Genomic DNA, 57671 nt, shown 5'->3' with positions numbered 1-57671 from the left:
ATGAACAAATATTTTAATATCGAATAAATCACGAATATCAGGATGTGTAAATATTAAAATACCTTCAACAATCATTACTTTTCTAGGATGCGTTAAAATGGTATCGCCAGTTCTGTTATGTTTTACAAAAGAATACACGGGTTGCTCAATAGGTTTTCCTTCTTTAAGTTGTTTTAAATGTTTTACTAATAAATCAAAATCTATAGATTTTGGATGATCAAAATTAATTAATTTACGTTCGTCGTAAGATAGGTGAGAGGTGTCGCTATAATAAGAATCTTGAGATATAATACCGACTTCTGCATCTGGAAGTTCATTTAAAATTTGATTTACAACCGTTGTTTTTCCACAACCTGTTCCTCCTGTAAGACCTATAATGAGCATTGAATTTTTATTTTTATGAGTGGACAAATTTAAGGTTAATTCTTCGGAATAATTTTAACTATTCCAAGATTTTCAATTCCAACATAAATATAATCATCAGGACCTTGAACCACAGAGCGTACACGCCCTAAATCTTCGAGGATGCGTTCTTCTTTAATTATTTTGTTATTTTCGATAACACAGCGGTTTAAATACTGAAATTTTAACGAGCCCACTAACACATTTCCTTTCCAGTTCGCATATTTATCGCTAGTAACAAAACACATTCCGGAAGGTGCAATAGATGGTGTCCAGTGATGAATAGGAGATTCCATACCTTTCTTCTCGGTTAAATCTGAAATGGAAGTTCCCCAATAATTTATACCATAGGTCACTACTGGCCATCCATAATTTTTTCCAGCGGAAATAATATTTATCTCGTCTCCGCCTTTAGGACCATGTTCATGTGCCCAAATTTCGTTTGTTTCAGGATTTAAAATCATGCCTTGCGGATTTCTATGACCGTAAGAATAAATGGCTTTTTTTGCATTTGGAGAATTTACAAATGGATTATCCTTCGGAATCGAGCCATCATCGTTTAGGCGATATATTTTACCACCATCGCGTGTAATATCTTGAGGATTGTCATCGCGTTGACCACGTTCACCAATACTAAAGAACAAAAAATCATTTTCATCGAAAATTATTCGAGAACCAAAATGGTCGCTACTACTAAAATTTGGAGTTGCTTTATATAAAAGCTCTTTATTAGTTAACGTGTTATTACTAATTTTTGCACGCATTAATGCCGTATTGGCTCCAGAACCCTTGCCATCTGAAGAGGCGTAAGTGAAATACACCCAACCGTTATCCTTATAATTAGGATGCAAAGCAATGTCTAATAATCCGCCTTGCCCCAGTTGTGTAATGGCAGGTAATCCTGAAATTTTTATTTTCTTCCCATTTTTAAAATGAATGAGTTCTCCAGATTTTTCTGTAATTAACATGGATTGATCTGGAAGAAACACAAAACCCCAAGGGTTTTTTAAGTCAGAAACGACAATTTCGTGCGCGTATTTTTGGGAATTATATTTTTTTTCTTGCGCACAAGCCGTAAAATGAAATAGTAAAACGATTGATATTAAGTGTTTTATGTGAGTCATGAAAACTATTTTTAAATTTAAGTGACAATTTACTAAAAAAAGATGTTGATTTTTAAATAAAACATGTATATTTGCACCTCGATAATTTTTTCGGGGTGTAGCGTAGCCCGGTTATCGCGCCACGTTTGGGACGTGGAGGCCGCAGGTTCGAATCCTGCCACCCCGACTTTATATAGTATCAAACTATATCAAAAACCTGTTAATCTTATGATTATCAGGTTTTTTTGTTTTTTATGATATCAAAATAAAGCAGTTAGTATTAAATAAAATGTCAACAAATCGGATAACAAAATAAAAATTGAAAATTTGTTGACCAGATTTAGACTAAAATTTTGATAGTCAGTAAATAAATGTATCTTTATAAGTGATTTGACTTTCGTCTGATAACAATGAATATGTGTTAACAAAAAGACGAAATTATGAAAACATCCACCACCTTCAGTATTTTGTTCTGGGCAGACTTTTCTAGGGCAAAAAAAGATCATGCATCAATTTATGCAAGAATTACAGTAAATGGTAAGCGAGCGACCATTAGTTTAAAACGTAAGGTTTTCATAACTGATTGGGATATCCATAAAAATAGAGCCCGTGGAACCAACCAGAAATCTAGAATGCTTAATAGTTACTTAGATGAAACTTTTAATCATCTTTTTAAATGTTATCGTGATTTAATGGCAGAACAAAAGCTAATTACTTCCCAAGCAATTAAGGCAAGATATTTTGGGCAAGACGATACTAGCCATTCAATTATGGATATCGTAAATTACCATAATGAAGATATGGTAAATAAATTAAAGTGGGGAACACAAAAAAACTACTTTACTACACAAAAATATATTTCAAAATTTTTAGTAAAAAGCTATAAAACCACGGACTTATATTTAAGGGAACTCGATTATCACTTTATTATTAAGTTCGAGAAGTATCTTAGAGGTTATATGCCTGTGGATCATCAAAAACCAATGGGTAATAATACGGTGATGAAGCATATAGAGCGCTTTAGAAAATTGATAAACCTATCGTTTAAATTAGGATGGATAGATCGTGATCCTTTTGTTAGTTTCAAATCTAAATTTATTAAAAACGACAGAGGTTTTTTAAGTCATGAAGAACTTCAAGTTATAGAAAATAAAATATTTTCAATTCCCCGATTGGATTTGGTTAAAGATTTATTTGTATTCGCTTGCTATACTAGTTTGAGTTATATAGATATGATTAATTTGACAGCTGATAATATAGCTATTGGAATTGATGGCGAATTATGGATTTATTACAGACGTGAAAAAACCACTAAACCAATTCGTATACCGTTATTGCCAAAGGCATTACAAATCATAGAAAAGTATAAGAGTAATTATAAATCTATAGCTTATGGCACTGTCTTTCCTAAAATATCAAATCAGAAGCTAAATGCGTATTTAAAGGAAATAGCAGATGTGTGTGGTATTTATAAGAATCTGACTTTCCACATAGCGAGGCATACGTTTGCAACAACAATTACCTTGAGTAATGGAACGCCTATAGAAACAGTCTCTAAAATATTGGGGCATTCCCGAATATCTACAACTCAAATTTATGCAAAGGTTATTGAACGCAAAGTGAGTGATGATATGCATAAGCTGAGAGTCCAATTCAAAGAAGAGGAAACTAAATGAATTTCAAAAGGTACCTCTCAGAATTAAAGATTTAATGGAACCATAATTAACACAAGATTTTAATTTACAATAATATATAGTTTAAATATATAATCTATATAAGCAGAAAGACTAAGTTGTTTTTTCTAAGATTTAAGAGGGTTAATTGTAAAATGCTATTAAAAAAATAAGAAGATGTTATAACACATGCTTCGATTTAATTTTTATAAAAATTCACTTAAATATTTCAATGGGAAAATATGTTCTTAATAACATTGGGTAAAAATCTTGAATTGCTTCCAATCCTTGTTTTTACTAGTGTTATTGCCAAATTTTGTACGATTAGATACCTTAATTTGTACTAAAAAACACATCAAACTTAAGAACTTGCATTCCAAACTAATTAAAACTATAAGGGTATGGAAATTTTAAGTTATATAGAAATAAATAAAAATTCTAGGGTACCAATGTATCAACAAATTGTCGACTCTATTATTAATAATATTTCAAATGGTAACATTGAGTTGAATCAGAAATTGCCATCGATTAATATGATAAGTGAAGATTTCTACTTATCTAGAGATACTGTAGAGAAGGCCTATAATGTGTTAAAAGAAAGAAATATTATTCAATCCATTCACAGACGAGGATATTATGTGGTAAAAAATGATACACGATGTAAATTAAATATCCTTTTCCTAGTCAATAAATTGAGTACCTATAAGATGAGAATTTATAATTCTTTTTTAGATAGCATTGGATTGAATTCAAAAATTGATTTAGTAATATATCATTGCGATGAGTTTTTGTTTTTAAATGCATTAAAAAATAGTAAGTTGGCCTATGATTATTACGTGGTAATGCCACATTTCAAGAAGGATAATTTACAACATGCGAGTTTTACAGACAATACTTTAGAAGCAATAAATAGTATTCCTAAAAATAAATTATTGGTTTTAGATAATATAATACCGCCTTTAGATGAAGATGTAAGAGCTGTTTATCAAGAGTTTGATAAGGATATTTATAATGCTTTAATTTCAGGAAAAGAAAAAATTTCAAAGTATAATAAATTAGTATTAATCTATCCCGAAAAATCAGTATATCCTTATCCTAGACGAGTTTTAAGAGGATTTCGAAGATTTTGTTTAGAAAATGAAATTGATTTCGAAATTTTAAATGAAGTATGCGACGATATGGTCTTTAAAAAAGGAGATTTATTTATTACTATTGAGGAATCTGATTTGGTGAATTTAATAAATCAAATCAGGGATAATGAACTTACTTTAGGTAAGGATATTGGTGTTATTTCATATAACGATACGCCATTAAAGGATTTACTTGGAATTACGGTTATGTCTACAGATTTTAAAGTTATGGGAGAAACTGCTGCTAAAATGATTTTACATAACAAACAGGGTCGGGTGAAAGTACCTTTTAATTTTATAGATAGAAAGTCTATTTAATTTTATGTTTTGCTTTTCCATTTCTTAATTAACAGAATCGGTAATATATAGATTCTTTATTGGGATAAAGTTTTAATATTATTACGGTGAATTTTACTTTGAATTTTTGTAAAATTCGTAATTTGCCTATATGCGGGAAATAAGTTTTTTAGTTGTTTTTTTATTCTCATGTTACGTCTTTGGACAAAAAGAAATTTATAAATTCAATAGTATTTCTTCTTCTCAAGGGTTGTCTCATAATTCTGTTATGGCCATAACTCAAGATCAATTAGGTCAAATATGGGTGGGTACTAGAGATGGATTAAATAAATTTGATGGAACAAACTTTACTGTTTTTAGACATAATAATAATAATAATAGTCATCTTAATTCTATAAGTAGTAACGATATTATTAGCTTAAATGTAGACCGAAAAGGTTTTGTTTGGATTGGAACCGCAATGGGTTTGAACAAATATAATCCTCAATCTAATAACTTCAAAAACTATTTTGAAAATGGTTCTGAAACCTCGATTACAAATAATATAATTAAATCTATTTGTGAATTCTCTTCAGAAGAAATTTGGTTTGGAACAGCTTCCGGAATCTCTATATATAACAGAGATACAGATAGCTTTAAATCCTTTTTAATAGGCACAAATGTGTTTTCTATTAAAAAACTTACAAATAATAAATTAGCTGTTGGTACAAATAAAGGCTTGTTAATTATAAAAATTGAGGCAGATAAAAGTTATGTCACTCAAACGGTTAATGTTACCAGTAGTTATATAATTCAAGACATGGTTAAAAGTAGTGATAATACACTTCTATTAGCAACTAGAGAACATCACATCATGGAATATAATTATGAGAGTGATGCTTTAAAACCATACTTCGATAAAGAAAAAATAGTAGGTATTAACAAAAATGTAAGGCAATTACTTTTTGATGATAAAGGAAAGCTTTGGATGGGGACCTATAACGGACTTCAAATAGCTAGTACTAATAAAAAAATAACTACGTTGTATAGCAATATTAATGATTATGAATCTATTAGCGATAATTTTATAAAATCACTTTTTAAAGATAAAAATGGGTCTATTTGGATTGGCTCTTATTTAGGCGGTATTAATATTTGGGATGACTCTAACATTAATTTTGTAAAAATTACTCAAAAGCCTGGAAATACGGGGTTAAGCTTTAAGTCAGTAAGTTCTATATCATCTTATAAAAATCACATCTATTTTGGAACAGAAGGAGGAGGAGTTACTGTATTAGATACTATTACAAGAAGTTATAAGTATATTAATACTAATACGAGTCCCGAACTTAGTAGTGATAATATTAAAGCCTTACTCCGAGATAAAGAAGATTATCTTTGGATAGGAACATTTAATCATGGTGTGGCAGTCTACAATGTAGAAGAGCAAAAATTTAACCCTAATATATTACCCGAAGATGTTGTAGATTTTCTTAAAGATGTAGGAGTAAGTAGTATAACTCAACATAACAATACTATTTTAATAGGTACTCTAGGTAAAGGTGTTCTTAAATACAATGTTAAAAATAAAACTTCTGAAATTATTACTGATAAATCTAAGCGTAATAAGCTAATTCACAACATTATTAAAGCTGTAAAAGTAGATACTAAAAACAATCTATGGATAGGGACATATAATGGTTTAAATAAGATAGATTCCGAAAGCCAAACAAGCAATTTTCTTTACAATGTTAATACTAATGTTGGTTATGGTGTTACATGTATTTATGAAGACTTTAAAGGGAATATTTGGGTAGGAACGGAAGTAGAAGGATTGTTTAAATTGGAAAACAATACATTTAGACGTATTAGTTTAAATATTGATAGTGACACTCCTCTAATTGGAGTTAGAAGTATAGTTGAAGATGATCATGGAGATTTTTGGTTGTCAACCCCTAATCAGGGAATTATACGCTTCAACCCAGAGAACGAAAAAATTATATATAATTACACTCAAAAAGAAGGATTATTAAATAATCAGTTTAATAATAATGCAAGTTTTACGTACCCCAACGGAACTATGTTTTTTGGAGGTGCGGGTGGAGTTGTTCTTTTTAATCCAAAGAAATTAATTAAAAATACTTTTTCTCCGCAAGTAATATTAACAGACTTTAAAATTAAAAATAAGTCTATAAAGATTGATGATGATAATTCGGTTTTATCTAAAACCATTTCTTATACAGAGGAATTAGAACTTTCTTACGAGCAGGGAAATTTTAATATTTCATTTTCTATTCCAAACTACTTAAATTCTGGTAGTAATCATTATTTATATCGATTAAAAGGTCTGGAGGATGAATGGGTTGAAACCTCGCAAAACACGGCTTTTTATACCATTCAAGATCCAGGGAATTATGTTTTCGAAGTGAAAGGCGTCAATAGCGATGGCATAATAAATAAAAAACCAACAACTTTAAACATTAAAGTAAATCCTGCACCCTGGCGTACTTGGTGGGCCTTTATGTTTTATGGTGTGGTAATTTTTTCAATTTTATATTACCTGTTAAATATTATAAAATCTAAACAAAGACTAGGTAATCAGTTGGTTTTAGAGAAAATACAAGCCGATCAAATCAAAAAAAATAATAAATCAAAACTTGAGTTTTTTACAAACATCTCTCATGAATTTAGGACGCCTCTAACTCTAATTCTAGGGCCTTTGAGTCAAATTTTAGATAATTATAAAGGGAGTAGTGAAATGTATAAAAAACTAAAAGTTATAGAAAGTAACGCTAACCATTTATTACAGCTTATTAACAGGTTAATGGATTTTAGAAAGTTAGAAAGTGACTTGATAAAATTAGAAACTGCGGAAGGAAACATCGTCAAGTTTCTTAAAGAAATTTTTCTGTCTTTTTCAGAATATGCAAAAGATGGTAATTATCAGTACGAATTTCATACACCCTCCGACCAAATTTTGGTGTATTACGATAGATATAAGTTGGAGCGGGTGTTTTATAACTTAATTTCTAATGCCTTTAGGTATACCCCAAAAAATGGAAAAATAGTAATAAGGATTGTGCAAAAGTCTAATGTATTAATAATTCAAGTAGAAGATTCGGGCGTGGGGATTGCCGAGGAATATAAAGACAAAATTTTTGAACGGTTCTTTGAGCTAAATGTTAATAGAAAACCCGATAACAATTATAATAAAGGAACAGGAATAGGATTATCTATTGTTAAAAATATTGTAGACCTTCATAAAGGAAAAATATATGTAAAAGACAATCTAGACGGAAAAGGAACTATATTTTCAGTAGAATTACAACAAGGAAGGGCACATCTAGAGGATGCCGATATAATTAAAGATTTTAAGTTTAGCGACGATCTTGAACAATATGTTACACAATTAACAGATTCAGAAGCAGTTTTAGATGAAGATGTTTTTGAAAAATTGAACGAAGAGAACCGGCCTACTATTTTATTAGTGGAAGACAATAAGCCGTTACGTAAGTTTATGCGAAGTTTGTTAAAACAAGATTTTAAAATTTTGGAGGCCGAAAACGGAAAAATTGCCTATAAAATAGCTTTAAGAGAAGATCTTAATTTAATTGTTAGCGACGTGGTTATGCCCGAAATGACAGGTACAGAGTTGTGCTCTAAAATTAAATCTGATATTAGAACAAGTCATATTCCGCTTATTTTGTTAACCTCACGTTCTTCATTAATTTATAAAATTGAAGGCTTGGAAAGCGGCGCAGATGATTATATAAGTAAACCTTTTGACGTTAAGGAATTTAAATTGCGTATTAAAAATCTATTAAACTCAATAAACCGTTTAAAGGAAAAAATGAATGCAAATGAAGGCTTAAAACCTGAAGATTTGGTTTTGTCGTCCATAGATGAAGACTTGTATAAAAAAGCACTACATATTATGGATAAAAATATCGCTAACGAACAATTCGATATACCACAATTTTGCGAGGAATTAGGTGTAAGTAGAACGGTATTATTTAAAAAAATAAAAGCTTGGACAGATTATACTCCAAACGATTTTATTCAGCATATCAGATTAAAAAAAGCTGCCAATTTATTAGAACACGACCAATATAGTATATCTCAAATTAGCTATATGGTAGGATTTAAAAATCCTAAATATTTTAGTAAAGTGTTTAAAAATAAATTTGGTAAAACACCTACAGCATATATTAAGACATTTAATCATTCTTAATGTAAGGCTAAATATTATTTACTTAAGAAATACCAATAAATTCCGCTAGATATTTATCAAATTGGTATTTTTCACACCCATTTTGAGTACAAAAAAACACTTTCTGTTAGCTAATTTTGACTTCAATAGTATTAGCCTTTTCTCCATTTTATTGAAAAAGGTAGATTAAAGCCATTAGTGGTATTAATATAAACATGAAGATTAAACATCAAAAATTTTTAGAGGTAACGCTTTTGGCTTTAGCTGTTATAATGTTTTTAATAATATTATACTTACTGTAAAGCATTTTTAGAGATTGTATTTTAAAACCTCCATTTTAGGCTCTTATATAGGATTAAAGATTAAACACGATTTTAAAGAACTCGTAGAAGCACTAAATCTTAGAACAGTACAACACAGGATAGAGACCATTTTTACAAATCGTAAAATTGCTTTAATAAAAATCTAGTTGATTTTTTAACTAGTAAATAAACTAATTAAAACCAATTGTATGTTTAAACAAAAACTTAAAATGAAACCAAAAATTAAAAGAAATTGTACTTTTTCTGGTTTAGCTTTTATATTAATGTTGCTATTTTCCAGTTTTACAGTTAACAATTTAAACGCGCAAAGCGAGGTGACCGGAACTATTATGGGAGAGGATGGAATTCCTATCCCTGGTGTAAATGTGATTCAGAAAGGTACTAAAAATGGAACTGTGACAGACTTTGACGGTCGTTATTCTGTTACACTCGTTCCAGGGCAATTAGTATTAGTGTATTCATATATAGGTTATGAAACTCAAGAAGTACCAATAAAATCTAGAAAAGTTATTGATTTAACGCTTAAAGCTGAATTACAAAGCTTAGATGAAGTAGTTGTTATTGGGTATGGAGAACAGAAAAGAGCAGATGTTATTGGAGCAGTTGGGTCTGTAGATTCCGAAGAGTTAAGTAGTGTATCTCCTGTAGATGCCTTACAAGGTATTCAGGGGCGTGTTGCTGGTGTACAGGTAACCACTAATGGTGGACCTGGTGGGGATTCTGAAATTATTATTCGTGGGATTTCTACTTTTGGTGCGGGGTCATCGCCCTTGTATGTTGTAGATGGACAACAAGTAAATGATATTACTAATATTAACCCAGCCGATATTGAAAGTATGGATATCCTAAAGGATGGAGCATCTGCAGCCATTTATGGGTCTAAATCGGCAAATGGGGTTGTATTAATAACAACTAAACAAGGTAAACCTGGTTTTCCAAAGATGACTGTAGATTATATTAGTTCTGTAAGTTTCTTAAATAATTTGGTTCCTGTGTCTAATACTAGACAATGGAATAAATTTGAGTCTTTAAGAACAGGTAGTACAGACGCTTCAGGTCAAGTAGAAGATTCTTTAGGAATTAGAAGTCAATTAGTAGTTGATGTTCAGGACGCTATAAAACAGTTAGGTGTAAAAAACCAAGTTAACTTAGCATTTAGTGGTGGTGGAGAGAAATCGAAATTCTACTGGAATACAGGATATTTGGATGAAACAGGTATTGTAAAAGGTAGTGGTTATAACAGAATTACATCTAATTTAAAAATAGACTTCGATTTAAATAAGTTTATAACCGCTGGTACGCGTATGACAGGTACGTATCAAATGCAGGACGGTATTAATGAAGGAAGTGTTTTTCGTAATTTATCTTACAGACAGCCTAATGTATTATTGGTAGATTTTGATGGCTCTTATATTAGAGAACGTTATGCAAGAAATAACCCTTTGGCTAGAGCAGAACTGCAGGTAAATGATAATAGACAGTTTAGTTCTACTATATTTAACTACATAAGTGTAAAATTGGCACCTGGATTAACGTTTAAAACTACCTTAGGATTTAATTATAGAAACCAAAAACTAAATCAATTTAACCCTCAAGAAACGGTTAATATAGATAATGGTAAGATAAATGGTAGAGAAAGAGTAAATACGTTTTACGATTTTCAAAACGAAAACTTTTTTAACTATAACAAAACCTTTAATGATAAGCATACTGTTACTGGCTTAGCAGGTTTTTCAATTCAAAGATGGTGGTATGAATACTCAGACTTAAATGCCATCGAATTTAATAACGATTATATCCAAACATTTAATAATGTTAAAGAATATAATTTAAACACTACAGGAACAGATGCAACCACGCATGCATTGTCTTCCTTATATGCTAGAATTGGTTACGATTATAAAAGCAAATATTTAATAACAGCATCTATTCGTAGAGATGGTTCTTCTCGATTTGGTGAAAATCGTATTTGGGGAAATTTTCCAGCTATTCAGTTAGGATGGAAAATATCAGAAGAAAATTTTATGAAATCCTTAGGTTTTATAAACCTTTTAAAATTACGTGCTAGTTATGCCATTACAGGTAACGAGCGTATAGGAGATTTTGAAAGTATAGCCTTATATAATCCAGGGTTTTTCTATAATTCAGTTAACGGATTTGCTCCTGTACAATTGGGCAATGGAGATTTAGGATGGGAAGAAACAGCACAACAAAACTATGGTATAGATTTATCTTTATTTAAAAGAAGATTAAATGTGTCCGTAGACCGTTATGTTAAAACCACAGACGATTTATTATATAATGTACCTATTCCACAAGAAACAGGTTTTTCAAATATAAGAGCTAACATTGGATCTGTAGAAAATAGAGGTTGGGAAGTTAGTATTGCAGCAAAACCAATTAGAAATGAGCGTTTTACTTGGACAACTAGTTTTAATTTCTCATATAATGAAAACGAAGTATTAGAATTAGCTGATGAAGACGGATTTGAAACAGGCGGATACCTAATAGAAGAAGGTGAATCATTAGGAAATATGTATGGTTATAAAAATCTAGGTGTATTTCAGTACGACGAGTCTAATGCATTTACACCAGATGGTATACGTTTAACTCCAAATTTTGATGCTAACCAGAATTTTGTCAATTACACCTTAAATGGTCAAGCTTATAACGGAGATATTGAAAGACTAAAATTTGCTAATAAAGTTTTAAGAGGTGGAGATATTATCTTTCAAGACCAAAATGGAGATTTTAATATAGATGCAGCAAATGATAGAACAATAATAGGAAATGGACTGTCTGATTTTGCAGGTGGTTTTTCTAATAGGTTCGATTATAATGGATTCTTCTTTTCTTTCTTGTTTAACTACAATTTTGGGAACGATATTTATAGAGATTACGACCACATAAGAGATAAAGCTAGTAATGCAGTATATGCGCCTTCTCCAGATAGAATTGATGGTGCGTGGGTTAATCCTGGCGATATCACAAAATATCCAAGTTTAGAAGTTAGTCGTGCTAATAACCGTAGTGGATACGAATCTAATTATGTGAGTAGCGCAGATTTTATCTCGCTTAGAAATATCCAACTAGGGTATAGCTTTAATCCAGATACCTTAAATAAATTAGGATTTATTAATAGACTGTCCTTAAATGCTAGTATTAATAATGTATTTATGTTTACTAATTATGAAGGTTATAATCCAGAATTAGGTAATAGAGGTAATGCGTTAGAACCGGGTTGGGATAGTTTACGTTACCCAAATCAAACAGAGATAGTGATTGGCTTAAACGTAGAATTTTAGTAGTGTTATAAAATTTTAAAAATTAAGAAATGAAAAAATTTAAAAATATATCTATCACATTTTTAATACTTATTAGCTTAGGTGTTTTAAATTCATGCGAAAGCGTTTTAGAGGTTGAGCCTGAAAGTTCAATATCTGATGAGCAATTTTGGAAAACTAACGAGGATGCTAAATTAGGTTTAGCGGCGGCGTACGATGCGTTACAAAAAGCGTATAGAACTAAAAGGTTTTATTGGGGAGAGTTCCGAGCAGATAATTATGTGAATTCTGAAAAACCTCAACCAGACACGCAAGATTTAATAAATAATAATCTTACACCAGAATCTTCTACAGAATATTTACAATGGGATGAATTTTATTCTCTAATCTTTAGAGCGAATTTAGCCATAGAAAAAATTCCTGAAATACCTTATTATGATACTCAGTATTTAGGAGAAGCTTACGCACTAAGAGCCTTTGCTTATTTCGATGCTTACCGCGTATGGGGTGGAGTACCATTATTTACAAAAGCTGAACTTACTTTTTCAGATGATGCTATAAAACCGAGATCTTCTGCTCAAGAGGTTTTAGATCTAGTATTATCTGATATTGAAGAGGCTGAAAAAAATTTAACAGTAGTATCTAGCGATTATACATTTTCAAAACTGAGCTTGTTAGCATTTAAAGCACAGGTTCATATGTATCTTAATGAATATGAAGCTGCCAATACAGCATTAACATCTTTAATCGCTAGTAATCAATTTTCGTTAACCACCAATAGAAAACAATGGAGAGACCTATTCTTAAATGATGAAATAAACTACCCAGGAGAAGGTCAAGAAGGTCCAGAACTCATTATGTCTATACGATATGATTTTGAAGAGGATGGTAATAGAGCATCTGGAATTTATCAAGTGTTCTTTCCGGGAGTACCTTCTTATTATGTAGCCCCTAATTTGGTTGAAGAGTGGGAAACTAAATTCCCAACAGATTCTACCGCATGGGCAACTAAATATCCAAATGTGCCTCCTCATGTATTTGAAGAAAATGAAGATACAGGAGAACTAAATGCGAAGTATGGAGATTACAGATACTACGAGTCTATTGCAGCGCCGGGAACACAAGAAGAAGATCTTAGAATTTCTAAATACCATAAAGTTAATATTAGTCCAAGCATAGATGACACTAATATTATTCTATTTAGATATGCCGATATGTTACTTCTTAAGGCAGAGGCTTTAAATCAATTAGGCCAGCCTACAGAAGCTATAGAATTAGTTAACCAAATAAGAGAAGCTAGGGAGTTACCTCTAGTAAATTCTGGAACTATTCCAGATGTGGTGAATATTAATGATAAAGACGAATTAGAAGACTTTATTTTATCTGAAAGACGATTAGAATTATTAGCAGAAGGCTATAGATGGTGGGATTTAGTAAGAACAAATAAAGCAGTAGAAGTTATGGGGCCAATTAATGGATTAACACAGGATAGAATAATATGGCCACTTTGGTTTAGACATTTAATAGATAACCCTAAGTTAGAACAAAATGTACCATACTAATAATGTAATGTTTTATCAAAAAAAATAAATAGAAATGAAAACATATAATATTAATAAAAGAATTAATACCCTGTTACTGTTAGTTATAACTATGCTCTCATTTTCAGGATGTGATTTAGAACCTCAAGAAAAATTTAGATTCGATCCAGAAGTAGACCCTCAATTTACTTTTGGTTCTATGACAACATGGGAATGGCTGCAAACTAACCCTAATGATGAATTTGGTTTCATGATCGAGGCCATTAAGCAAACAGGATTACAGGATATGTATAATTCTAAAACAGAAACGTATACATTTTTCTTAATGAAAGATCCAAATTGGACTAATAACGGACCTGGATTCTTTTCACGAGAATTTAATTTAAAGAATACAGCAGATAGAGACCCTAAAGAAGTGTTTGAAGATCCAGCAGTAGATCTAGATATTGTTCGTAATTATTTATTGTATCTAACGTTACCTATATACGTTGATCAAGGTCCAGATCACTTGAAAACATTGGATCTACCTTACACCTTCGAAACATTATCTGAAGATGTTAATAATCAAATAATGACTATTGCTCGTGATTGGAATTATGTGATGCAAATTAATGATTCACCAGACTTGCCTACAGGTAATCTTGGAAAAATTAATGTTCCTGTTGGATATCATAATTATATATTTTCTAACGGTAATAGTGTAGCTCACATATTCGGTTTAAACAATAATGGTAAAATGGCCAGACGATATAAGTTTGGAGAGCCAAAAATGGACTTCTAGTCGGCATAGCTATAAAATTTAATGGGTTAAAATAAATTCACTCTACATCTAAACCATATTAGAGATGTAGGGTGATTTAATGCTATTCTTATAACTAAATATTTAGTGCTTATCGCACTTCTAAGAATTAATAAAAGTATAATTAAATGATAAAATATAAAGCTATAATTAACCTTGTATTTATTGCTGTATTTTTTAACAATGCAATGTCTCAAACTGTAAAAAAAGAGAAACCAAATATCATTTTCATTTTAACAGACGATCAGCGTTTTGATGCTATAGGTTATGCTGGTAACAAATTTGTTAATACACCAGAAATGGACAAATTGGCCCAACAAGGGACCTATTTTGATCATGCTATTGTAACCACGCCTATTTGTGCTGCAAGTCGTGCGTCTTTATGGACTGGTTTACACGAAAGATCTCATAATTTTAACTTTCAAACAGGTAATGTTAGAGAAGAATACATGAATAATGCCTATCCAAAATTATTAAAGAATAATGGATATTATACAGGGTTTTATGGTAAATATGGTGTGCGATATGATAACCTTGAGAGTCAATTTGATGAATTTGAGTCTTATGACAGGAATAATAGATATAAAGACAAAAGAGGCTATTACTATAAGACTATTAATAACGATACTGTACATTTAACGCGTTATACTGGGCAACAAGCCATAGACTTTATAGATAAGAATGCTACTAACACACAACCATTTATGTTATCTTTAAGCTTTAGTGCTCCGCATGCTCATGATGGGGCTCCAGAGCAATATTTTTGGCAAACCACAACAGATGCTTTACTTCAAGATACTACACTTCCAGGTCCAGACTTAGCAGACGAAAAATACTTTTTAGCACAACCGCAAGCTGTTCGAGATGGGTTTAATAGGTTACGATGGACATGGCGTTACGACGACCCTGAAAAATATCAACACAGTTTAAAAGGATATTACAGAATGATTTCTGGAATAGATCTAGAAATAAAGAAAATTCGTGATAAATTAAAAGAAAAAGGTGTAGACAAAAACACCGTAATTATTGTAATGGGAGACAATGGTTACTTTTTAGGTGAACGCCAATTAGCCGGAAAATGGTTAATGTACGATAACTCTATTCGCGTACCATTAATTGTTTTTGATCCTCGTGTAAATAAACATCAAGATATATCCGAAATGGTGTTAAATATCGATGTAACACAAACCATAGCAGATTTAGCAGGAGTAAAAGCTCCAGAATCTTGGCAAGGTAAAAGCTTGCTACCTCTAGTAAAGCAAGAGACCAGTACCATTAGCAGAGACACAATTCTTATAGAGCATTTATGGGATTTTGAAAATATACCTCCAAGTGAAGGTGTCCGAACTGAAGAATGGAAATACTTTCGTTATGTAAATGACAAAACGATAGAAGAGTTATATAACATCAAAAAAGATCCTAAAGAAATTAATAATTTAATAGGAAAGAAAAAATACCAGAATGTCGCTAAGGCACTTCGCGAAAAACTAGATGAGTTAATCGCAAAAAATAGTGATGAGTTTAGAGCTGGACCGTCTGATTTAACTGTTGAACTTATTAGACAGCCTGAATCTGAAGTTAAAATTTTCGATCTTAAACCAGAGTTTGGTTGGACCGTTCCGTTGAGCTCTAAATACCAATCGGCATATCAGTTATTAGTGGCTTCTAGCGAAACGATAATTAATGCCAATAATGGCGATGTTTGGGATAGTGGCCAAGTGCGATCTTCGCAATCTACTAATGTGGATTTTGGAGGAAAACCATTAAAAATAGGTGAAACGTACTATTGGAAAGTAAGAATTTGGGATGAAGAAAACCGATTGGTAGACTATTCTAAAGCACAAAAATTCACAATAGGCGAAAGTGATAACTATATTATTTCTACCGAAAATAAATTTGTAACAGATAAGATTAAGCCTTCAAAATTTGAGAATAGAGATGGTGTGTATTTTATAGATTTCGGAAAAGCTGCATTTGCAACAATGGAGTTTAATTATCAAGCCAAAACACCACATACCTTAACTATTAGAGTAGGTGAAATGATCGATGAGAACGGCAACGTAAACAGAACACCACCAGCAAAAAGTAACATTCGTTATCAGGAGTTGAAGGTGGAGGTTAAACCTGGCCAAACTAGATATAGAATTCCTATACAAACAGACGAGAGAAATACAAGACCTAACAAGGCTATTCCGTTGCCAAAAGGATTTCCTCCTTTGTTACCTTTTAGATATGCAGAAATTGAAGGCGCACAATCTTCTATTAATGCTAACGATGTAGAACAATTAGCGTATCATACGTTTTGGGACGAAAAAGCGAGTAGTTTTAAAAGCGATAATAATATTTTAAATCAAGTTTGGGATTTAAGCAAATATTCCATTAAAGCCACAACTTTTAATGGGCTGTATGTAGATGGCGATAGAGAACGTATTCCTTACGAAGCTGATGCTTATCTTAATCAATTAAGTCATTATACAACAGACAGGGAATATGCAATGGCTCGCAGAACTATCGAGTATTTCATGAAAAACCCTACATGGCCAACAGAATGGCAGCAACATGTAGCATTGTTACTTTATGCAGATTATATGTATACAGGAAATACCGAGTTGGTTGAGCGTTATTATGAAGCCCTAAAACATAAATCCCTATACGAGCTTTCTAATGAAGATGGGCTTATAACTTCTACGAAAGTAGATGCCGAGTTTATGAAAAAATTGGGCTTCCCCGAAGGATACAAAAAGCCTTTAACAGATATTGTAGACTGGCCAGGGGCTAATTTCAATGGAAGCAAAACGCCCGGCGAACGTGACGGATTTGTATTTCAGCCCTATAATACGGTAATAAATTCGTTCTTCTACGAGAATATGAAAATCATGGCGCAATTTGCAAAAATCTTAGGGAAAACCGATGAGGTTTTAGATTTCGAACTTAGAGCAGCCAAAGCTAAAAAAGCTGTGAACGAGCAAATGTTCGATAAAAAACGTGGTATTTATGTTGATGGCATTGGAACCGATCATGCTTCACTACATGCTAATATGATGCCTTTAGCCTTTGGTTTGGTCCCTCAAGAACATGTAGATACTGTAGTAGAATTTGTAAAATCTCGTGGAATGGCCTGTAGTGTTTATGGTGCACAATTCTTATTGGATGGATTATACAATGTGGGGGAAGCAGATTATGCACTCGATTTATTAGCAAGTACCTCAGAAAGAAGTTGGTATAATATGATTCGTATAGGCTCTACCATTACTCTAGAAGCTTGGGATAATAAGTATAAAAACAATCTCGATTGGAATCATGCGTGGGGAGCAGTGCCTGCAAATGCAATCCCTAGAGGCTTATGGGGAATTAAACCTAAAACGGCAGGATTTGGTATAGCAAGTATAAAACCACAAATGGGTAAACTTAAGTCTAGCCAAATTACCGTGCCTACCGTACGTGGTGCAATACATGCAACATTTACACATAATGGACCTAGATCACAAACTTATGAAATTGAAATTCCAGGTAACATGGTGGCAGAATTTTCTTTAGATGACATCGATGGAAAGGATTTAATTCATAACGGACAGAAAGTACCCGCTGCTTTTGGAGCCGTGCAATTGTCGCCAGGTAAACATATTATTGAATTAAAAATTAACTCATTTTAATGCAGTTAAAATAAAGCAGTCTATCAAAATTATTGAATGAGGAGATCTTCGAATCCACTGTTTTTAATTATAGAACGATTAAAACAAAGCAATAACCTTTTAGAAATACAATGGAGAGTAGGATAAATTGGGGAATTATAGGTTGTGGCAATGTCGCAGAGGTTAAAAGCGGACCGGCTTTTTATAAAACTGAAAACTCAACTTTAGTGGCAGTAATGCGCAGAAATGAAGACAAAGTAATAGATTTTGCTAATCGACATGGTGTTGCAAACTGGACTACTAATGCTGAGGCGTTAATACAAAATGACTTGATAAACGCCGTATATATAGCTACACCACCTTCATCGCATTTACAATATGCGCTTCGAGCCATAAATGTTGGTAAAAATGTGTATTTAGAAAAACCAATGGTACTAAACAACCACGAAGCAAATATACTTGTAGAAGCGGTTAAAAGGAGTAATGTAAAAGTTACTGTAGCGCATTATAGACGAGAGTTGCCAGTATATTTAAAAATTAAAGAACTATTAGATTCCAACGTTATTGGGAACGTAATATCGGCCGAAATACAAATAAAACAAACCCGAAATACGAATTTAATTGCTAAAACAGAAGTGAACTGGAGAACTATTCCTGAAATTTCTGGAGGTGGATATTTTCATGATATAGCGCCTCATCAAATCGATTTGATGTGTCATTATTTTGGTGAGGTAGAAAACATAAAGAAAGGAAGCTGTAAAGAAAATCAAGTTTCTCATCAAGACGTAAGTGGTGAGGTTTTATTTAAAAACGGCGTACAATTTTCAGGGACTTGGAATTTCAATGCTTTAGAAGATAAAGACGAATGCACAATTAAAGGTGAAAGGGGCAGTATTTCATTTTCGTTTTATACTAGTACAATAACCGTTTCTAAAAACGGACTAATTGAAAGTTACCATTATGAAAACCCAGAGCATGTGCAACAACCCATGATAGAAAAAACTGTTGGTTATTTTTTAGCACATAATTCAAATCCTTGCTCTGTGGAAGAAGCAGCCATGGTGACCCACATTATGGATGTTTTTTGTGGAACGTAACAGTTAAGACAGTTAAAAAAAATAAACGAATTAATTTAGATGAAAAAATTACTATTTACATTTTTAGTATCAACTGGCACGATATTCTTTTCTTGTCAACGAACCTATACCCAGTCAAAAGATTATAAAAACGCAAGCCTAACCATTGAAGAGCGTGTTGATGCATTATTACCTAAAATGTCTCTAGAAGAAAAAGTTGCTCAAATGCGAATTTTTCATGCTAATATTGGAGTAGAAGCAGAAGGCAATGGTAACTTAAAATTATCTGATAAGGTAATTGAAAAACTAAAATTAGGAATAGCAGGAATTAAAAACCCGGGGGAACACATGGACCCTGTTGCTGCGGCAAAATTTAATAACGATCTTCAAAAATATATTATAGAAAACAACCGTTGGGGTATTCCAGCATTATTTGTAACCGAATCTTATAATGGAGTGGACGCTGCAGGAAGTACACGTTTTGGACGCCCTTTAACATCGGCAGCGTCATTTAACCCGCAACTTGTAAACCGTATTTGGGATGTAGTTGGTAGAGAAGCTAGATTAAGAGGGATGCACATGTGTCATTCACCTGAAGCCGATTTGGTACGAGATCCGCGTTTTGGTAGAATGAGTGAAGCTTTTGGTGAAGATACATATTTAACAACCCAAATGGTTGTAAACGCTATTAATGGAGTTCAAGGAAATTACGATGGCTTAGGAAATGGAACACATATTGGAGCGGTCGCAAAACACTTCGCGGGTTACGGACAAGTTTTGGGAGGTTCTAATTTTGCCGCTATTGAAATTTCTCCAAGAACACTAATAGATGAAATTTATCCACCCTTTGAAGCGGCTGTAAAAGAGGCTAAAACACTTGGTATTATGGCATCTCATGGTGATATCAATGGTGTTGCTAGTCACGGGAATCCGGAATTATTAACCGGTGTGTTGAGAGATCAATGGGGGTTTAAAGGTTATGTGGTTTCAGATTCTAATGATATAGCGCGTTTATTTTATTTTATGAATGTGGCCGAATCTCCAGAAGAGGCTGCGCAAATGGGGCTAGAAGCTGGAATAGATATCGATTTGTATGCCGAAGATTCGTATGCCTACTTGCCAGAAATGGTAAAGAAAAATCCAAACTTAGAGAAATTAATTGATCGCTCGGTTAGACGTGTGCTGCGTACAAAATTTATTTTAGGTCTTTTTGATAATCCATATATCGATATAGAAGAAGTTAAAAAAGGTGTGCGTGCTAATTCTTCATTAACATTGGCTAAAGAATCCGATTTAGAATCTATTATTCTTCTAAAAAATGAAAATAAAATCTTACCATTAAATAAAAATAAAACAACTAAAATAGCTCTTTTAGGGCCGTTAGTTAAGGACGATACCAAATCAATGTTTGAGACTGTAGCTTCAAAACATATTTCTTTCGTAGCAGAAAAGGGATTTCATTTAACCGATGAAAAAGGTGGCGCACCCAAACTCCTAGAACGCGACGAAAATGCCATTTCTAAAATGGTAAATATGGCTAAAAATTCTGATCTATCAATTTTATTTTTAGGAGGTGACGAGTTTACATCTAAAGAAGCTTTTTTTAATAATGCTTTAGGAGATCGCGCAACTATAGAGCCTGTAGGCGCTCAAGACGAGCTTATAGAAAAAATAAAAGCTTTAGGGAAACCTGTTATTGTGGTTTTAAAGCACCGCAGAACCTTGGCCATTAATACGATTTCAGAACAAGCAGATGCCATTTTAGATACGTGGGATTTAAGTGAGTTTGGAGATGAATCTACAGCTAGAATTATATTTGGAGAAGTATCGCCATCGGGTAAACTTCCGGTTACTGTGCCAAGATCTATAGGTCAAATTCCTTTTCATTATAGTATGAAAGAAATCAATTATAAGAAAGGCTATCTATTTATGGAAGATGGTCCGCTTTATCCATTTGGTTATGGTTTAAGTTATAGCAATTTTGAATATTCAGATATAAAAAAATCTAATTCAGAAATGACAAAAGATTCAGAAATAGAAGTTAGCGTCACTATTAAAAATACAGGGAATGTTAAGGCAAAAGAAGTTGTCCAAATGTATATTAAAGATGTAAAAGGGTCTGTTATTAGACCAGATAAGGAACTTAAAGGTTTCGAGAAAATTTCACTTAACCCTGGCGAAAGCAAAAAAGTGTCCTTTAAAATTACTCCCGAAATGTTAAAGTTTACAGGCCTTAAAATGGAAAAAGTACTGGAGTCTGGAGAATATACCGTAATGATTGGAACCTCTTCTGTAGATTATAAAAAAACTTCATTTCAATTAAAAAAATAAACTAATATGAAAAACCAAGCATTAAAAATATTGACTTTATGTGTGTTAGTTGGTAGCGCGATGTCATTGAAATTATATGCTCAAAAAGGGCTAAACCATTCAGAAATTGAAGCTAAAATGATTAAGGCTTTAGAATGGCAAGAGGCACACCCTATTTTCGCTTTAGCGCCAACAGATTGGACAGAGGGAGCTTATTACATAGGTGTATCAAGAGCTCATAAGACCACTCAGGATATGATGTATATGGCCGCCTTAAAAAACCAAGCGTATTGGAATAATTGGCAAACCTATTCTAGATTACATCACGCCGATGATGTGGCAATATCGTATAGCTATATTTATATTGGTATGAACGATAAACGTCCTGGCTTTGTAAACTTAGAGCCGACTAAAAAGTTTTTAGATGCTCACTTACACGAGGATGATGAATGGAAGGCCGGAACAGATAAAAGTGCCTCTGGAAAAACCATTTTATGGTGGTGGTGCGATGCCTTATTTATGGCTCCTCCTGTATTAAATCTATATGCTAAGCATACAAACCAGCCTAAGTATCGAGATGAAATGCATAAGTATTACATGGAAACTTATAATCAGTTATACGATAAAGAAGAACGTTTGTTTGCAAGAGATATGCGTTTTGTTTGGAAGGGAACAGAAAAAGATTTAAAAGAACCAAATGATAAAAAAATATTTTGGTCTAGGGGAAATGGTTGGGTTTTAGGTGGTTTAGCACTTTTGTTAGATGATATGCCTAATGATTATAAACACCGCACGTTTTATGAAAATTTATTTAAGGATATGGCTTCAAGAATTTTAGAACTTCAACCTAAAGATGGTTTATGGCGAACTAGTTTATTAAGTCCAGAAACCTATGATCATGGAGAAGTAAGTGGTAGTGGGTTCTACACATTTGCCTTAGCTTGGGGAGTAAATAATGGCTTGTTAGACAGAAATAAATATGAACCGGCTGTAAAAAAAGCATGGAAGGCATTAGCCGATTGCCAACATGAAGATGGTCGTGTAGGATGGGTTCAAAATATAGGAGCTTCGCCAGAACCAGCATCGGCAGATAGTTGGCAAAATTTTGGTACAGGAGCCTTTTTAATGGCAGGTAGTGAAGTTTTAAAACTGGAAGAGTAACACCTAATAGAAATAAAAGAGATGCTTTTTTTACGATTTAAATTTTTTAATAATAGGTTACTCTTTGTCAGTGTCTTATGCTTTGTAATATGTGTTAGTTGTAAAAGAGAACATAAAGAAATTAAAATAAAAGGTGAAAAAGCAACGGAATTAAAGTTACCAGAACGCCCCAATATCTTATGGTTAGTTACTGAAGATATGGGGGCTTATATTCCACCTTTTGGAGATTCGACTGTAGTAACGCCACATTTAAGTAAGTTAGCAAAGGAAGGCGTTATTTATCCTAATTTATATTCTACATCGGGTGTATGTGCACCAAGTCGAGCTGCTATCGCAACAGGTATGTATCCTTCGAGTATTGGTGCTAATCATATGCGAACAAATAGTTTTACTAAAGAAAGAGGTCTTCCTGCGTACGAAGCGGTTCCGCCGTCTAATGTTAGAATGCTTAGTGAATGGTTACGGAAAGCCGGGTATTATTGTACAAATAATTATAAAACCGATTATCAATTTAAAGCCCCAGTAACGGCTTGGGATGAAAGTAGTCCTTATGCACATTGGAGAAATAGAAATGATGATCAACCGTTTTTTGCTGTATTTAATTTTACCGATACTCACGAATCTGGTCTTTTTGAACCTTACGGATTAAGGGAAATAGAAACACGATTATATCGTGCAGGCGACACGACTTATCAATGGAAAAATTATGGTGCTTCGCATGCTAATAACAGAATGTCTGAAGCCGAAACTCCACAATATCTATCTAAGGATACCAAATTTAATATTCCTCCTTATTTGCCAGAAACAGATCTCGTTAAACGCGATATGTGGAAATTATACAATAATATAGGCGAAATGGATAATCAAGTTGGTGCTGTGCTTCAGCAATTAGAAGACGATGGCTTATTAGAAAACACCATAATTTTCTTCTATGGAGACCATGGCGGACCATTACCTAGAGAAAAGCGATTGATTTACGACTCTGGATTAAATACTCCAATGATTATTCGTTTTCCAAATAAACTTGAGGCAGAAACAAGCGATCCTCAATTAATAAGTTTTGTAGATTTTGCACCCACTTTATTGTCTATTATAGGAGAGAAACCAAAGGAGTATATGCAAGGTCAGGCTTTCTTAGGACAGTATAAAAATAAAGAACGTAGTTATATACACGCAGCGGCAGATCGTTTTGATGCCGAGACTGATGTTATTAGAGCTGTACGAGATAAGCGTTTCAAGTATATTAGAAACTACAGACCAGAACAAGGCTATTACTTGCCAATTGATTATAGAGAGCGTATACCTACTATGCAGGAATTACTAAGACTTAAGGCAGAAGGAAAACTTAATGAAGAGCAGATGCAATGGTTTAGAGACGTGAAACCAGAAGAAGAATTATTTGATTGCAAATCAGATCCGTTCGAGTTAAAAAATCTAGCAAATAATCCAGAGTATCAGAATAAATTAGTCGAATTACGAAAAGAATTAGACAGATGGTTAACAGCTATAGGAGACGACGCTAATTTACCAGAATCGGAATTAATCAATAAATTATGGAACGGTAGTAACACGCAACCAGTTACTTCAGATCCAAAAGTCTCAATAAATAACGGAAACATAACCATAAGTTGTGATACAGAAGGAGCTTCTGTAGGATACAAAATAGTAACTGCGGGAAATAAAACGTCGAAAACATGGCACATTTATAATGGTCCCTTTAAAATGCCTTTAGGTTCTACATTAGAAATAATAGCACATCGCATTGGTTTTAAACCTAGTAAAGCGATACAGATTTCTACTTCAGATTTGTGAAAATTGTTTGTTGAAAGACTTTTTGATTTGGTAAATAAACAAATTCTTACTGAAATTCACGATTGAGGAACTTTCACTGTCATAAAATTATAAATAGTTAAAGCAATAAAATAAATCTATATATGAAAAATAAAAAGAGATTATGTCATATTTTAAAATATATAATAACTTGTTTTTTATTTGGAGTAATCTTTATAATTCCTATTCAAGCGCAAATAGTTCTGCAAACCGACTTTACAGATTCTGAGAATGCGAGGCAAAATATTGATTATCATTTCAATGTATTTAACAGAATAACACCATTAAATGGTGTAAAAATTAAAACACCACTTGGTAAACCTCGAGTATGTATCGTTAGACCTCTAGGTGGTATTGTTAAGAATGGAAAACCTGATATATCCAAAGATTCTTATAAATGGGATAAAAAATCTAAAACCTTTTATACCGATTTTACGGTATTAAAAAATCAGATTGACGGCGTTATTAACTCCGGGTATGCCATACACCAAATCGTATTAGACAATCCTTCTTGGGCATTTCAACGAAATAAAAATGGCGAGCTGGTTGCAGATTCTTTAAAAGTGTCTACTTACGGAAATGCAGAGCCACCAAAAGATTACAATGCGTGGAGTAATTATTTAAAAGATGTTTTGAAATTTTTAGTGAATACCTATGGAGAAGAATCTATGTTAAAGATTCAATTTAATATAGGTAGAGAAATCGGTACCCCATCACATTGGTCGGGAAGCAAAGAAGCGTTTTTTGAGTTTTATAAAATATCTAGTAGTGCCATTAGAGAAGTACTTCCAACAGCCAAAGTAGGAACACATTTTCTTTGGGGATCATCCAAAAATGCTTGGGGCACCGATTTTATAAAATGGAGCAAGGCTAATAATGTGCATTATGATTTTATAGGGGTGTCATTTTATCCTTTTTACAACAAACCTGATCGCACTCTTTTTAAAGAGGTATATGCTAAAGATTTTGCAGTGATAAAAGACATACCCGAATGGCATAAAAATGCTAAACTAGAAATGCATGAATATGCGTTGATAAAAAGTTTAAATAAAGCAGGGAATGCTTTTGAAAACGCGCCAAAAGCACAACAAAATTCATTTATAGTTGGGCTCATGAAAATGTTCTATGAGCATAATATGCAAAATGTTTTTCAGTGGGGGCAAGGCACCAATTTTGAGGCGGCTCAAGAAGCACTTTTTTCAATTCAAGGACAGACGTATTATACTTCTACCAAAAATGGAAAGCCATTATTAGAAACTAACGATGTGGATGCCATTTTTATTAAAGATGTCTCTAACAATATTTATAATATCATGGCATATAATTACAATGCCAATCCTAATGCAACTACAGATGAACATTTAAATCTAAAAGCCAAACTAGACGTGCCGCCTGGAACAAAAGTTAAAGTACGTTTTGCCCTTTATAATAAAGAAAAAGATACAATGTCTTGGTCCGAATGGAAAGAGGAAGCTACTCAAGGCAACGAAAAATCGAAATCTGTAATTTCTCTGAATGCAGAACTACCCGTGTTTTCTTTTTTAAAATATGAAGTTAAGGTTCAATAAAACCTATAAACATGGTATAGTTAAAGCCCACATAAAACAGGATAGACTTGTTCTTAACGTTATAGATCTTTAAATCAAATTCACCAACTAAACTATCTTTAAAATGCTAGAAAAAACTACTCTTAAAAATATTATTTTAATACACTTTCTAATGTTTTTAGCTGTAGTAACAGCTCAAACCGCGCCCGATGAAGATACATCTGCTATTACAAGATGTACTGCTGAAGGTACAAACCCTGTAAGAGAAACAGATATTCCAAACCCCGTAAATGTGGGAACTATCGATGACCGTAGTTGTTATGCTAATTATAAGGAGAGTACAGTTTATGGAAAAACTTGGGGTGTCTATAACATAACGTTTGATTCTAATGATTTTGATACCTCTTTACAACCAAGAATAGAACGTTCATTAAGCCGCTCCAGCGAAACGGGTATTGGAAGTTATGCTAGGTTAACAGGAGTTTTTAGAATTCTTGAAGTTGGAGATACTTCAGGGACCAGTCAGGATGGAACTTATCTTGCTCAAGCAAAAGGTAAGCACACAGGGGGCGGTGGTTCACCAGATCCAGCAATTTGTTTGTATTTAGCAAAACCTGTTTATGGTACAGGGGAAGATGCCGATAAACAAGTCTCGTTCGATATTTATGCAGAGCGTATTTTATATCGAGGTGGAGAAGGAGATGGAAGAGAAATTGTTTTCTTAAAGAATGTAAAGAAGGATGAAGAAACTAATTTTGAGTTAGAAGTTGGTTTCAAAGAAGATCCTAACGATGTCTCTAAAAAAATACAGTATTGTAATGCTGTCATAGGAGGAGATACTTTTAATTGGAATATTCCAGAACCAGAAAGAGGAACAGAATCGGGTATTAGATATGGAGCATATAGAGTTAAAGGAGGACGAGCTCAAATAAGGTGGGCCAATACCACCTACCAAAAGGTAGAAAACGTAGAGGTTACAAATCCAGGACCAATAGGAGATGTTTATAAATTAAAAAATGTTGCTACAGGTCAGTATTTATCAGATTCGGGAGTTAGTGCTTCAGCAGTAATTATGAGTGATTCAGGTGAAGCGCAAAATAATTATTGGACTTTTGTAGAAAGCGGGAGTTTGTTTAACATAGATAATGAAACTTTTGGCATACTGCGTGCACCAGGTGCAGGTGGTCCAGGAGGTGCTTATGTGGTAGTAAGTACAACAAAAGAAGGTCCTTCTTCTGATGGCGATAAGGTTTGGACGATACATTATAATGAATCTAACGATACATATCGATTTGAATCGGGTAGTAGTGGCAGATTTATGTATCAAGAAATAAATGGAAATGTTACTCATATCTCCGCTATGAATACCGATGATAGAAGTGTTTGGAAAGCTATTGCTGTTGAGTCTCTGAGTGTAGATGAGAACGCGATTTTAGCTTCTGATGTACGTGTATTTCCTAACCCAGCAAGCGATAGTTTTACGATTTCCTTAAAAACAATAAATCATGTTACAGTTAATATATACGATGTTTTAGGAAATACTATTTTTAAAAGTGAATTTAATGGGGATACTATACAAATAAGAAATAAAGGGCAATTCAAAGCTGGGGTTTATCTTATACAGTTAACTGATAAAAATAACAACAAGTATCATAAGAAATTGATAGTAAAATAAGATACACTGCAAAAAATAATTAACAACAGTCTGTTTATAAAACCTATAAATAGGGAAGCAAAGGAATAATCAAAATTAAATAACATCTCAAAACGTATCCATACCTTATGAAAAGACGCAACTTTATACAACTCTCATCTTTAGCAACTATAGGAATGTCTCTTCCTTCGGCTGGAATTGTAAATGCGTGCTCTAGTTTCCCCGAACAGTCTTTAGAATTCAAAAACTTAACTTCAGAGTTGTTAAAAGAGTGGTGTGATGGGATGTTAAAAGTGCAAATAAATAATCCATCTAATTTAGAGGAACATGGTGCTTTGCGATGCCCTTCTTGTTCACATATACATGGACGTTGTATGGATGCCGTTTATCCATTTTTATATATGGCAGATGTTTCAGGGGATGAAAAATATATAGAAGCGGCTAAATTAGTTATGATTTGGGCCGAGAATAACGTGTCTCAAGAAAACGGAGCCTGGACAGTTATACCAAATCCTAAATCTTGGAAAGGGATAACTATTTTTGGAGCTATAGCCTTGGCAGAGTCCTTACATTATCATAGTCATATTTTAGACGATAAAACTCTTAAAGCTTGGACCAATCGGTTAGCTAGAGCAGGTCAATATATTTACGATACTTTCACCATAGATTTTACTAATATCAATTACGGCGGAACTGCCATATATGGATTGGACATCATTGGCGATGTTTTAGGTAATGGAAATTTTAAGGAGAAAAGTAAAAAAATGGCTGAAGAGGTTCAAGCCTTTTTTACAAAAAATGACTATTTATTATATGGCGAATGTAAACCCGAAGCAGATAAGTTAAGTGCTAAAGGTTTACATGGTGTAGATTTAGGGTATAATGTAGAAGAAACCCTTAATAGTTTGGTGATGTATGCGCTTAAAAATGATGACCAAGCCTTATTACAAATAGTAACCAAATCCTTAAATAGCCATTTAGAATTTATGTTGCCCGATGGTGGATGGGATAATAGCTGGGGTAACCGAATGTATAAATGGACCTATTGGGGCAGCAGAACTTGCGATGGTAGTCAACCGGCATTTGCAATGATGGCACATATTAATCCTGCTTTTGGTACTGCAGCCGTAAAAAATACGGAGCTTTTAAAGCAATGCACAGCAAATGGATTGCTGCATGGCGGTCCGCATTATATTTCGGCAGGTATTCCGCCTTGTGTGCATCATACATTCACTCATGCCAAACCCTTGGCAGCCTTGTTAGATCATTGGAAACATTTACCAGAAATAAATAAAACTACGGCTTTACCTAGAGTAACAGCCAATGGTATAAAACACTTTAAAGATTTAGATGTATTGCTTTTTTCTCGGGGCGATTGGAGAGGAACGGTAAGTGCCTACGATGCCGAATACCATTATAAAAAAGATTATAGACAAGCAACAGGAGGAAGTTTAGGCATCCTGTATCATAATAAAGTAGGTTTGTTATGTGCGGCTAGTATGGCCGTTTACAATATGGTAGAACCCTACAATCAGCAGCCTCAACCAGGTAAGGATATTGCCTTAACGCCCCGAATAGAAACATTTAAAGAGGACCAGTGGTACACGAATCTTTATGATTTAACGGCTAATCTAGAGGCAATAGACACTAAAGAGGTTATTAATTTAGCTTCTGTTGTTAAACTAAAAAATGAGTCTAGAAAAATGGTTTCGGGTACGGCTTCAGAATTTCATTTAACATACAGTTGTGCAAAAGAAGGACTGACTATAAAAGTTTCAACACAACAAGATATTTTGGAGCCTACAGCGTTTGTGTTACCAATAGCATCTCCGGAAAAAGAGAAAGTAGAGTTTGTAAATGAACATGAAATCAAGATTAGTAAACCAGGAGGAGTAGTTACTATAAAAGCCAATGTGCCTTTAAAACTTAAAGAATATTCTGGAACTAGAACGTTTAACATGGTTCCTGGATTAGAAGCTTTACCTATAGAACTATTTTTTGAAACACATATAAAAGAATTGGTGCTAATTGTTTCTGTAGTTTAATATCTAATTTAGACTAGTTGTTAGTGAACGTTAATTATCCTTAATAACCTATTCATTTAATTAATTTTTATAACTATATCATTTTCTCCAAAAACTAGATGTTATTGTTTAAAACGTTTCAATTTTTGTCCTTTTATAATGCTTTGCTATATGATGTTTTATGGCTAACCACGGTAAAACAGGATAGAAATATAAACGGATAATTTTATTTTTAAAACATACAAAGAGTTCAAGATAAAATGTCAAAAAAACTTTTGTTTAATTGTTGCGTTGCTTCACATGGCTATTCTCAAAGAGAGGTATTAATTTAACCTATTACCTACAATGGAAGCTATTATGACTATATGCGCTTTTTAAATAAAATTAACAATATGTTTTAGATGTAAAAATGGTAAAAGATTATGCATAATTAAATCACTTATCTGTTTAACGATAATTATAGAACACACAAAATTAAGATGAAATACAATAAACTTTTATTTTCCCTTTTACTATTAGCCGTTTTTTGTTTCTCATGTAAGGAGGAACAAAAGTTACAAACATCATTAGATTTTGACAAGGTTTTGCTTAATGCCAAAAGTAACCCCATTGCAATTGAAAGTGAATCCCCGCTTTTTTCATGGATTATAAAAGCTGAAGGATTTGGTAAATCGCAATCTGCATATCATATATTAGTGGCTTCAAGTTTAGATAAACTAGATGAAACTCATGCAGATGTTTGGAATTCTAATAAAGTAGAAAGTTCAAAATCAACTTTTGTAAAATATGAAGGAAAAGAGTTAAAAGCAGCAACTAGATATTATTGGAAAGTTAAGGTTTGGGATAAGTCTAATCAAGAATCTAATTGGTCGGAACCACAATATTTTCAAATGGGGTTACTGGACGAAAGTAATTGGGGAGAAGCTAAATGGATTACTTTAACTAATGATACTAGAACTTCAGAATATCGGTTTCGAGAATACAAGACTGGACGTATGGAACAACCAATCCAAGTTGATGGTTTTGCTGCTAGTTATTTTAGAAATAAAATCAACCTTAATAAGGAAGTCGATAATGCACAAGTTTACATTTGTGGTTTAGGTTATTACGAATTCTTTTTAAATGGAGAAAAAGTGGGTGATCATGTCTTGGATCCTGCACCTTCTAATTACGATAAACAAGCGTATTATGTGAATTACGACATTACAGAACAGTTAAATTCTGGTGAAAATGCCTTAGGAATTATATTGGGAAATGGGTTTTACGGACAAAATATTTCTTGGAAAAATGATCCGGAATCAGATCGAGATTTAGCGTATGGACCACCAACAGTTCGGGTTTTATTAAAGCTAAAATATAAAGATGGAACTGAATCAGAGTTTTTTTCAGATGAAACTTGGAAGGAGTCAACAGGACCTATTGTTTTTAATAATATTTATGGTGGTGATACTTATGATGCCAGATTTGAATTAGGTGATTGGACAAGTACTAATTATGATGATAGTTCTTGGGGGTTTGCCAAAGAAACGGCTCCAGAAATAAAGAACATAAGTGCACAACAAATTCCAGCAATAAAAAAACTACAAGATTATGAGCCTCAAAATGTATTTAAGGGTTCTGATGGAGAATGGATAGTTGATTTCGGACAAAACATTGCTGGTTGGGTAAAACTTAATGTAAGTGAAAAAGAAGGACAGTTAATTGAAGTCATCACCACCGAAGCATTATTAACCAACGGTAGAGACATTTTTCCAGGATCTACAGGAGGTGGCGCCAATGGGATGGCACAAATTTATCAGTACATCTGCAAAGGAGATGGTCAAGAATCTTGGGAACCAAAATTCAGTTATCACGGATTTAGGTATGCTAAGATTAAAGGTGTTTCTACAAAACCAGATGCAGATATGATTAAGGCGGTTTTGGTCGCTACCGATATTCAGGAAACGGGTAGCTTTGAGTGTTCCGATGATTTATTCAACAAGATGCATAATATTAGTAAATGGACTATTGTTGATAATGTTCATGGTATTCCTGAAGATTGCCCGCATCGCGAAAAATGTGGTTGGTTGGGTGATGCCCACGCTTTTTGTGAATATGCACTATATAATTACGACATGTACGATTTCTATAAAAAGTATATGGAAGATATCCGCACACAGATGCTCCCTACTAAAGGGCATAACAATCCGGAGCTAAAATTTCAAGTGCCTACCATGATTGCGCCAGGAAAACGTACTTCTTCTTACGCAAAAATAGATTGGGGTGTTGCCACCATGTATTTGCCTTGGTACAACTATTTATATTACGGCGACGATGCTATCGTAAATGAGTACTACCCAGAAATGAAAGATTTAACCAACTTTTACCTCAATTTTAAAGGTGAAAATGGCATTATGCAAGATGGTATGGGCGATTGGTGTCCGCCACGTTGGGATAGAAGAACCAACCCAGAAGCTATGGAATGTGATCCAATAATTTCAGCTAACGCTTACTTCTATGATGTATTAGGCATTATGGAAACCTTTGCAAAAATGAATAACGATGGTGCATTTCAATCGGAAATGAAAGCCGAAAAAGAAGCCTTAAAAGACGCCTTTAATAAAGCTTTTTTAGTTGAAATTCCAAATACGGATTTCAAGTGGTATCAAAGTCAAACCGCCACAGTTCAGGCTTTACAATTTGGTATGGTTCCAGAGGAAGAAATCGAAAACGTGGTAAATGGTTTGGAGTATGATATTGTAGAAGTTAAAGGTGGTCATCATTCTACAGGTATTCATGGTAACCGATACATATATACTGTATTGTCTAAATATGGAAAAGCCGATTTGGCTTATAGGATTTTAACAACGCCAGATTTTCCTAGTCAAACTTATATCATGAACTCTGGTTTTACCACATGGCCAGAACGCCAATTTGAATGGGAAACCATGGAAGGGCCAACCAATTCTTTAAATCACCCTATGCACAGTGGGTTTTCGGCTTACTTCTTCGAATCTTTAGGGGGCATTAAATCAAGTACAAAGGAAGCAGGATATAAGCAATTTATTGTGAACCCAGAATTTCCAAGTCAAATTACCCAAACTAAAGTTAGCGTACCAACACCTTACGGGGACATTAAAAACGATTGGAGCTTTGAAGAAGGCAAATTATCGATGACCTTAGAAATACCTTTTAACACTGAAGCTAATTTAGTTTTAAATCAAGCGGAATTAGAATCTTTAATCATTAATGGAAAGACATTTCAAAATTTACAAAAAAACACTAAATCTGTAACCTTACAGGGCTCAAATGTCATTTTGGGTTCTGGTAAGTATAAAATTCTATACAATAAAAGATAAATGAAAAAGATAATGTATTTAAATGCTTGTAGAGCACTCACTTTAATTTCAGTTTTAAGCCTTTTAGCTTGCAATTCAGAGCCCGAAAAAAAACAAGCGACACCTTCAAAAGAAATAGCCAAAGCGCAAACAGGAAGCTGGGGAGACCAAGGTGATGGCACTTATATAAACCCCATTTTAAATGCCGATTATCCAGATTCTGATATTGAGCAAGTGGGAGATACCTATTATATGATTACATCCAAACAACATATGTCACCTGGAATGCCCATTTTAGAGTCTAAGGACATGGTAAACTGGACAAACGTAGGGCATGTGTTTAATAGTTTGTCTTGGGCACCAGAATACAATTGGGATCGAATGAATGGTTATTCTTTTGGTACTTGGGCGGGTGATTTAGCCTATCATGAAGGTACGTGGTACTGCTATCAAATAGATTATCAGCATGGTTTAATGGTTGCTACTTCTAAAGATATAAAAGGGCCATGGAGTAAACCTATTATGATGCTTCCAAAGTCGGAAGTATTAGACGATCCGGCTGTATTTTGGGATGAAGATACGCATAAGGCTTATATAATAATTAACACAGCAGGGAAACAAAAGGAGGCTAGTAATACTATTGAGGGGAATGAAAATAGAATTTACGAAATGAGCTGGGACGGCACCAAAATTCTTGATGAAGGAAAATTGGTATATACAGGTATGGGAGCAGAAGCGGCTAAAATTTATAAAATTGATGGCACTTGGTATATCTTTTTAGCACAATGGACCATGGGAGATATGTCGACCAAACCAGGCGTTAAAAATCCTAAAAACGATAGAAAACAGATTGTGTTGCGTTCAAAAGAAAGTATTTATGGACCTTATGAGGTTAAAACCGTCCTTGAAAAAGGTACCGTCTTTAATAACCGCAGTGCAAGTCAAGGTGCTTTAATGCAGGCTCCAGATAATTCATGGTGGTATATGCATCAACTCATTCAGAATGATGATATCCCTTTTCAAGGACGTCCACAGTGTTTAGAACCTGTAACTTGGGTAGACGGTTGGCCTATTATTGGTGTAGACGAAGATAACGATGGTATTGGCGAACCTGTAAAGACGTATAAAAAACCAATTGATGGTTATCCTGTTACCGCACCACGAACAGATGACGATTTTTCATCACCTAAATTAGGATTTCAGTGGGAGTGGAATCATAATCCGAGAAATACACATTGGTCGTTAACCGAGCGTCCAGGGTGGTTACGCTTAAAGGCTAGTAAGGTATTGCCAAACGAGAAAGGCTACGGACCAAATATTAATGAGTGGACAAACAATGATGGCTCCGATTCCGATTTTTGGAGAGCCAATAATACTTTAAGTCAGCGTATTATGGGCATCACCACAGGAACTGCTGTAGCTAAGTTTGATGTGTCCGGAATGAAACCACACCAATTGGCAGGGTTTGTTCGGTATGGCGGGGTATTTAATTTATTGGGTGTTGAGGTTGATGAACACGGAAAGAAACATTTGTTTTATATGGAACCGATGGGAGAAAAAACTGTAGGACCCGAAATAACAGTTAACGATTTGTATATCCGAACTTCAAATCGTAGTAATCAAGCTATATATGAATACAGTTTTGATGGCAAAAATTTTAAACGGTTTGGGCCAACGTTTACTATAGCTTTCGGAAAGTGGACTGGCGACCGGTTAGGGCTCTTCTCATGGAACGACAAAGAAGATGCAGGGTATATTGATGTTGATTGGTTTACCTATGATTATGACGGGCCAAAGGCCGCTAATCAATAAAATACTAATACTTTATTAGAATTTGTTTTGGAAGAAAAGTATCGAGAGTCAATACTCTCGATATTTTTTTTAATAGTTATGGTATTGATAGTTCTGAGTTTAAAGTTGTTAAAAATAATATATTATCAATTATAAGGTGTAATTGTTGAATAATTTTTATTGAACAGGGTAAAACAGGATAGTATTGTTAGTCTGAACGTATTTCTTTACGATAACTAATTAATACAATTAAAACTATGAATTCTAAAATTAAATTGTTTTGTCGGTTTAATAAAACTTGTTTAGTAGTGATGCTTCTCATGTTTTGTTATTCGTCTTTACATGCTCAAATAATTTCTGGTACGGTCTCAGCCGAGGGCCAAGTACTACCAGGGGCAGCTGTAATTATAAAAGGGTCAACTAAAGGAACTAGTACCGATTTTGATGGCTATTATACTATTGAAGCACAGGCATCAGATGTTCTTGTTTTCTCTTATGTGGGCTATGCTAATAAAGAAGTTACAGTGGGTACCAATACTCAAATAGATGTTGCTCTAGAGGCAGATAACACGCTTGATGAAGTGGTAGTAATTGGGTATGGAACACAAAGAAAATCAGATTTAACCGGATCTGTTTCTAGTGTGAGTGCCGAAGATGTAAATGTAAACCCTGTATCTAGAGTAGATCAAGCTTTACAAGGAAGAGCTGCCGGGGTGCAAGTCACTCAAACTAGTGGAGCGCCAGGAGCGGCATCTGTGATTAGGGTTAGAGGAGGAAATTCTATAACAGGTAGCAATGAACCATTATGGGTTATTGATGGTATTGTGGTAGGAACTAATTTCAATTTAAATAATATTAATAGTAATGATATTAAATCAATTGAGATTTTAAAAGATGCGTCTTCTATTGCTATTTATGGTTCTAGAGGGGCAAATGGTGTAGTGTTAGTAACCACAAAAACTGGAACAGGAGCAGGGTCTAGTAAACCAGAGGTTAGTGCTAATATTTATACAAGTATGCAAATGGTGCCAGAATTACCTAAAATGTTGTCTCAGGCAGAACAAATTGCGTATACCAATGAAAGTGCTGCGTTTCGTGGAGCTGCGATTCCTTTTCCAAACGACCCTTCTACGTATCCAAATAACGATTGGTTCGATTTATTATTAGGACCAGCACCCATTTATAATGCAGATGTATCTATAACCGGTGCAAGCGAAAATGTAAGTTATTATACCTCTTTAAATTATTTTAATCAAGAAGGTATTGTTAAAACTTCAGGTATAGAGAAGTATATTTTTAGGTCTAATTTAGATATAAGGTTAAGCGACAAATTAAAAACAGGGTTTAGAGTGAACTATTCATATATCGACCAACAAAATGGACTTGTAGGATATGGAAATGCTATTGCAACCTTGCCTACTCAACCTATCTATAATGAAGATGGATCTTATAATGGTTTCGATGAGGTTGTAGGATCGCCTTGGTCTAACCCTATAGCGAACATGGCTTTAAATACTAATGAAACGTTTAGAAATAATTTTTTAGGGTCGTTTTACATCGATTATAGTCCATCAGAAAAATGGATTATTCGTTCAACCTTTAGTCCAGATTTTGACAATTCTAAACAAAATCGATTTACCTCTAGTCAAAGTCCAAATCTATTATATCTAGGTGAGGGTGGAAATGCAAGTGTAAGAACAGTAAATACTAAAGGATGGAATAATGAAAACACCATACAATACCAATCTGAAATTGGAGAAAATCATAGAATAACTGCTTTAGGAGGGGCCTCTTTTCAGAAGGTGTCTACAGAAATTGTAGAATCTGAAGCATTTGGTATTACTAACGATGCAACAGGATTTAACAACTTAAGTAATTCCGATCCTACTAGAAATATACTAACTAGTGATTATAGTGGGTTTCAGATTGCATCGTTTTTCGGCCGTTTAAATTATGCTTATAAAGATAAATACTTACTTACTCTAGTAGGAAGAACCGATGGGAGTTCGGTATTTTCAGACGATAATAAATATGAGTTCTATCCATCTATAGCCGCCGCATGGAAAATCTCTGAAGAAGGTTTTATGCAAAACCAAGAAACCTTTGGCGAACTTAAATTAAGAGCGAGTTATGGTAAATCGGGTAACCAAGCAATCGATCCCTACAGAACTAAAGGATTATTAGTAGAAGCGAATACAACTTTAAATGGAATTCAGCAAACAGGTTTAACTTTAGGAAGACCTTCTAATCCTAATCTAACGTGGGAAACTACAAATTCACTAGACATTGCTTTAGAAGCTTCTATGTTTAACGGAAGAGTATTTGCCGAATTAAATTATTACTATAAAAAAACCAACGATTTACTGTTAGATGTTACTATTCCTAAACAAACAGGATTTAATAGTCAGCTTCAAAATGTAGGATCGTTAGAAAATAAAGGATGGGAATTTAGTTTAAATACTACCAATGTTCGTACCGATAATTTTAATTGGAAATCAACTTTAATGTTGTCATCAAACAAAAATAAAATTTTAGATCTGGGTGGCGTAGACTTTATCGATCTTGTTGTAGACGAACTCCTAGGATCAGGTAATACTCGTTTAATAGTAGGAGAGTCGGTTCCTGTATTTACAGGAGTAAAGTTTTTAGGAACTTGGAAAAGCCAAGAAGAAATTGATGCCTCTGGTTTAAGAGATCCACAGGTTGTAGGAGGTGCAAAATATCATGACGAAAATGGAGATGGTATCATTTCTACAGACGATGCCGTGGTTTTAGGAAGTCCTTTACCAGATCTTATCTTCGGTTTTGAAAATACTTTAAGTTATAAGAATCTTGATTTTTCGTTTTATTTTCAAGGAACTCAGGGTAACGAAGTCTACAACTTAAGAATGCGAAATCATTATTTTAATCGTGGTGAGTTTACAAAATTCGCAGAAGTTGCAGATCGCTGGACCCCAGAAAACCCTACTTCAGATATTCCAAGAGCAGGAGGAGATTCGGTAACAGGAACACCGCCTAACTCTGCTTATGTTGAAGACGGATCTCATATACGACTTAAAACAGTGAGATTAGCTTATAATATGCCAGTAGATAAAATGGGAATGGATGGGGTTAAAAATGCCACAGTGTATTTAACAGGAACTAATTTATTACTGTGGTCTGATTTCAGATTAATCGATCCTGAAGGTAGTAATTTCGGACGAAATGGTATTGGGAATATCGCTCAAGGATACAACGACGGATCTTACCCAAATCCTAGAACGATTACACTTGGTTTAAACGTAACATTTTAAAACAACAGAAAATGAAAATTCAAAATATAATAGTATATGTCTTCTTAATATTTTCATGCTTTAGCTGTGAAGAATTTTTAGAAGAAGATCCAAGAGCTTTAATTGCTCCAGAAACGTTTTATCAGTCAGAATCCGATGTGCGTCAAGCAGTTGTAGGATTGTATAGTATTTTAAAAAATAACTCTATTTATGGTCAACTAGGCTTAGACCTATTTTATGATAATGGTGCCGATATTATAGAGCCCAACCGTTCTACCAATGTTGTAGAACCTTTAGGTAACTATTCTTTAAATGAAGCGATAGCAGATGTTTCAGTTCAAAAAATGAGTGTTTCAGACACTTGGAAAGATTTGTATAGAGTTATCTATAATGCCAATATTATTTTAGATAATGTAGACGGTAACGATGCCATTTCTGAAGAAGCACAAATTGATATTATGGCTGAAGTTAAGTTTATTCGTGCCTTATGTTATTGGCATATTGTTAATCTGTGGGGAGATGCTCCATTTTATACAGAGCCTTTAGTACTAGAGGAAATCAGGGTGTTAGGTAGAACAGATGAAGATACCATATTAAGTACAGTGGTATCAGATTTACAATATGCTCAAGTGCATTTAGCTTCTGTATACCCAGAAGAAGACCGAGGTCGAGCTTCTAAATGGGCGGCAGCAATAGTTGAAGCGAAAATTCATATGCAAGAGCAAAACTGGCAAGCTGGTTTAAATAAATGCATGGAAATTATTAGTCAATCACCACATAGTTTATTAGGTAATTATGCAGATGTATTCAATCCAAATAACGAATATAATTCTGAAATTATCTGGTCCTTAGATTTTGCGAAAGATATTCGCGGACAGTTTGAAGAAGGAACTTTAGGAGCAGATGGTAGTTTTCCTAGCGTATTTGGTAATGGAAATTGGAGACCAAGTATGTTTGCACCACGACTAAGAGATGAACCAAAAAACTCTAGTGAAAGAAATGCCTTGGCAGCAGCACTACAAGCTAATGGAGAGGCTTTTAACGGGACAGGATTACAAGTGGCATCTAAAGATTTTGCAGGAAAATTTCCAAGAAATGACTATAGAAGAGCTTTAAATATTGTAGATAATTATTTGGGGTTCGACTTAAATTTTCCTTATATGGCTAAAATTTGGAATTTAGATGTAGACAATTCTCCACGTTTTAATCATAGCGATAACAGAATTGTGTTTCGTTTAGCCGATGTTTATTTAATGGCGGCAGAGTGTGAAAATGAGTTAAACGGTCCAGCCAACGCCTTCCAATATATTAATAAAGTTAGGGAACGTGCTTTTGCAACTCAGACAGAATGGGAACTTAAAGGCTTAGACCAACAAGGATTTAGAGAAGCTATTTACGATGAAAGAAAATGGGAGCTTGCAGGCGAATGTCACAGAAGATACGATTTAATTAGATGGGGAATTTTGTTAGATGTGGTTCAGGATTTGGAATACCGGTTCTGGACTCCTAATACCAATATCAGACCATATCATGTTAAATTACCAATTCCATTACAAGAATTACAGGTAAATCCTGTGCTATTAGAATCAGATGCAACTAACAATGGGTATAGGTAATTAGCATACAATTTTGAATTAGTCAGTTACATTAGGGTTAAAATAATTATTATGTTTTAGCCTTAATGTTTCTTTATTTAATCGAGTTAATACTAATTGATTAATTGTAATCAAGAGATACTATTTTAAAGTTTTAATTTATACAGACATCAGTTAATGATACTTGTTTATACGGTTGTTATAACAGGAATCTTTGCAATTAAAATTGTTCCGGATTTACGGAATTTTGAATACTAAAAAGAAAAATTTATGAAAAAATTATGGCTAATGGGGCTTTTATTAGCTTCATTTTTTACAACAGTAGCACAAAATAATGCGCAAACAAAATCTAATTCTGATGAAGAAATAGATAAAAAGGTAGCCACATTAATAAGTCAAATGACTTTAGACGAAAAGATTGCAGAAATGACGCAGGATGCTCCGGCCAATGAGCGATTGGGAATACCTAGTATGAAATATGGAGAAGCATTACACGGATTATGGCTAGTACTTGATTATTACGGTAACACAACTGTTTACCCACAAGCAGTAGCTGCTGCCTCAACTTGGGAGCCCGAATTAATTAAGAAAATGGCATCGCAAACAGCACGTGAGGCGCGTGCTTTGGGGGTTACACATTGTTATTCTCCTAATTTAGATGTTTACGCTGGAGATGCGCGTTATGGTCGGGTTGAAGAATCTTATGGTGAAGATCCTTATCTGGTGTCGCGAATGGGGGTAGCCTTTATTGAAGGTTTACAGGGTACAGGTGAAGAACAATTTGATGAAAACCATGTCATTGCAACGGCAAAACATTTTGTGGGATATCCAGAAAATCGACGTGGTATAAATGGAGGATTTAGCGACATGTCCGAACGTCGTTTGCGCGAGGTATATCTTCCGCCTTTCGAGGCAGCAGTAAAAGAAGCAGGCGTAGGTTCTGTTATGCCAGGACACCAAGATTTTAATGGAGTCCCTTGTCATATGAATACCTGGTTGTTAAAAGATATTTTAAGGGATGAATTAGGTTTTGATGGTTTTATTGTGTCTGATAATAATGATGTAGGACGATTGGAAACGATGCATTTTATTGCTGAAAATAGAACCGAAGCAGCTATTTTAGGATTAAAAGCAGGGGTAGATATGGATTTAGTTATAGGGAAGAACGTTGAATTGGCAACATATCATACCAATATTTTGAAGGATACCATTTTGAAAAACCCAGCATTGATGAAATACATAGATCAAGCTACATCGCGTATTTTAACCGCAAAATATAAATTGGGTTTGTTTGATGCGAAACCCAAAAAAATCGATACAGAAACTGTTGAAACAGGGACCGATGAGCATCGCGAATTTGCATTAGAACTTGCGGAAAAATCTATTATTATGCTTAAAAATGATAATAATCTCTTACCACTTGATGTATCAAAAATAAAATCTTTGGCCGTTATTGGTCCTAATGCTCACGAAGAACGCCCTAAAAAGGGAACCTATAAACTTTTGGGTGGCTATTCTGGTTTACCCCCATATTATGTTTCAGTTTTAGATGGTTTAAAGAAAAAAGTAGGGGAACATGTAAAAATAAATTACGCTAAAGGTTGCGATATTGATAGTTTCTCAAAAGAAGGATTCCCTGAAGCTATTTCTGCAGCAAAAAATTCCGACGCGGTTGTTTTAGTTGTAGGGAGCTCTCATAAAACCTGCGGTGAAGGTGGCGATCGTGCCGATCTTGATTTATATGGTGTTCAAAAAGAGTTAGTAGAAGCCATTCATAAAACTGGAAAACCTGTTATTGTTGTGCTTATTAATGGTCGTCCATTGAGTATAAATTACATAGCTGAAAATATACCATCTATACTAGAAACCTGGTATGGCGGCATGAGAGCTGGTGATGCTGTAGCCAATGTCATTTTTGGAGATGTAAACCCAGGAGGTAAATTAACGATGTCTTTTCCGCGTGATGTAGGACAGGTACCAGTAACCTATTTGGAGCGTCCAGACTTTATAGGTTCTGGAAAAGGGCAGTATCGATTTAGTGATAAAACACCATTATTTCCATTTGGATTTGGTTTAAGTTATACCACTTTTAAATACGGAACCCCTAAGCTAGACAACACAAGTATAGCCGCTAATGGGACTACCACGGTTTCTGTAGAAGTTACCAATACAGGGAAAGTTACAGGAGACGAAGTGGTGCAAATGTATGTGCGCGATGATTATGCTTCCGTTGGGCGTTACCTTAAAATGCTGAAAGGATTTAAGCGTATAACTTTAAAACCGGGTGAAACTAAAACCGTTAGTTTTAAATTAGGTTTTGATGAACTAAATATTTTGAATCAAGATTTGAAGAAGGTTGTAGAACCTGGAACGTTTACTATTTCGGTAGGAGCGTCCTCTAAAGCTGATGATTTAAAAACAGTGTCGTTAACTGTAAAATAATAGTCTCATGAAAAAAAGCAAAGCTTCAGCATTACTATGGTTATTTTCTTTAGTCGGTTTTATGTTGCATGCACAGACCTTTAATTTAAACCAGCCCATGGTTGCTCAAAATGTTATTTTTGAAGAAAAGGATGGTCTAGTAGCTGTAGAGGCAGAGTATTTTTATAAGCAAACGCATACAGACCTTAGAGAATGGTACCGAACAACAAAAGATAGTGTTGCTGTTGTAGGCCGCGATGAAGATGCTAATCATTACTTAAACGCGAGTAACAGTAGTTATATAGAAGTTTTGCCAGACACTCGCGTAACGCATTCCGACCAATTAGTACGCGGTGTAAATTTTTCAAATAAGCCTGGTCAATTAGCAGTAGTGAGCTATAAGATTAAATTCAATTCTCCTGGTCGCTATTATGTATGGGTACGTGCCTTGAGTACCGGTAGTGAAGATAATGGGCTTCATGTGGGGTTAAACGGTACTTGGCCAGAACACGGGCAGCGTATGCAATGGTGCGACGGTAAAAAGTATTGGATGTGGGAAAGCAAGCAGCGGACTAAAGATGAGCATTGTGGTGTGCCGCACGCTATTTATTTAGATGTGCCCAAGGCAGGCATACACGAGGTACAATTCAGTATGCGGGAAGATGGTTTTGAGTTCGATAAGTTTGTATTAACAACAAATAGCAATTATGTGCCTATTGATAAAGGTCCTAATATGACATTGGCAGATGGCAATTTACCTTCGTCCTATAAGTCAAAATCAGAACCTTCCTATTTTAATACCATTGCTAGAAAACTTCCGGAAAATAAATTTATTGCTTCACAGGAATTTCCTATTGATGGAACTAATTTTTACAAAAACGGTAAAAATTGGTTGGCGATAAATCCTGAACAATACAAACAGGCCAAAATATCAACACTATTTGATTTTGAAAGTGGGACCTATGATGTCATATATGTTGGTGTTGGTGAAAATGATGGACGTTCTACCTTTCGGATTGTTATAAACAATAAGGAATTAGGAACGTATCAGCCGCCATTAACTCAGATGTTATGGGAAGAAGGTAAAGCATTCAATGGGTTTTGGAAGAATGTAAAACTTAATAAGGGAGATACCATTACCGTTGAAGTCCAAGTGGCTTCAGATGGTAACGAATGGACGCGCGGACGTTGGGCAGGAATTGTTTTTGCTCCAGTTGGTCAGGGATACGTCGTACAAGAGTCACCATCAACCTATATTTTTGAAAAATAAAGATAATATATTGAGAAATGAATAAATTAGTTTTAGTAATCCTTGTCTTGTGTACAACGGCTTGGGCCACGGCTCAGCCAGTAATTAAACCACCAAAAGGAAGAATCGCTATAATTGCTGACGGGAATTCTCCAGATCCAGATGATTTAGGAGGTACAGCGATTTCTTTAGCGTTACTTCGGGCTACAAGCTTAGAAAGTAGATTGGTGCATTATTCACATAGTTGTGATTTGGTTCGTGTAAATCGCATTTCGGAAGCAGCTGAATACGAAAGACATGCCATGATGCAAACAGCCTGCGACGGCACAGCTAGACGCTGGGGTGGTTTTGAAAATTTAACCTTTTTTGATGCTAAATGGCAACTTGACGAAACTATAAAAGATTTAAGTAAAGCCATAAATGCATCTTCAGCAGAGGATCCGCTATGGATTATTGAAGCTGGCGAACCAGACATTATCGGGTTTGCATTAGCAGCTTCGGAAAAAGAGAAACATCAATATGTAAAGGTGGTAACGCATCACCCCGCTAACGACGATGCTGGCGATTTCTACACTTGGCAAAGTATTCTCGATTTTGGAGTGGAGGAAGTACGCATACCCGATCAAAATATCAATTTAAAAGTTGATGAATCAGAATGGGATTGGGCAAAAAATCATTCAGACGATCGCATGAAATTTGTTTGGCTCATGGGGAAAATGGCCGAGGTTGATGATGTGGTAAAATTTCAAAAAGGAAAGTGGGATTGTTCGGATGCTGGAATGGTGTTATATTGGATAACAGGTGCTACTAATGGCGGTGTAAAACAAGGTTCCGTTACACAAGTTAAAACAATTTTAGAAGGTTTTTTGTCTCAAAACAACAATTAAAATATTGAAGTTACTAAAACGAATTACAAGTAGAAACTTATTATAAAATTGGAATTAATACGGTATACATTATGGAAAGATTAGCATTTAAAATGAAGCTAAATAAAGGTCAAAAACAAGCTTATAAAGAACGTCATGACCAATTATGGCCAGAGTTAAAACAATTGTTAAAAGACAACGGGGTTAGCGAGTATTCTATTTTTATAGATGAAGAAACCAATACCTTATTTGCTTTTCAGAAAGTGTCTGGGCATGGGGGGTCACAAGATTTAGCAAACAATGAAATCGTTAAAAAATGGTGGGATTTTATGGCTGATATTATGCAAGTTAATCCAGATAATTCACCAGTGTCAATTCCTTTAGAAGAAGTATTTTATATGGAATAAGAATAAAAGGGCATGTTTCAAGCCTAGTATCATGCTTTGCTATAGATTGTTTATAGTATCATACCCCTACAAAGCAGTATAGTTATAAGGGAATAGCTATATATATTTAGCTGTTAAATTATAAAATAAAGCTTTATTTAAATGAATAAATAACGCCTGAAACTTTCTTCTTTATATACAAAAGGGAGTGGTGACATTATTATTCAGATTAAATAATTGTGTTCCTGTATTTTAATTGTAATGGTTCTTATGTTTAGGTACAAATAGGTTTTAACCTTAAGTTATTACCTAACTAAACTAAATCGAAACGATTAGAGAATAGTTTCAGAAATATAAAAAAACAATCATAAAAAGGTAATAAATGATACTTCATAAATCTGTTTTCAAAAGTTACATATATGTATTAACATATTTTGTTTTTTTTAGCGTGATGTCTTGCGAAAATTCTTCTGTTTTACAAGAGGCAAAACACTTAACCATTTCCGAAGGCTTTAAAAATCCACTAGGTTTTTACGATGCTAAACCTACATTTTCTTGGGAATTACCCGTTGTAGAAGGCGTAATTAGCCAGTCGGCTTACCAGATTGTGGTAGCTAGTAGTCCAGATTTATTGCCAAACAATCCCGATTTATGGGATTCCAATAAGCAGTCTTCTTCGCAATCTGTATGGATAAACTACGAGGGTAAACCACTAGTGTCACGTCAAAAAGTATTTTGGCAGGTAAAATATTGGAACCAGGATGATAAGGCTTCAAATTGGAGTCCAGTTCAAAATTTTGAATTAGGCTTATTAAATAACAGCGATTGGAAAGCTAAATGGATTGGATTACCTACCAAGGAAGAAGGCGTTCTAGGAAGTCAGGATAACATTATTCACAGACCACAATATTTAAGAAAAGTCTTCGAGTTGTCTAACGATGTGGCTAATGCCAGATTATATATTACGGCAAAAGGTGTGTTTGATGTGGCTATCAATGGAGAAGATGTAAGCGATGACGTGATGCCTCCAGGGTATACACCTTATAAAAAGAGAATAGAAACCATCACTTATGATGTTACCGATTTAATAGAGTCTGGACAAAATACTATTGGTGTTGAAGTTGCCGCAGGATGGCATTCAGGTCGTTTAGGTTGGATGAAATCCTACTGGAGCGATACCGAATCACCTAAGATATTATGTCAGCTAGAAGTAACCATGAAAGATGGTTCCAAAGCATCCATCATTTCAGATGATACTTGGAAAGCCACAACCCAAGGCCCGATACGAATCTCAGAAATTTATGATGGTGAAACCTATGATGCTCATTTAGAAATGCCTCATTGGACTACCAATAGTTTTGATGATAAAAATTGGAAAGCAGTACAAGCGTTCCCAGTAACATCAACTATTAAATTAGAACCAAAACGTCATACTACCGTTAAATCTAAAATAGTTTTAGAGTCGAAGGAAATTATATTAAAAGCAGATGCAGCCATATTCGATTTGCAACAAAATATGGTTGGTGTGCCATTATTAAAAGTACCGATGAAAATGGGGGATACTTTAAAAATTCGTTTTGCAGAAATGTTATCGCCAGACGGGACTTTTTATACAGACAATTATAGAAGTGCGCAATCTACAGACTACTATATAGCCGCTAAAGAAGGCACAATAGAATGGATGCCAAAGTTTACATTCCATGGTTTTAGGTATGTAGAGTTAAGCGGGTTTGATGCTTCTAAAACACCTTCTAAAAATTGGGTTAAGGGAGTGGTGCAGTATTCTAATTTTAATGAAAATGGCAGCTTCACATCGTCTCACGAGAAGTTAAATCAGTTGCAAAGTAACATTGTTTGGGGATTAAGAGGCAACTTTTTTGATATTCCTACTGATTGTCCGCAACGCGACGAACGTATGGGATGGACGGGCGATGCGCAAGTTTTCGGACCAACATCGATGTTTAATGCCGATGTTTATAAGTTTTGGGCCAGTTGGATGCAAAGTGTACGTGAATCGCAATATGATAACGGAGGCATTCCATTTGTAGTTCCAGATGTGTTACACAATGGAAAAGTAAGTTCTGGTTGGGGCGATGTCTGTACTATAATTCCTTGGAAAATATATTACAGAACAGGTGATGTTGGCATTTTAGAAGAAAATTACGATATGATGAAAAAATGGGTAGCCCATCATCAAGCGACATCAAAAGACTTCATTTCTCATATGAATTCTTTTGCCGATTGGTTGCAACCTTACCCAGAAAATGGAAATAATAAAGGGGATACTTCGCATAGTTTAATTGGTACCGCTTTCTTTGCGCATTCCGCAAAATTAACCGCAAAAACGGCCGAGGTTCTTGGAAAAAAAGAGGAACAAGCTACATATGAAGCTTTATACAAATCGGTAGCAAAAGCCTTCGAAAATGCGTTTTTTAAAAATGGTAAAGTAAAAGATGTTACCGCAACCCAAACCTCTTATTTGTTAGCCTTGGCTTTCGATTTATTATCTGAAGAAAATAAAGAAAACGCAAAACAGCAGCTGTTAGAAAAAATTAGCGAAGCCGATAATCATTTGCGTACGGGCTTTTTAGGAACTCCATTACTATCGGAGGTATTAGATGAAACGGGAGAAATAGACCTAATGTATAAGCTATTATTTAATGAAACCTATCCGTCTTGGTTTTATTCCATTAATCAAGGCGCAACCACGATTTGGGAACGTTGGAACAGTTATAGTAAAGCAGAAGGTTTTAACCCGATGAAGATGAATAGCTTAAACCATTATGCTTATGGCGCTATTGGCGAATGGATGTACGAGCGCATTACAGGAATTGCACCTTTACAAGCAGGTTATAAAATCATCAGCATCGCACCAATACCAAAGGCACCGTTAACATCAGCATCAGCAACTTTAAATACGCCTTATGGAGAAGTAGCATCTTCTTGGGAAATAAAAAATGAAACCTTGTTTTTAGAAGTTGTTGTGCCTCCAAACACGACTGCCGAAATTGAAATTCCAACAGATAATTCAGAATCGTTGAAGGTCGATAATGAGAATTTTACTAATGGTAAGAATCTGAAATTAATCAAAAACGAAAAACGAAAAATTAAAATTTTAGCTCAACCGGGTACCTATGAATTTCAAGCAAAATATAGTTTATAAAAAAATGGCTATTTCTATGAAAATAACAGCGATACGTCCAATAGCATTGGTAATAAGTTTTACGCTGCTTAGCTGCAAGGACAAAGTGAAAACGGTTGAACAGCAAGACGAACCAACAAAACCAAATATAGTATATATCCTTACAGACCAATGGCGCGGCGCGGCACTTGGATATGCAGGAGACCCTAATGTGAAAACGCCACATTTGGATGCTTTGGCAAAAGAAGCCGTTAATTTTACTAATGCGGTTTCGGTAACCCCTGTTTGTACACCACATCGGGCATCGTTACTAACAGGCAAGTATCCTATTACAACAGGTATGTTTTTAAACGATTTGTATTTGCCGTCAGAAGAATTATGTATGGCTGAGATTTTTAAAGCCGAAGGGTATAATACAGCGTATTGGGGGAAATGGCATCTTGACGGACACAGACGTTCTGCTTATACACCAAAAGAAAGACGCCAAGGATTCGACTACTGGAAAGCTTTGGAGTGTTCTCACGATTATAATAAAATGCCTTATTATGATAACGATAATCCTGAAGTTAAATATTGGGGTAAGTATTCGCCTTTCGCTATTGTAGAGGATGCTAATACCTATCTAGAAAAACAGGCAAAAGATGATACACCGTTTTTAGCTGTTGTGTCCATAGCAACACCGCATTTTCCACATGGCTCTGCGCCTCAGAAGTATAAAGATATGTATTCCCCAGAATCACTGATACTTAATCCTAATGTAAGTCCGAAATTTGAAGCACGCAGTCGCGAAGAGTTACAAGGGTATTATGCTCATGCCACGGCAACAGACGAGGCCATAGGCTTATTGTTAAAACAGATGGATGCTTTAGGTTTAAATGAAAATACGATAGTGGTATTTTCTTCAGATCATGGTGAAATGATGGGCGCAAATGATGTTAGACCCTTTCAAAAACAAGTCGCTTGGGATGAATCTATACGTGTTCCGTTTTTAATAAAATATCCCGGAATAGATAAACAAAAGGGCGTTACAGTAAATGCTCCTATAAATACACCTGATATATTACCGTCTCTTTTAGGTTTATCTAATATCAAAATTCCAGACGGTATAGAAGGTGAAGATTTATCTGAATTAATTAAAAATCCAGACCCTGAAGCAGACCGAGAAGCTTTGGTAATGAATGTGGCGCCTTTTGCTGGCGGATATCCAAATTTGCCATACAGAGCTATAAGAACAAAACAATATACTTATGCGAGAACCACAGAAGGGCCAAGTATGTTTTTTGACAATGTAGCCGATCCATATCAACAGAATAATTTATTGGGTAAACCTGAGTTTGAAACTCTTCAGAATGAATTAGACGCTAAGCTAAATAAGAAATTGGCCGAATTGGGAGATGAGTTTAAATCTAGAGACTATTATTTAAAGAAATACAATTATGTATTTGGTAAAAATAAACCTGCCATTCCGTATTGGGAATTCAACAATGGCAAGGGGGAAGTACAGTCTCCAATCCCTGTTACTCAATAAATAAAACAACATGTTTAGCAAAACAAATTTATTTCTAAATGACTAATATGAATCTAAAACATAAAATTTTTATAATGTTATTGCTAGTCTTCTGTTCTAGTAAGATTATAGCACAACAATCACAGCCTAATGTACTAGTATTTTATGTAGATGACTTAAGAGCAGAGTTAGGTTGTTATGGTAGTAAAACGGCCATTACTCCAAATATTGATAAGTTGGCAACTGAGGGTGTACAGTTTAATAAAGCTTATGTGCAACAAGCTATTTGTGCGCCTTCTCGAATGAGTACTTTAACAGGTTTACGACCAGAAACATTGGGTATTTATAGCATTTTTACGCCATTGCGGTCGGTTCATAAAGATGTAGTTTCGGTACCACAATTGTTTAAAGAAAACGGTTATAAAACGGTAAGTATAGGGAAAGTGTATCATCACGGAACCGATGATAAAAATCAATGGACAAACTATTTTACAAAAGAACCAAATACCTATAATAAACCAGAAAATATTGCGCTTTTAGAACAATTTAAAAAGGAAGGTAAAAAAGCTAATGGTCCTGCATTTGAAAATGCCGATGTAGCCGATGAAGCTTATAAAGATGGTCGTGCGGCAAAATATGCCGTGGAAACTTTGAAGAAATTGAAGAATGATAAATTTATCATGTTTGTAGGGTTTAGCAAACCGCATTTGCCGTTTAACGCTCCTAAAAAGTATTGGGATTTATACGATAAAAATAATTTTGAAATTCCAGAACGTAAAAAGCCTGAAAACATGTACCGTTTGGCACTGACCAATTGGGGAGAACTTAAAGGATATCATGGTATTCCCAATGATGTAGAATATTTAGATGACAATCTTACTAGAGATTTAATACATGGTTATCATGCCAGTATTAGTTATGTCGATGCTCAAGTTGGAAAAGTTATGGAGGCGCTGGAAGCTTTAGGTTTAAGAAAAAACACCACCGTTATTTTTATGAGTGATCATGGTTATAAAATTGGAGAGTATGGTGCGTGGTGTAAACATTCTAATGAAGAAATAGATGTTAGAGTACCACTTATTGTAAGTAGAGAAACTAGTTATAAAGGTAGAGTAGCAGGTAAAACATCTGATGCATTAGTAGAGAATGTGGACATCTTCCCAACTTTAGTTGAATTGTGTGGTCTTGAAGGTCCAAAAACAGACGGTAAAAGTATTTTGCAAGTTATAGACCGTCCCAATACACCATGGGATCAAGTGGCTACTGCAGTTTATGCTCGCGGAAAAAACATTATGGGATGCACTGCTACAGATGGCGAATGGCGCTACACCGAATGGCGTGATGCTAAAACGCAAGACATTTTAGGGGCAGAATTATATGAGCATAAAAATAGTCTGTTGTCCTTTAAAAATCTATCAGGAAATACTAAGTATAAAAAGGAAGAAGCACGGATGAAAGGATTGTTAGAAACCCAATTTCCTAGAAATCAAGGTCCTTTTTTACAACACGATACACCTAGAAATTAAACACAATAGTTAAATTAGTATAGCTTAATGAAAAATTATATAGCGTTATGTTTATTGACCATTTTATGTTCTTGTGCACAGCAGCAGCAGCAGCAGCAGCAGGATACAGAGGTTATAACAAGTAGTGAAAGAACAACATATAACTTTAATGTCGATTGGAAATTTATTAAATCCAATCCAAAGCAAGCACAAGATATAAATTATAATGATGCAACTTGGGAAACAATAAGTTGCCCGCACACCTTTAATGATGTAGATACTTTCGACGATTTAAGTCACGGTCATCACGATGGCGAAGATAACCAATGGCGTGGTACGGTTTGGTATAGAAAGCATTTTAAATTACCCAAAGACGACAAAGGTAAAAAAGTATTCATCGAATTTGAATCGGTGCGTCAAATAGCCGATGTATACATCAATGGCGTTCATTTGGGGCAAAACCAAACGGGGTTTATTCCTTTTGGTTTCGACTTAACCCCACATCTTAAATTTGGAGAAGAAAATATCATCGCTGTAAAGGTGAATAATGACCGCGGTGATCATTTTAGAGAAAATTTCCCGTTAGTTTGGAATCACGAACACTGGCATCCAACCCACGGTGGCATCTACCGAAATGTCTTTCTACATACTATGGATCCACTTCATATTACATTACCGCTTTACGATAATCTAGAAACGGTTGGAACCTATGTTTATGCCGAAAATATTAGTGAAAAAAGTGCTGATATTACTGTTGAAACCGAAATTCAAAACGAGCATGCCGAAAATAAGAACATCACATTGGTAACCCAAATTGTCGATAATGATGGTGCTGTGGTTGCACATTCTAATAAAAATGTTGCCATACCAAGCGGACAAAAAATGAAGGTAACAACGGTAACAAATATTCAAAATCCGCAACTTTGGTATACGCGTTACCCTTATATGTACAAAGTAGTATCGGCTATAAAAGAAAGTAATAAGGTGATTGATACTTACGAATCGCCTTTAGGTATTCGCAATTTTGATTTTAATAAAGATTCAGGTTTTTGGATTAATGGTGAACAAATTAAGTTACACGGTTGGGGGCAAAAACCAACCAATGCTTGGGCAGGATTAGGAGCTGCTTTACCAGATTGGTTACGCGATTTTACTTTTAAGTTAATGGATGAAGCTGGCGGAAATTTTATTCGTTGGGGACATTGTGCAGCTTCGCCCGCCGAAGTAGATATGGGCGATAAATATGGATTTGTTACCCTTATGCCAGGTGTGAGCGGTGAATCGGAAGACGAAGGTGAAACCTGGGACATCCGCTATAAAGCTTTTAAAGATTTAATCGTGTACTACCGTAACCACCCGTCTATATTTATTTGGGAAGGTGGAAACTGGGCGGAATCTGAAGCCCATTACAAAGAAATTTTGGAGGCTATTAAAACCTTCGACCCTAAAGGAAAACGCTTGATGGGAAACCGTCGTGCAGATGTTAAAAACGATTCAGAAGGTTATGTGTCTATCGAAATTGGTACAGAGGGTTGGGAGCGAGAATACCCGGATTTACCGATAATCGAAAGTGAATATAATCGCGAGGAAGCTCCGAGACGTATTTGGGATAAAAATTCGCCAGACGATAATTTTTATAACCATCCTAACATTAGTAAAAATACATACAAATTAAGTTCGGAAGAATTTGCGGTACGTCAAGCCGACCATTGGTGGAATAAAATGGGGAAAAAAGCGTACCATTCTGGAGGTGCAAATTGGATATTTTCAGATGGCCCACATGGCGGCCGCTGTCCTACAGAAGTCACCCGTGCTAGTGGCGAAGTGGATGCCGTACGCTTACCAAAAGAAGCTTTCTACGCCTTAAAAGCTATGTGGCGCCCAGAGCCGCAAGTGCATATTGTAGGGCATTGGAATTATGAAGTAGGCACTAAAAAAACAATGTATGTTATGTCTAACTGTGCTTCTGTAAAGTTATATGTGAATGATAAATTGGTAGGAACGAATTCAAATCCTGAAAATGGCTATGTCTTTAAATTTGATAATGTTGCTTGGGAATCTGGTAAAATTAAAGCAGAAGGCTTTATAGATGACGCCTTAAAAACCACTCAAACAAAAGAAACGACAGGAGAACCTGCGGCTTTAAAATTAACATCTATTACGGGGCCAGAAGGTTGGTTGGCAGATGGTTCGGATGTTGCTTTAATTGATGTTGAAGTTGTAGACGCCCAAGGCAGACGATGCCCATTAGCAAAAGGCCGTGTAGACTTTACTATAAGTGGTCCAGCAATCTGGCGCGGTGGATACAATAGCGGAAAACCAAATAGTACCAACAATCTATTTTTAGATATTGAGGCGGGTATTAATCGTGTAGCTGTACGTTCTGTTTTAGAGTCTGGAACGGTAACTATTATGGCTAAAAAACCTGGTTTTAAAGATGTTAGTGTAACTCTAAAAAGCTTGCCAATCGATTTTAATAATGGATTAACAACAACGCTTCCACAAGTTTATACCAATGTATTAACCAAAGAGCCTTTACCAGAACATATTCCAGAAATGCCAGAATATATTCCGGGAGTAAAGAATAGAAGTGAATTATTTAGAAAATTTAGCTATACCGGAGATGGTAAGGCTATGTTAAGAACTAATATGCATTGGGGTAAAAAAGCATACACCGATTTAGAATATAATTATACCGTATTACCGAGGTACTTGAATGAATCGGAATATGTTAGAACGCCTAATTCCGATAATCGCTATTGGGCGCGTGATCAGCTACAATTTATTGCTGGAAAAAAAATGCACATTTATGTATTGCATGATGATACCGTACCACGTCCAGAATTTTTATTGAGAGATTATGAAGATACAGGAGATAATGTAAATGTGGTTGGGGCAAGTATGTCCGTATTTCATCGTGTAGCCGAGGAAGGTGAAAGTATTATTATGGCTGGAAATAGCGATGGTGATGCACCAGAAAATTGTAGAATGTATACCGTTATGGTCAAGGAATTTAAATAGTAATGTGAAGGGAATGAGAGGTGAAGGGATAGCTTGCTTGTTAATAGTACTGTGTTCAATTATTTATAGAACAGAGGCACAACGTATAGAAACCAATTTCAACAATAATTGGCATTTTATATTAAAAGATAGCCCTGACTTTTCTAAGGAAAATTTAGATGATTCCTCTTGGGAATTGCTTAATGTTCCACACGATTGGTCTTTCGAAAAAGGTGTTCGAAAAGGTGGCGATCAAGGCCAAGGTGGCGGGTACCATGATGGCGGAATTGGTTGGTATCGAAAAACATTTTCGTTTAGCAAAGCGAGTCTGTCTAAAACAACCTATATCAATTTTGATGGGGTTTATATGAACAGCGAAGTATGGATAAATGGAAACCGATTGGGTAAAAGACCGTACGGCTACATCAGTTTTAGATATGATATTTCAAAATATTTAAAAGTAGGAAAAAATACGATTGCTGTACGAGTAGATAATGGTTTAGAGCCTTCGGCAAGGTGGTACCACTCATGTGGTATTTATGCTCCTGTAAAGTTGGTTGAAGTCAATCCAACTCATTTTAAGCCTAACACCATTTTTATAAAAACGCCTTCTATAGAAAAACAACAAGGCGTTGTTTCTATCGACGCAGAAATTAAAGGCGCTTTTAAAGGTTTAAAATACAATGTGGAGTTATTGACTGCAAACGGCAAAGTAATAGCAACACATAGTGAAAAGTTAGCTTCAGCACAACCAAGTGTTCAATTGGAGGTGAAACCACCTAAACTCTGGAGTCCAGAATCGCCAAATCTTTATAAAGCTAAAACTCAAATTCTAGATGGTAAAAAGGTTATTGATGAGAAAACAACCACCTTCGGATTTAGAACTGTTGCATGGAAAACTGAAACGGGTTTTTGGTTGAATGGTGAAAACGTAAAACTAAAAGGTGTTTGCGAACATTGGGAAGGTGGTCCAGTTGGAGGGGCTTGGACTAAGCCCATGTTGCGCTGGAAATTACAATCTTTAAAAGATATGGGAATAAATGCCATTAGACCATCGCACAATTCTACCCCGCCAATGTTTTACGATATCTGTGATGAAATTGGCTTGTTGGTAATGGATGAAATTTTTGATGGCTGGCATAAAAAAGCACCCGAAGATTATGGAAAACAAGCCTTTGATGAATGGTGGCAAGCCGATGTGAAAGAGTGGATAACTAGAGACCGCAACCATCCTAGTATTTTTGTGTGGAGTTTGGGTAATGAAACCCATAGCGATGTAGCCCCAGAAATGGTTGCATTTGGTAAAAATCTAGACCCAACCCGATTGTTTACATCTGGCGCAGGAAATCCAGAAGATATGGACATTCAAGGTGTTAATGGCGGGTCTGAAACAAAGTCTTTTATAGAGAATAACAAATTAACAAAACCTTTTATTTCTACCGAAGCACCACACACTTGGCAAACAAGAGGGTATTACAGAACCCAAACCTGGTGGCGCGACAATGAATTATCAGGAACTTATGAGCTTCCTAATTTAACCGAAAAGGAGGTTTTCTTTTACGAAGGAATTAATCCAAAAAATTGGAAAAATAGAAAACAGCGTTTTAACTCTTCTTACGATAATGCTACGGTACGCGTTTCGGCAAGAAAGTATTGGGAAGTGATGCGCGATACACCATGGCATAGTGGGCATTTCCGTTGGACTGGTTTCGATTATTATGGAGAAGCTGGTTTAGTACACGGGGGCTTGCCATTTAACTTGTTTATGGGAGGAGCTTTGGATGTTGCAGGGTTCAAAAAAGACTTGTATTATTTCTACCAGAGTCAATGGACAGAAAAACCAATGATTCATATGTTGCCACATTGGACGCATCCAAGAATGAAAAAAGGTACGGTCATTCCGGTTTGGGTTTACGCTAATGCAGATGAAGTAGAACTGTTTCTTAACGGAATATCTTTAGGAAAAGATAAACCAGGAACCGTTTGGAACGAAATGCAATGCGAGTGGCTTGTGCCATACGAAGAGGGAACGCTTGAAGCAGTTGGATATATTAATGGAAAAGTAGTTAATAGAACGTCCTTTTCAACGGCGCAGCAACCATCAAAACTAAAAACTAGTATTCTAAAATTAGACGCCGAAGGAAGTTTTACTGACAGTTTTATCGTTACTTCCGAAAGTTTAGATACCGCTGGCCATTTATACCCGTATGGAGAAAACAAAGTGTATTACCATATTCAGGGCGATGTCAAGAAAATTTCTATGGAAAATGGAAATCCAATAGACCCCACAAGCAGAACTAAATCTGATTTTAGAGCCTTGTTTTTTGGAAAAACTAGAACCTTTTTAAGAGCCTTACCCGAGCCTAAAGAGGCCGCGGTGGTAACCGCAGCAATCTTAGGTGATAAAGCATTATATACTTCAAATTTAATTACAATTGATGCCCAGCACATTCAACTTTTAGGAAAATCGAAAACTTCAGATTTAGAAATCCGTTATACCACTAATGGTGAAAATCCGGAAACGCATGGCAAGCTTTATAAAGATGCTTTTATGGTAGAAGATGACACGACAGTGAAAGCCATTGTAAAACAAAATGGTAAAACGGTTTTGTCTATGGAAGAAACTTTCGGTAAAAATGAAGGCTTGTTTTGGGGCGATGAACATTCGGCCGATATGTGGATTGGTAGAGGTGTAGATATTTCTGCTGAAGAAGGTGTTTTAACAGGAGCCGCTAAACCAAGTAGAGAGGCACACCGATTTAAAGGTTCTGGTTTTGTCGATTTCAAAGGAGGTGAAGGCTCCATCACTTGGTATCAAGAAAACGATGGCGAACCTGGTGATTATAGTATTCGCTTTAGGTATATGCATAACAACCACGGGAAGTTACACCCAATGAAGCTGTATGTAAATGATGAATATGTAAGAACCATTGAATTTGAACCAACGGGTGGTTGGGAAAAAGAATGGAAGTTTGTGCCTACTATTATTGTACTGCAATCAGGAGCTAATAATATTAAATTAGAAACGACGGGAGAGAGTGGGCCTTTTATTGATGAACTATTTATAGATTAAATAAACTAAAAAAATGCCTCGATTTTTAAAATACATACTTGGATTATTTTTGATTTCTATATCAGCATTTGGCCAAAACTTAGTACCAGAAGTAACTGAGTTAGAATCGGGTTTTAATTCACCTCCCAATCAAGCCAAAGCTCGTACTTGGTGGCATTGGATAAGCGGTAACGTCTCAAAATCTGGAATTACCAAAGATTTGGAGGCTATGAAAGCAGTAGGGATTCAAGAAGCCCAATTGTTTAATGTAGATTTAGGTTTTCCTGCCGGCCCTGTCGATTATTTAAGTGAAGACTGGTTGGATTTATTTCATTTTTCGGCACTTGAAGCAAAACGGATAGGGTTAGAACTCACTTTTCATAACACCGCCGGCTGGTCTTCCTCTGGTGGTCCCTGGATAAGTCCGGAATATGCCATGCAAACCGTGGTATATAGCGAAATTATAGTTAAAGGAGGTAAAGCAATTAAAAAACAGTTACCACAACCTGAAACCAAATTAAATTTTTATAAAGATATTGCTGTTCTGGCCTTTCCTAAACCAAAGCAAACAATGAAAATTGACGATTTAGATT

The 57671-nt window shown here is 34.9% G+C and carries 30 protein-coding genes and 1 tRNA gene (2 of these 31 running past the window's edge); 29 read left to right on the top strand and 2 right to left on the bottom strand.

Translation table 11 applies throughout. The features are described from left to right. Together udk and BN863_RS11130 are read right to left on the bottom strand one after the other, a co-directional pair. Window positions 1–384 carry the 5' portion of a uridine kinase gene (gene udk / locus BN863_RS11135; protein WP_038530565.1) on the bottom strand. 225 nt of this gene lie to the left of the window's left edge, so the window shows 384 of its 609 coding nt (coding positions 1–384); it begins with the start codon at window positions 382–384; the stop codon falls past the left edge of the window. 35 nt (window positions 385–419) lie between these two features. Then, the gene (locus tag BN863_RS11130; protein ID WP_038530563.1) at window positions 420–1526 is read right to left on the bottom strand and encodes a PQQ-dependent sugar dehydrogenase; all 1107 of its coding nucleotides are present in this window, start codon (window positions 1524–1526) and stop codon (window positions 420–422) included. 91 nt (window positions 1527–1617) lie between these two features. On the opposite strand from BN863_RS11130, the gene BN863_RS11125 reads away from it, so the two are divergent. The 29 genes from BN863_RS11125 to BN863_RS10985 all read left to right on the top strand — a co-directional run. Then, window positions 1618–1692: transfer RNA gene (locus tag BN863_RS11125), tRNA-Pro, on the top strand. Window positions 1693–1945: 253 nt separating this feature from the next. Next, window positions 1946–3181, top strand: a complete 1236-nt coding sequence (locus BN863_RS11120; RefSeq protein WP_038530560.1) for a site-specific integrase — start codon at window positions 1946–1948, stop codon at window positions 3179–3181. A gap of 398 nt (window positions 3182–3579) precedes the next feature. After that, a complete protein-coding gene (locus tag BN863_RS11115; RefSeq protein ID WP_038530558.1) occupies window positions 3580–4626 on the top strand; it encodes a GntR family transcriptional regulator in 1047 nt (348 codons plus the stop codon). Between the two features lie 130 nt (window positions 4627–4756). Then, window positions 4757–8815 carry a hybrid sensor histidine kinase/response regulator transcription factor gene (locus BN863_RS11110; RefSeq protein ID WP_038530556.1) on the top strand — a complete coding sequence of 1353 codons (4059 nt, stop codon included), beginning with the start codon at window positions 4757–4759 and terminating at the stop codon, window positions 8813–8815. A 511-nt stretch (window positions 8816–9326) separates the two neighbouring features. Next, window positions 9327–12422 (top strand): SusC/RagA family TonB-linked outer membrane protein, encoded by a 3096-nt coding sequence (locus tag BN863_RS11105; RefSeq protein ID WP_158409001.1) that lies wholly within the window; start codon window positions 9327–9329, stop codon window positions 12420–12422. Window positions 12423–12451: 29 nt separating this feature from the next. Beyond that, complete coding sequence (locus tag BN863_RS11100) at window positions 12452–13963, top strand: RagB/SusD family nutrient uptake outer membrane protein (protein ID WP_038530552.1); 1512 nt, start codon at window positions 12452–12454, stop codon at window positions 13961–13963. Between the two features lie 91 nt (window positions 13964–14054). Beyond that, the gene (locus BN863_RS11095) at window positions 14055–14723 is read left to right on the top strand and encodes a hypothetical protein (protein WP_148304606.1); all 669 of its coding nucleotides are present in this window, start codon (window positions 14055–14057) and stop codon (window positions 14721–14723) included. A 146-nt stretch (window positions 14724–14869) separates the two neighbouring features. After that, complete coding sequence (locus tag BN863_RS11090) at window positions 14870–18394, top strand: sulfatase-like hydrolase/transferase (RefSeq protein ID WP_038530548.1); 3525 nt, start codon at window positions 14870–14872, stop codon at window positions 18392–18394. Window positions 18395–18504: 110 nt separating this feature from the next. After that, window positions 18505–19470, top strand: coding sequence for a Gfo/Idh/MocA family protein (locus tag BN863_RS11085; RefSeq protein ID WP_038530545.1), 966 nt, complete (start codon window positions 18505–18507; stop codon window positions 19468–19470). 39 nt (window positions 19471–19509) lie between these two features. Then, entirely contained in the window at window positions 19510–21780 is a 2271-nt protein-coding gene (locus BN863_RS11080; RefSeq protein ID WP_038530543.1) for a glycoside hydrolase family 3 N-terminal domain-containing protein, read from the top strand. A gap of 6 nt (window positions 21781–21786) precedes the next feature. Beyond that, complete coding sequence (locus tag BN863_RS11075; protein ID WP_038530539.1) at window positions 21787–22920, top strand: glycoside hydrolase family 88/105 protein; 1134 nt, start codon at window positions 21787–21789, stop codon at window positions 22918–22920. 21 nt (window positions 22921–22941) lie between these two features. Beyond that, window positions 22942–24732, top strand: a complete 1791-nt coding sequence (locus tag BN863_RS11070; RefSeq protein ID WP_051774719.1) for a sulfatase family protein — start codon at window positions 22942–22944, stop codon at window positions 24730–24732. Window positions 24733–24854: 122 nt separating this feature from the next. Continuing rightward, window positions 24855–26318 (top strand): alpha-1,4-L-rhamnosidase, encoded by a 1464-nt coding sequence (locus BN863_RS11065; RefSeq protein WP_038530534.1) that lies wholly within the window; start codon window positions 24855–24857, stop codon window positions 26316–26318. A 103-nt stretch (window positions 26319–26421) separates the two neighbouring features. Beyond that, the gene (locus BN863_RS11060) at window positions 26422–27972 is read left to right on the top strand and encodes an endo-acting ulvan lyase (RefSeq protein WP_038530530.1); all 1551 of its coding nucleotides are present in this window, start codon (window positions 26422–26424) and stop codon (window positions 27970–27972) included. Window positions 27973–28079: 107 nt separating this feature from the next. Next, entirely contained in the window at window positions 28080–29996 is a 1917-nt protein-coding gene (locus BN863_RS11055; RefSeq protein WP_038530528.1) for a hypothetical protein, read from the top strand. 458 nt (window positions 29997–30454) lie between these two features. Further along, on the top strand, window positions 30455–33313 hold the full coding sequence (locus BN863_RS11050; RefSeq protein WP_038530525.1) for an alpha-L-rhamnosidase: 2859 nt from the start codon (window positions 30455–30457) through the stop codon (window positions 33311–33313). Continuing rightward, the gene (locus BN863_RS11045) at window positions 33314–35104 is read left to right on the top strand and encodes a glycoside hydrolase family 43 protein (RefSeq protein WP_038530523.1); all 1791 of its coding nucleotides are present in this window, start codon (window positions 33314–33316) and stop codon (window positions 35102–35104) included. A gap of 236 nt (window positions 35105–35340) precedes the next feature. Continuing rightward, a complete protein-coding gene (locus BN863_RS11040; protein WP_148304605.1) occupies window positions 35341–38376 on the top strand; it encodes a SusC/RagA family TonB-linked outer membrane protein in 3036 nt (1011 codons plus the stop codon). A gap of 11 nt (window positions 38377–38387) precedes the next feature. Beyond that, window positions 38388–39971: a RagB/SusD family nutrient uptake outer membrane protein gene (locus tag BN863_RS11035; RefSeq protein WP_038530518.1), complete on the top strand. Its 1584-nt coding sequence runs from the start codon at window positions 38388–38390 to the stop codon at window positions 39969–39971. A gap of 249 nt (window positions 39972–40220) precedes the next feature. Beyond that, complete coding sequence (locus BN863_RS11030; protein WP_038530516.1) at window positions 40221–42392, top strand: beta-xylosidase; 2172 nt, start codon at window positions 40221–40223, stop codon at window positions 42390–42392. A 7-nt stretch (window positions 42393–42399) separates the two neighbouring features. Continuing rightward, on the top strand, window positions 42400–43641 hold the full coding sequence (locus tag BN863_RS18645) for a hypothetical protein (RefSeq protein ID WP_193363881.1): 1242 nt from the start codon (window positions 42400–42402) through the stop codon (window positions 43639–43641). A 17-nt stretch (window positions 43642–43658) separates the two neighbouring features. Further along, window positions 43659–44507 carry a hypothetical protein gene (locus tag BN863_RS11020; RefSeq protein WP_197539158.1) on the top strand — a complete coding sequence of 283 codons (849 nt, stop codon included), beginning with the start codon at window positions 43659–43661 and terminating at the stop codon, window positions 44505–44507. Window positions 44508–44578: 71 nt separating this feature from the next. After that, the gene (rhaM, locus tag BN863_RS11015; RefSeq protein ID WP_038530514.1) at window positions 44579–44893 is read left to right on the top strand and encodes an L-rhamnose mutarotase; all 315 of its coding nucleotides are present in this window, start codon (window positions 44579–44581) and stop codon (window positions 44891–44893) included. Window positions 44894–45254: 361 nt separating this feature from the next. Next, window positions 45255–48035 carry an alpha-L-rhamnosidase gene (locus BN863_RS11010; RefSeq protein ID WP_038530512.1) on the top strand — a complete coding sequence of 927 codons (2781 nt, stop codon included), beginning with the start codon at window positions 45255–45257 and terminating at the stop codon, window positions 48033–48035. After that, a complete protein-coding gene (locus BN863_RS11005) occupies window positions 48007–49542 on the top strand; it encodes a sulfatase family protein (RefSeq protein ID WP_051774714.1) in 1536 nt (511 codons plus the stop codon). Before BN863_RS11010 ends, BN863_RS11005 begins: the two co-directional genes overlap by 29 nt. Before the next feature lie 47 nt (window positions 49543–49589). Next, entirely contained in the window at window positions 49590–51047 is a 1458-nt protein-coding gene (locus BN863_RS11000) for a sulfatase (RefSeq protein ID WP_038533515.1), read from the top strand. 27 nt (window positions 51048–51074) lie between these two features. Continuing rightward, on the top strand, window positions 51075–54047 hold the full coding sequence (locus BN863_RS10995; RefSeq protein ID WP_051774711.1) for a glycoside hydrolase family 2 protein: 2973 nt from the start codon (window positions 51075–51077) through the stop codon (window positions 54045–54047). Beyond that, complete coding sequence (locus BN863_RS10990) at window positions 53959–57099, top strand: sugar-binding domain-containing protein (RefSeq protein ID WP_242404023.1); 3141 nt, start codon at window positions 53959–53961, stop codon at window positions 57097–57099. The genes BN863_RS10995 and BN863_RS10990 overlap by 89 nt, the downstream gene beginning before the upstream one ends. A 13-nt stretch (window positions 57100–57112) precedes the next feature. Beyond that, on the top strand, window positions 57113–57671 hold the 5' portion of the coding sequence (locus BN863_RS10985; protein ID WP_084817526.1) for a glycosyl hydrolase. 2933 nt of this gene lie beyond the right edge of the window; only the first 559 of its 3492 coding nucleotides appear in the window; the start codon lies at window positions 57113–57115; its stop codon lies beyond the right edge, outside the window.

Source organism: Formosa agariphila KMM 3901 (genome assembly GCF_000723205.1).
GTDB classification, from domain to species: Bacteria; Bacteroidota; Bacteroidia; order Flavobacteriales; family Flavobacteriaceae; genus Formosa; species Formosa agariphila.
This window is presented reverse-complemented; position numbering and strand designations above follow the sequence as displayed.

Coding starts and splice junctions, on each gene's coding strand:
- BN863_RS11130 (WP_038530563.1), bottom strand. CDS start 1,526: ATGACTCACATAAAACACTTAATATCAATCGTTTTACTATTTCATTTT.
- BN863_RS11120 (WP_038530560.1), top strand. CDS start 1,946: ATGAAAACATCCACCACCTTCAGTATTTTGTTCTGGGCAGACTTTTCT.
- BN863_RS11115 (WP_038530558.1), top strand. CDS start 3,580: ATGGAAATTTTAAGTTATATAGAAATAAATAAAAATTCTAGGGTACCA.
- BN863_RS11110 (WP_038530556.1), top strand. CDS start 4,757: ATGCGGGAAATAAGTTTTTTAGTTGTTTTTTTATTCTCATGTTACGTC.
- BN863_RS11105 (WP_158409001.1), top strand. CDS start 9,327: ATGAAACCAAAAATTAAAAGAAATTGTACTTTTTCTGGTTTAGCTTTT.
- BN863_RS11100 (WP_038530552.1), top strand. CDS start 12,452: ATGAAAAAATTTAAAAATATATCTATCACATTTTTAATACTTATTAGC.
- BN863_RS11095 (WP_148304606.1), top strand. CDS start 14,055: ATGCTCTCATTTTCAGGATGTGATTTAGAACCTCAAGAAAAATTTAGA.
- BN863_RS11090 (WP_038530548.1), top strand. CDS start 14,870: ATGATAAAATATAAAGCTATAATTAACCTTGTATTTATTGCTGTATTT.
- BN863_RS11085 (WP_038530545.1), top strand. CDS start 18,505: ATGGAGAGTAGGATAAATTGGGGAATTATAGGTTGTGGCAATGTCGCA.
- BN863_RS11080 (WP_038530543.1), top strand. CDS start 19,510: ATGAAAAAATTACTATTTACATTTTTAGTATCAACTGGCACGATATTC.
- BN863_RS11075 (WP_038530539.1), top strand. CDS start 21,787: ATGAAAAACCAAGCATTAAAAATATTGACTTTATGTGTGTTAGTTGGT.
- BN863_RS11070 (WP_051774719.1), top strand. CDS start 22,942: ATGCTTTTTTTACGATTTAAATTTTTTAATAATAGGTTACTCTTTGTC.
- BN863_RS11065 (WP_038530534.1), top strand. CDS start 24,855: ATGAAAAATAAAAAGAGATTATGTCATATTTTAAAATATATAATAACT.
- BN863_RS11060 (WP_038530530.1), top strand. CDS start 26,422: ATGCTAGAAAAAACTACTCTTAAAAATATTATTTTAATACACTTTCTA.
- BN863_RS11055 (WP_038530528.1), top strand. CDS start 28,080: ATGAAAAGACGCAACTTTATACAACTCTCATCTTTAGCAACTATAGGA.
- BN863_RS11050 (WP_038530525.1), top strand. CDS start 30,455: ATGAAATACAATAAACTTTTATTTTCCCTTTTACTATTAGCCGTTTTT.
- BN863_RS11045 (WP_038530523.1), top strand. CDS start 33,314: ATGAAAAAGATAATGTATTTAAATGCTTGTAGAGCACTCACTTTAATT.
- BN863_RS11040 (WP_148304605.1), top strand. CDS start 35,341: ATGAATTCTAAAATTAAATTGTTTTGTCGGTTTAATAAAACTTGTTTA.
- BN863_RS11035 (WP_038530518.1), top strand. CDS start 38,388: ATGAAAATTCAAAATATAATAGTATATGTCTTCTTAATATTTTCATGC.
- BN863_RS11030 (WP_038530516.1), top strand. CDS start 40,221: ATGAAAAAATTATGGCTAATGGGGCTTTTATTAGCTTCATTTTTTACA.
- BN863_RS18645 (WP_193363881.1), top strand. CDS start 42,400: ATGAAAAAAAGCAAAGCTTCAGCATTACTATGGTTATTTTCTTTAGTC.
- BN863_RS11020 (WP_197539158.1), top strand. CDS start 43,659: ATGAATAAATTAGTTTTAGTAATCCTTGTCTTGTGTACAACGGCTTGG.
- rhaM (WP_038530514.1), top strand. CDS start 44,579: ATGGAAAGATTAGCATTTAAAATGAAGCTAAATAAAGGTCAAAAACAA.
- BN863_RS11010 (WP_038530512.1), top strand. CDS start 45,255: ATGATACTTCATAAATCTGTTTTCAAAAGTTACATATATGTATTAACA.
- BN863_RS11005 (WP_051774714.1), top strand. CDS start 48,007: ATGAATTTCAAGCAAAATATAGTTTATAAAAAAATGGCTATTTCTATG.
- BN863_RS11000 (WP_038533515.1), top strand. CDS start 49,590: ATGAATCTAAAACATAAAATTTTTATAATGTTATTGCTAGTCTTCTGT.
- BN863_RS10995 (WP_051774711.1), top strand. CDS start 51,075: ATGAAAAATTATATAGCGTTATGTTTATTGACCATTTTATGTTCTTGT.